Origin of the sequence: Variovorax sp. YR750 (assembly GCF_900109805.1) — a bacterium.
Taxonomy (GTDB): domain Bacteria; phylum Pseudomonadota; class Gammaproteobacteria; order Burkholderiales; family Burkholderiaceae_C; genus Variovorax; species Variovorax gossypii.
Genome location: NZ_FOBJ01000011.1, coordinates 167397 through 224180 on the forward strand (window position 1 = coordinate 167397; position 56784 = coordinate 224180).

Genomic DNA, 56784 nt, shown 5'->3' on the forward strand with positions numbered 1-56784 from the left:
CGAGCAGCAGCTCCACCAGCGTCTGCAGCGAGTGGTGCACCGTGGCCGCGCGCACCGTGGCGCGGTCGCCGTCGAAGCGGCGGCGCTCGGTGCGCACGTCGCCGTCGACCGACCAGCCGAACCACACGGTGCCCACCGGCTTGTCGGGCGTGCCGCCCGTGGGCCCGGCCACGCCGGTCACCGCCAGCGCAACGCGCGAGGGCGGCGAATGCGCGATCGCGCCCGTGGCCATGGCTCGCGCCACCGGCTCGCTGACGGCGCCGTGCGCGGCGATCACGCCCGCGTCCACGCCCAGCAGCTCGGTCTTGGCCTCGTTCGAATACGTGATGAAGCCGCGCTCGTACCAGACGCTCGAACCCGCGAGGTCGGTACAGGCCGCGCCGATCAGCCCGCCGGTGCAGCTCTCGGCGGTGGCCAGCATCCAGCCCTTTTTCTGCAGCAGGTCGGCCAGGGTCACGACCAGCCCGGCCGTGTCCTGGTCCGCGAGCGCCGTGGTCGGGGAGAGCGAGGAATCCATCGGGGTCACCATGCGCGCCACAGCGCAATGACCAGCAGCGTGCAGAAGGCGGCCACCAGGTCGTCGAGGATGATGCCGAAGCCGGCCTGCCACCAGCGCACCTGCGCCGGGTCGCGCGGCTTGAACAGGCCGTCGGCCCAGGCCACCGGGCCGGGCTTGGCGGCATCGAAGAAGCGGAACAGCAGGAAGGCCACCGTCTGCGCCAGCAGGCCGGCCGGCGTCACCAGCCAGAGCACGATCCAGAAGGCGACCACCTCGTCCCACACCACGGGGCTGGGGTCGGCCACGTTCATGTCGCGCGCGGCCACCGTGCAGGCCCACCAGCCGACTGGCAGCGAGGCCGCGATGATCCAGCCGATGGTGGCGGGCGTGAACCACAGCTGCATCACCGAGAAGGCGACCCAGGCCCACAGCGTGCCCACCGTGCCGGGCGCGAGGCGCGAGAGGCCGGAACCGAAACCCAGCGCGATGAAGTGCGCGGGGTGGGACAGCAGGAAGCTCAGCGTGGCACGGCGCATCGAGGGTTGGGGCATGGCGCCGGAGGTCGGGTTGGACGAAGAGGAAGAGTTGGGGGAAACGGCTTGCATCGGGGCAGGAGTTTCGCGCATCTGCGGCGGGGCCGGGTCGGCGCAGTTTTATTTATCAAAGCAATAGATTGTTTAATTGGTGGGCGACGCCTAGTATCCGGGCTCCTTCCGATCCGATCCTCGCGCCAGCGCGATGCCTGCCATGCCTTCCTCTCCAGTCTCGTCCGCCGCTCTGCATGCTCCTTCTTCCACCGCCGCCTGGGGCGAACTGTTCAGCGGCCGCAACGGCTGGCGCGCCCTGGCCCTGACCGGCGGCGTCGCCCTGCACGCGGTCAACGTGCACATCGTGACCACCGTGCTGCCCTCGGTGGTGCGCGAGATCGGCGGGCTCGACTGGTACGCCTGGAGCACCACGCTCTTCGTGATCGGCTCGATCCTCGGCGCCACGCTGTCGGTGCGGCTGCTCGCGGTGCTGGGCCCGCGCGGCGCCTGCCTGGCGGCGCTGGCGGTGTTCAGCGCCGGCTCGGTGGGCTGCGCGCTCGCGCCGGCCATGCGGTGGATGCTGGCGGGCCGCACGGTTCAGGGGTTGGGCGGCGGGCTGCTCGCGGCACTGAGCTACGGGCTGATCCAGCTGGTGTTCGAGCAGCGGCTGTGGCCGCGCGCGGTGGCGCTGGTGTCGGGCATGTGGGGCGTGGCCACGCTGTGCGGGCCGGCCGTGGGCGGGCTCTTCGCGCAGGCCGGGCACTGGCGATGGGCCTTCTGGTTCCTGCTGCCGGTGGCGGCGGCGCAGGCAGTGCTGGTGCTCGTGCAGCTGCGGCCCTCGATGGGCGTGAAGCACGAGCGGCCCGCCACGCCGCCGCGCGTGCCGGCGCTGCAGATCGGCCTGCTCGCCGCCTCGGTGCTCGTGATCGCCGCCAGCGGCCTGGTGCCCGATCTCCCCTGGCAGGCGGCAGGCGTCGCGCTGGGCCTGGCCATCGGCTTCGCAGCCACGCGAATCGACAGCCGAGCCGCCGTGCGCGTGCTGCCGGCCGGCGCCTACGCCGTGAGCGCGCCGCTGGGCGCCATCTACGCGAGCGTGGCGCTGCTGCTCATCGGAAGCACCACCGAGATCTTCGTGCCGTACTTCCTGCAGCTGCTGCACGGCCACTCGCCGCTGGCGGCGGGCTATCTCACGGCCGCGATGGCGGGCGGCTGGAGCGCGGGCTCGCTGCTGTCCTCGGGCCGCAGCGGCGCGAAGGCCGACCGCATGCTGCGCATCGGGCCGGTGGCGTGCACATTGGGGCTCGCAGCGCTCGCGTGCCTGCTGCCTTCGCCGGGCTTCTTCGGCGGCGGCTTCGAGACGTTGCTGATCGCAACCGCGCTCGCGGCCGTGGGGCTCGGCGTGGGCATCGGCTGGCCGCACCTCATCACGCGCGTGATGGCGCTGGCACCGAAGGGCGAGCAGGGACTGGCCTCGGCCTCGATCACCACCGTGCAGCTCTACGGCATGGCCGTGGGCGCGGCGGTGGCGGGGCTGGTGGCGAACGCGGCGGGGCTCAGCGTGCCGGGTGGCGTGGAGGGCGCGAAGTCGGCGGCCGTGTGGCTGTTCGCGGGCTTTGCGTTCGCGCCGGCGGCCGCCGCGTGGCTCGCGTATCGCGTCGTCGCGCGGCGCAACTGGTGAAGCGGCTCAGGCCACCACGCCTTCCCAGGCCAGCGCCTTGCGGCGCGCGCGGATGCGCTGGCCCTCGCCGCGCAGCATGCCCACCAGGTCGTAGACCTCGGCCGGCAGGTGCGCGCCGCGCCAGGCCACGTGCTGGTCGGCGCGGCACAGCACGAGGCGGTGCGTGTAGGCCTTGGGCACTTCCTCCGTCTCGATGTCGAGCACCGTGAGCGGCATGTTGTAGGCGGCCGCGGCGCGTTCGAGCGGGCGCACGTCCACGCTGCGGTCGAAGCGCAGCATGGTGTAGCCGGGGCCGAAGGCGTCGTAGAGCGAACGGCCATCGGCCAGCCAGAAATGCGGCGCGCGGCAGCCGGGCACGGTGGAGGGCGTGAACTCGCCCATGGAGTAGGGCGGGGCCATGTGCTCGCCGTCCGGGATGATGATCGGCGAGCCGCTGTAGAAGTAGCCGAAGTTCAGGCCGCCGCAGCAGAACTGCTGCACGTTCAGCTCGTAGGCCTCGCGGCCGATCTCGGCGCGCAGCACGTCGCCGGCGGCGCCCGGCTCCTCGATGTTCTGCGGCACGGCGCGGCGCGCGCGGATCATCTTCTGCGCGTGGTTCATCGCGAAGTTCGATACCTGCTCGGTGATCGGCAGCCGCTCGGCCTCGTAAGCGTCGAGCATGGCCTCGTCGCCCCAGCCCTGGACCACCGCGCCCAGCAGCCACGAGAGATTGAGCGCATCGGCGATGCCCGCATTCATGCCGTAGCCCGCGTACGGCACCCACAGGTGGGCAGCGTCGCCCGCGAGGAATACGCGGCCCTCGCGGAAGCGGTTGGCCACGAGGCGGCGGCCGATCCAGTCTTCCTTGCTGATGACCTCGTACTCGAAGTCGGGGCCCACGCCGAGGATTTCTCGAAGCGACCGGTCGCGGTCCACCGAGTCGAACTCGGGCTCCTCGGCGTTCAGGTGGTTGTGCACCAGCCAGGTCTCGTGCCCGTCGATGGCGAACATCGTTCCGCAGCGGCGCGGGTTCATCGCGTAGTACGACCATGCCGGCTTGCCCGGGATGAGCGCGCGCAGCCCCGGCGCGCGGATGAAGGTCGACTGCACGCGCTGTATGACCGCCGTGCCCTCGAGCTTCGCGCCGATCTGCTTGCGCACCGCCGAGGAGCCGCCGTCGCAGCCCACCATGTAGCGGCAGCGGATGCTGCGCGTCACGCCGCTGTCCATGTCGGTGGCGATCGCGGTCACGCCGGTGTCGTCCTGCGTGAAGCCCGCGAACTGCGTGCGGTTGAGCAGCTGCACGCCCGGCAGCGCGGCCGTGTGCTTCAGCAGGATGGGCTCCAGGTAGATCTGGTTGATGCGGTGCGGCGGCTCGGGCGTGGGCCACCATGCGTCGGGGCCCTCGGTCTCGGTGTAGCGGTCGCGCCGGCAGGGGATGGGGATGCGCGTGAGCTCGGTGCCCGTCACGGTGGTGCGGAACACCACGTCGTTCGGATGATCCGCCGGCAGGCCCGCGTCGCGCAGCTTCTGCGCCACGCCAAGGCGGCGGAACTGTTCCATGGTGCGCGAGGCGACATGGTTGCACTTCACGTTCGGCGGCTCGGCGAAGCGGCGCGTCTCGCAGATGAGGACCGAGACGCCGCGCGAGGCGAGGTCCATGGCCAGCGTGAGGCCCACGGGGCCGGCTCCGACGATCATCACGTCGGCCTGCAGTGCTGAGGTGTGGTTCTGGTCGGTCATGTTCTGGCGGATGCCTGTCGTCAGTCGAGCCTGATGCGGGCGGTCTGGATCACCTTCGCCCATTTCTTCGTTTCGGATTGGATGTACGCCTCGAAGGCCTCGGGCGAGGTCGGCGCGGGCTCCGCGCCGAGGTTGCGCATCGAGGCCCTGATCTGCTCGTCGCCGAGCGCGGCATTGATCTCGGCGTTGAGCCGCGCGACGACGGGCGCTGGCGTGCCGGCGGGCGCCACCACGCCGAACCAGCCGGTGGAGTCGTAGCCTGCGAGCCCGGCCTCGGCCACCGTGGGCACCTCGGGCAGCATCGGCACGCGCTGCGCGCTCGTCACCGCGAAGGCCACCAGCTTGCCGGCCCTGATCTGCTGCAGCGAGGCGGGCAGGTCGACCAGCGCGAGCGGAATCTGCCCCGCGATGGCGTCGAGCGCCGCCGGGCCCGAGCCGCGATAAGGCACCTCCACCAGCTTCACGTCCGCCATCTGCGCGAAGAGGGCGGCCGACAGGTGCATGGCCGTGCCGTTGCCGCCGTGGCCGATCGACAGAGTGCCGGGGCTGGCTTTTGCCAGCGCGATCAGCTCGCGCTGCGTGCGCGCGGCGATGGAAGGGTGTCCCACGATCACGAAGGGCGTGGCAGCGACCATGCCTACCGGCTTGAAGTCCTTCACCGGATCGAAGGGCATCTGCGGATAGAGGCTGACGTTGGCGGTCAGCGCGCCTGCCGCGCCCAGCCCCAGCGTGTAGCCGTCGGCGGGCGTCTTGGCCACCAGCGAGAGCCCCACGTTGCCGCCCGCGCCGGGCTTGTTGTCGATCACCACCGGCTGGCCCAGCTTCTCGTTGAGCCGGGGCACCAGCATGCGCATCACCGCGTCGGCGCTGCCGCCTGGCGGGAAGGTCACGACCAGGCGGATGGGCCGGTTCGGGAAATCGCCGGTCGGCGCGGAAGGCGCCTGCGCGAGCGCCGTGCCGCCGGTCAGTGCCGCGCCGGCGGCGGCCAGCAGCAGCTGCCGGCGACGCGCGCTCTTCCCGCGGGCAAGGGGTGCTGCCATCGAGACTCCTTGAATGTGATGCGTTTTTCCGATGATTGAACGATGGCCGGATTCATTCGTAAATCAAGAAATTTCTAATGAAATATCATCTTTGCTGATGAATACGAACTTCAGTCCTACGATCCGTCAGCTGCGTGCGTTCCTCGCCGTCTACCAGCTGAAAAAGCTCAGCGCGGCGGCGCAGCGGCTGTTCGTCACGCAGTCGGCGGTGAGCATGCTGATCCGCCAGCTCGAGGAAGGCCTGGACACGCGCCTGTTCGACCGCACCACGCGCTCGCTCAAGGCCACGGCGGCGGCCGAGCAGATGATGATGACGGTCGAGCGCATCCTGCGCGACGTGGATTCGCTGTCGAACGACTTCCGCGAACTTGCCACGCTCGAGCGCGGCCGCGTCACGCTCGCCATCACGCCCACGCTCGCGGCCTTCCTGCTGCCCGACGCGATGCGCGCATTCAACGAGCAGCATCCCGGCGTGCGCGTGCTGGTGAACGACTGCGCGCCCGACCAGTTCGTCTCGCGCATCATCGGCGAGCACGTGGACTTCGGCATCGGCACGCCCGAGCGGCCCGGCCCCGAGGTCGAGGTGCAGCGCCTCATGCGCGACCACCTCGCCGTGGTCTGCCGCGACGACCATCCGCTGGCCAAGGCCCGCGTGGTGCGCTGGAGCGACCTGGGCGGCCATCCCGTCATCACGGTGCGCCCGGGCTACGGCGTGCGGCCGCTCATCGACGGCACCGCGGCCGAGGCGGGCGTGGCGCTCGACGTGGTGAACGAGGTGTCGTTCCTCTCCACCGCCATCTGGATGACGGCCGCCGGCATGGGCGCGTCGATCATGCCCTCGGCCTTCGCGCGCGCGGAGGCCGACCCGTCGCTGGTCATCAAGGTGCTGAGCTCGCCGCGCGTGGCGCGCGACATCTCCATCGTCACCAAGCGCGGCCATTCGCTATCGGCCGCGGCGCGAGCCTTCATCGATGCGCTGAAGCGCTCCCTATAATTTTTCCGGCACAACAAACAGGAGGGCCCGGCCCATGAGAACTTTCATTCAACGTCTCGGGGCCATGACGCTCCTCGTCGCCTTCAGCCTCGCGCTGGTGGCCTGCGGCAACAAGGAGGCTGAGCAGCGCAAGGCCTTCATCTCCTTCCTGCAGACCCGCGTGCTCGACAAGCCCGGCCTGCGTGTGCCGGTGCCCACCGCGGAAGAAAAAGCCTCCTTCGGCGACTACGCGCAGCACTACGCCGTGATCACCGACTTCAACGAAGGCATGAACAAGTCCGTGAGCCAGCCCATGACGCAGATCATGGCCAAGGGCGCGCTGCGTTCCATCGCCGACCTGCCCGCGCGCCGCGACGACCTCAAGGCCGCGAAGGACGGCCTCACGGGCCTGCGCACCGCGCTCGACCAGCAGTCCGCCAAGGCCGATGCCGCGCACGCGCAGCTCAAGCAGCCCGACGACCTGAAGCAGGTCTACGACAAGGCCTTCGAGAAGACCGTGACCACGCCCTCCGCCACCTTCAAGGAAGTGTTCCCCGCGCTCGACAAGGTGTTCGACAGCGCGCTGGCCATCGGCGACTTCCTGGAGAAGAACAAGTCGAAGATCCAGATCAGCGGCAGCAGCGTCGCCGTGACCGACCCTGCCGTGCAGGCCGAGCTCAACAAGATGCTGCAGCAGCTCAACGGCCAGTCGGCGGCCATCAACGCCGCTCAGCAGAAGATGCAGGCGGTGGTGCGCGGAGGATAGGCTCTCCCCCAGGCTGCGCGCACTTCGTGTCGCTTCGCCAACCCCCTTCCGGGGGCAACACCTGAGGCCCCCGGCAAAGCCGGTTCCTCGGTGTTTCCCGAAAGAGAGGGATTGCAGGAAAACTAGACGAAATGGTCGAACGAGCCGAAGCGCTGTGACACCGGCGCGCCGGCCGCGTCGACGATGCGCAGGCCGGCGTCGGCCTCGATGCGGCCGATGCGCGTGACGCGCGTGGAACTGTCCATGCCTGCCTGCCCGACCGCGTTGCGCGCCGAGGCGGGCGCGGTGAAGACCAGCTCGTAGTCGTCGCCGCCCGAGAGCGCGCAGGTGCGGCGCAGTTCCTCGCCCAGGTTGCCGGTGTCGACCGAGATCAGCGCGGTGGCCGCGTCGGCGTCCAGCGTGGCGCCCACGCCGCTCGATGCGAGGATGTGGCCCAGGTCGCCGATCAGTCCGTCGCTCACGTCCACGGCCGAAGAGGCGATGCCGCGCAGGGCCTGCCCGAGCGCCACGCGCGGCGTCGGTTGCTCCATGCGCCTGCGCGCCGTGTCGAAGGCGTCCGCCGGCAGCGCGATCGTGCCGCGGAACACCTCGAGGGCCAGCCGCGCCTCGCCCGGTGTGCCGCTCACCCAGATGTCGTCGCCCGCGCGCGCGCCCGAGCGCAGCAGCGCTGCGCCGGCCGGCACCTCGCCGAACACCGTGATGCAGATGTTGAGCGGGCCGCGCGTGGTGTCGCCGCCCACCAGCTCGCAGCCGTGCGCGTCGGCCAGCGCGAGCAGCCCGCGAGAGAAGCCTTCGAGCCAGGGCTCGTCCACGCCGGGCAGCGCCAGCGCGAGCGTGAAGGCCAGCGGCTTCGCGCCGCAGGCGGCCAGGTCGCTGAGGTTCACCGCCAGCGCCTTGTGGCCCAGCCGGGCCGGATCGACGGTGGAAAGGAAGTGCCGCCCTTCAACGAGCATGTCGGAGGAGACGGCGAGCTGCATGCCGGGAGCCGGCGCGAGCAGTGCGCAGTCGTCGCCCACGCCGAGCGGGGAGCGCGTGGCGGGGCGCTTGAAGTAGCGTGCGATCAGGTCGAATTCACCCATGGGGGTGAGAGCATAAGCGCTACGCCGCCGGATGGAATTCCCTGCGCGGCAGGCTCAGCGCCTGCATCAGCCGGGCGCCGGCGTCCGCAAGAACGTCCTCGTTGTGGATCTCGATGGCGACCAGCCCCGGCGGAATGCGGAAATCGAGCGCGCGCTGCACGCGGGCTTCCACCATCTCGGCGGACTCGCGCGCCCGTGCCGTCAGGCGGCGGCGCAGGGTCTCCACGCTGGCCGTGACGTGCACGACCGTCATCCGCGGAAAGCGCCGCGCGGCTTCGGGCAGGTAGGCGCGCGATCCGTTGACGATGACGGTGCCGCCGTCGCGCGGCGGCGTCAGCTCGGCATGGCGCACGCCGTAGCACAGCCCGTTGGCTTCCCAGTCGAGCCCGAAGGCGCCGGCTTCGCGCAGCCGCAGGAAGTCGGGCAGGTCGACGCTGTCGTGCTGCTCGCCGCCGGCGGCCGCGGCGCGCGTGATGGTTCGGCGGGCGAAGGCGACAGGGGCGTCGTGCGGAAGGTGATCCTTCAGCCAGCCGAGCAGGCTGTCCTTGCCCGCGCCGGAAGGGCCGGCCACGTAGACGAGACGGCCGGTCATCGGCCCAGCCCCATCTGCGCGAGGCACATGAAGTCGGCCCCGGACGAGGGCTCGGCGAAGAGGCTGATGGCCTCGAAGCGCAGTGGGGGCCGCGATGACAGCAGCGGCGCGAAGTGCTGTTGTGCCGCCGCCTGCAAGGCCGCCACGACATCCGGCTCGATGCCGTGCAGCGACCCGGTCAGCGACATGTGGAAGCGGAAGCGGTCCATCACGAAGGGATAGCCCCAGCGCAGCAGCAGCGCGTCTTCCTCGGGCGTGAGGCCGGCCGCGCGGCGGCGCTGGAGCTCCGAAGGTGGCAGTGGCTCGGCGAAGGCGTGCAGCTGCATCACGCAGGCATCGGCCGCCGCGCGCAGCGATGCGTCGGGGCGAGCGGGCACGAGCGCGAGAAAGTCGTCGAGCAGCGCGACTTCGAGCGCGGGCATATCGAAGGGCTCCAGCGTGCGGCAGAGCGCCTGCATGCCGGCGCGAAGCTCCGCCTCGGTGAACCGGGGCTTCAGCACGAAGGGCGCCGCGAGCGTGGCGTGCCAGCCGTAGCGCCGTGGCGCGGCGGTGAGCTTCTGCTGGAGCTGGGCGGGCGCTCCCGCGATGTCGGGCAGCGGCCATGTGCGCCCGCTCGCCGCGCAGCGGCCCAGCCAACGGCTGCCGGCCTCCCACCATGCGCTTTCGACCGGCGGCGCGAAGTAGGCGGCGTAGCGGTGTTCACTCATCGTGGGTCACCGTCAGCGAGATGCGATCTCCCGCGAACCAGGTGCGGGCGTATTCGATGGGCACGGCGGCGGTGTCGATGTTGACGCTCTCGACGAAGAGCACCGGCCGCGTCACCGGCTGGCGCAGGTGGGACGCCACCGTGGGCTCGGGCATCTGCGCGGTGATGCGGCTGTCGCGCCGCGTGTAGTCGTCCACGCCGTGGGCCGCGAAGCCCGCGGTGATGGAGCCGGTCTCGCGCACCACATCCTCGAGCGTCGCGAAGCGCGGCAACGGGAAGAAGCGCTCGCTGAAATGCAGCGGCTGTCCTTCGGCATCGCCGATCACATTGAGGCACAGCAGCGTGCTGCGCGTCGCCACGTCCAGCGCGCGGGCCTGTGCTGCGGTTGCGCGAACCGTGCTGGCCGCAACCACGCTCAGTGCGCCGCGCAGGCCGGCCAGCGCCATGCGCTGGTGGTGCCGCGGCCTCTTGACCAGCGCGAGGTCCATCGCGAATTCCTCGACGTAGGTGCCGCTGCCCTGCGTCACGCGCAGCAGGCCCTGGCTCGTGAGGTCGGCCAGCGAGCGGCGGATGGTGTGGCGGTTGACGCCGTATTGCTCGGCCAGTGCGTGTTCGGGAGGAAGCCGTTGCCCCGGCGGATAGACGCCGCGCGCGATGGCGTCGGCGATGTCGGCTGCGATGCGGGTCCAGAAGCTGTCGCGCGGCGGGCGGGCGGGAAGCGATGCGGAAGAACTTGTAGTGCTTGTCATGAAGTCGTCTTGAGCGCTCTCTAAGCTCGCGCCGGTTGTTGAATTTGTCTATACAACTTTGAGAGTATCACTTACATGTTTCATGCTTTTGACACGGAACCGCCCGGGCGCCCGCTGGATCGCGCCCAGTGGATGGCCACGCTGGCGCGGGCTCCGCTGGAGCTGCTCGAGCCGGCGCTCGGTGCTCATGCGCAGGGTACGCCGCAGTGGCTGCGCGCGCCGGAAACCGGCCTCGTGATGGTGCAGGGCCGCGCGGGCGGCTCGGGCGAGCGCTTCAACCTCGGCGAAGTCACGGTCACGCGTTGCGCGCTGCGCCTGGGCGAGGCCGGCTCCGCAGTCGGCGTCGCCTACGTCATGGGCCGTTCGCATCGGCATGCACAACTGGCCGCCGTGGCCGACGCGCTGCTGCAGGACCCGGAACGCCAGCCGGCGCTGGATGCCCAGCTGCTCGCTCCCGTGCGCCGCCATCTCCAGCAGCTGCGCGCACGCCGCCAGGCCAGCGCGCAGAGCAGCAAGGTCGAGTTCTTCACCGTCGCGCGCGAAGCCGGCGATGCCGAAGGCGAGGACGATTCCGAATGAGCGCGCTCGATCTCTCCACCCTGGGCGCCGGCTTCTCCGACGCGGCACTGGGCAGCCAGTCGGTGTTCCGCACGGCGCTGCATGCGCTGTCGCATCCCGGCCGCGTGGTCGCCCTCGCGCACGACGCGCAGACACCGTCGCGCGGCCACCCCGCTTCCGCCGCGCTGCTGCTCGCGCTGCTCGATCCCGACTGCACGCTCTGGCTCTCGCCTTCCCTCGCCGGCAGCGACGCAGCCGCCTGGCTGCGCTTCCACACCGGCTGCGTGCTGGTCGACAAGCCCGAGGCCGCGCAGTTCGCATGGGTGGCGCAGGGCGACGAATGCCCGCGCCTGGACAGCTTCGCGCAGGGCAGCGACGCCTATCCCGACCAGTCGACGACCTGCGTGGTCGACGTGGCCGGCCTCGCCGAAGGCGGTGCCGCCGCATGGAAGCTGCGCGGCCCCGGCATCCGCGACAGCGAATCGGTCGCCGTCGAAGGCCTGCCGCGCACCGGCGCGACGCCCTTCGCCGCGCAGTGGTCCGCCAACCACGCGGCCTTTCCGCGCGGCGTCGACATGTTCCTGGCAGCGCCGGGGCAGATCGTCGGCCTTCCGCGCACCACGCGCATCGAACAGGAGGCTTGAGATGTACGTTGCAGTCAAGGGCGGCGAGACCGCCATCCTCAACAGCTACAGGCTGCTTGCCGAACAGCGCCGCGGCAATGCAGACACGCCCGAGCTGTCGGTGCAGCAGATCCGCGAGCAGCTCAGGCTCGCCGTCGACCGCGTGATGACCGAAGGCTCGGTGTACGACCCCGAACTCGCCGCGCTCGCCATCAAGCAGGCGGCAGGCGACGTGGTCGAGGCCATCTTCCTGCTGCGCGCCTACCGTGCCACGCTGCCGCGCCTGGGCTGCAGCGTTGCGCTCGACACGGCGCGCATGCAGCTCGACCGCCGCATCTCCGCCACCTTCAAGGACCTGCCCGGCGGCCAGGTGCTGGGCCCGACCTACGACTACACGCAGCGCCTGCTCGACTTCACGCTGCTCGCGAACGGCCAGCAGCAGGCCGCCGCACCCGCTGCGACACCGACGGCCGAGGCTCCTGCCTTCACGCCGCGCGTGGTCGACCTGCTGAACCACGAAGGCCTCATCGAAACGCACGAAGTACCGCCCGGCGACCCGGCCCCCGTGGACCTCACGCGCACGCCGCTGCGCTTTCCTGCCGACCGCGCGACGCGCCTGCAGAACCTCGCGCGCGGCGACGAGGGCTTCCTGCTGGCCATGGCCTATTCGACGCAGCGCGGCTACTCGCACAGCCATCCCTTCGTCGGCGAGATCCGCGTGGGCACGGCCGAGCTGGAGATCGTGCCGGAGGAGCTGGGCTTCGCCATCTCCATCGGCGACATGGCGCTCACCGAATGCGAGATGGTCAACCAGTTCGCCGGCAGCAAGACCGAGCCGCCGCAGTTCACGCGCGGCTACGGCCTGGCCTTCGGCCACAGCGAGCGCAAGGCGATGGCCATGAGCCTGGTCGACCGTGCGCTGCGCGCCGAGGAACTGGGCGAGCCCGTCGAGGCACCCGCGCAGATGCAGGAGTTCGTGCTCTCGCACAGCGACAGCCTCGAGGCCTCGGGCTTCGTGCAGCACCTGAAGCTGCCGCACTACGTCGACTTCCAGTCCGAACTCGAGGTCGTGCGAAAGATGCGCGCCAACGGCGCAGGAGAAGACCCGCAATGACCGCCGACACGAACACCAGCAGCAGCTACAACTTCGCCTACCTCGACGAGCGCACCAAGCGCATGATCCGCCGCGCCATCCTCAAGGCCGTGGCCATCCCCGGCTACCAGGTGCCCTTCGGCTCGCGCGAGATGCCGCTGCCCTACGGCTGGGGCACGGGCGGCATCCAGGTCACGGCCGCGGTCATCGGGCCGAAGGACGTGCTCAAAGTCATCGACCAGGGCTCGGACGACACCGTCAACGCGGTGAACATCCGCCGCTTCTTCCAGCGCACCACAGGCGTTGAGACCACCACGCGCACCGTCGAAGCCACGCTCATCCAGACCCGCCACCGCATTCCCGAGGCGCCGCTGGCCGAAGGGCAGGTGATGGTCTACCAGGTGCCCGTGCCCGAGCCGATGCAGCGCCTGGAGCCGCGCGAGGCCGCCACTCGCACGCTGCACGCGCTGGCCGAGTACGGCCTGATGCACGTCAAGCTCTACGAGGACATCGCGCGCTACGGCCACATCGCCACCACCTACGACTATCCGGTGCTGGTCAACGGCCGCTACGTGATGTCGCCCTCGCCGATCCCGAAGTTCGACAACCCCAAGCTGCACATGAACCCCGCGCTGCAGCTCTTCGGCGCGGGCCGCGAGAAGCGCATCTACGCCGTGCCGCCCTACACGTCCGTCGAGAGCCTTTGCTTCGACGACCACCCCTTCGAGGTGCAGCGCTGGGACGTGCCCTGCGCGCTGTGCGGCGCGACCGACAGCTTCCTCGACGAAATCATCACGGACGACCGTGGCACCCGCATGCACGTGTGCTCCGACTCCGACCACTGCCATTCGCGCCGGCAGGAGCAGCAGCCCCAGGCTCCCGCGCCCCGCAGCGAACCCGAACAGGCTCTTGCATGAACGCCCCCGACACGAAATCTCCCCTGCTGCGCGTGCGCGGTATCGCCAAGCGCTACGGCGAGCGCGTGGCGCTGCACGACGCTTCCTTCGACCTCTGGCCCGGCGAGGTGCTCGCGGTGGTCGGCGAATCCGGCTCCGGCAAGTCGACGTTGCTCAATGCCATTGCCGCGCGCGACAAGCCCGATGCGGGCAGCGTCGAGTTCCAGGTGCGCGGCGGCGGCCTGCAGGAAGTGTTCTCGATGACCGAGGCCCAGCAGCGAATGCTCGCGCGCACCGACTGGGGCTTCGTGCACCAGAACCCTGCCGACGGTTTGCGCATGGACGTGTCCGCCGGCGCGAACGTCGGCGAGCGGCTCATGGGCCTGGGCGAGCGCCACTACGGCCGCCTGCGCGCCACTGCGGCCGAATGGCTGGGCCGCGTCGAGATCGACCCGGCGCGCATCGACGACGCGCCGCGCACCTTCTCCGGCGGCATGCGCCAGCGCCTGCAGATCGCGCGCAACCTCGTGACGCAGCCGCGCCTGGTGTTCATGGACGAGCCCACCTCGGGCCTCGACGTCTCGGTGCAGGCGCGCCTGCTCGACCTGCTGCGCCAGCTGACGCGGCAGATGCAGCTCGCGGCCATCGTCGTCACGCACGACCTGGCGGTGGCGCGCCTGCTCGCGCACCGCATGCTGGTGATGCAGCAGGGCCGCGTGGTCGAGGCCGGCCTCACCGACCAGGTGCTGGACGACCCGCAGCACGCCTACACCCAACTGCTCGTTTCCTCGGTACTGCAACCATGATGGCTCCTCCGATGCTTCAACTCCAGGGCGTGGCCAAGCGCTTCACGCTGCACCGCCAGAACAGCCTCGAGCTGCCCGTGTTCGACGACGTGGACCTGAGCGTGTCCGCCGGCGAGTGCGTGGTGCTCGACGGCGCCTCCGGCCTCGGCAAGAGCACGCTGCTCAAGCTGGTCTATGCCAACTACCGCGCGAGCGCGGGCCGCATCACCGTGCAGTCGCCCGCCGGCCCGGTCGACGTGACGCAGGCGACGCCGCGCGAGATGGTGAGCCTGCGGCGCGACACCATCGGCTACGTGAGCCAGTTCCTGCGCGTGATCCCGCGCGTGCCGGCGCTCGACGTGGTGGCCGAGCCGCTGGCCGAGGACGCGGGCGACGACCCCGCCGCCATCGAGGCCGCGCGCGAGGAGGCCCGCCGCTGGCTCGCGCGCCTGCGCATTCCCGAGCGGCTCTGGCACCTGCCGCCCGCGACCTTCTCGGGCGGCGAACAGCAGCGCATCAACATCGCCCGCAACATGATCAAGCCCAAGCCGCTGCTGCTGCTGGACGAGCCGACCGCCTCGCTCGATGCGGCCAACACCGACACCGTGATCTCGCTGATCCGCGAGGCCACCGCGCGCGGCGCGGCCACGGTGGGGATCTTTCACGATGCCGAGGTCGGCGCCGCGGTCGCGACGCGCCGTGTCGACGTGGGCGCCTTCAGGAGCAGCCGGCCATGAGCACGACGACGGTATTCGCCAACGCACGCATGGTGCTGCCGGGCGAGGTGGTTTCGGGTGCGCTCACCGTCTACGGCGGTCGCATCGCCAGCATCGACAGCGGCCCCACCGCCGAAGGCACCATCGACCTCGACGGCGACTTCCTGCTGCCCGGCCTCGTGGAAGTGCACACCGACAACTTCGAGCGTCACCTGATGCCGCGCCCCAAGGTGCACTGGGGCCCGCTGCCCGCGCTGCTGGCGCACGACGCAGAGATGGCCGCCGCCGGCATCACGACGGTGTTCGATGCGCTCGGCGTGGGCGAGGCCGACCCCGACAGCGTGCGCGGCAGCACCTGGGAGGCGACGCTGACCACGCTCGACGCCTGCGCCGCGCAGGACCTGCTGCGCGCGGACCACCACCTGCACGTGCGCTGCGAGCTGCCTGCGCCCAACACGGTCGAGCTGTTCGAGCCTTTCCATGGCCATCCGCGGCTGTCGCTGATCTCGCTGATGGACCACACGCCGGGCCAGCGGCAGTGGGAGAACATCGAGATCGCCCGCGTCTACTACACCGGAAAGAAGGGCTGGAGCGACAGCAAGTTCGACGAGCGCGTGGCGCAGGCCGGCGCACTGCAGGCCGAGTACGCGCTGCCGCATCGGCGCTACTTCGTCGAATACTGCCGCACGCACGGCATCGCGCTCGCAAGCCACGACGACACCACGGTGGCGCACGTGGAGCAGGCGCACGCCGAGGGCGCGAGCATGTCGGAGTTCCCGACCACGCTGGCCGCGGCACGCGCAGCGCACGGGCTGGGCCTCTCGAACGTGATGGGAGGACCGAACGTGATGCGTGGCGGATCGCATTCCGGCAACGTCGCGGCGGCCGAGCTGGCGCGCCACGGGCTGCTCGACATCCTCTCCTCCGACTACGTGCCCAGCAGCCTGCTGGGCGCCGCGATGCGGCTGGTGCATGACGGGATCGTCACGCTGCCGCAAGCCGTCGGCATGGTGACGCGCACGCCGGCGCGCGCGGCACGCCTGAACGATCGCGGCGCGCTCGAGGTCGGCCTGCGCGCCGACCTGGTGCAGGTGCGCATGTGCACGCTGCCCGACGGCGCGCGATACCCGGTGGTGCGCGGCGTGTGGCGCGAAGGCCGAAGGGTGGTCTGAACCGCCCTGACATTTCGTCGTCGCCGAAGTGTCTCCGGCTCGTCACACGGGCTGGTGAAACTGCACTTGTCTAGACGACTTTGAGACAAGCAATGAACACCCTCCTGCGCATCCGACATCTCGACAAGCACTTCGCCAACGGCCGGCACGCGCTGCGCGACATCAACATCGACGTGGCGCGCGGCGACATGGTCGCGCTCATCGGCGCCTCGGGCTCCGGCAAGTCGACTCTGCTTCGCCACATCGCGGGGCTGGTGGCGGCCGACGGCGGCTCGCAGTCGCTGGTGGAGATCGACGGATGCTGCGTGCAGAAGGGCGGGCGCATCCATCGCGACATCCGCAAGGTGCGCTCGCAGGTGGGCTTCGTGTTCCAGCAGTTCAATCTCGTCGCGCGGCTGCCGGTGCTGGTCAACGTGCTCGTGGGTTCGCTGCACCGCATGCCGTGGTGGCGCAGCCTGGCGCGCGTGTTCACCGCGCAGGAGCGCGCGCAGGCGCTCGATGCGCTGGCGCGCGTGGGCATTGCCGACTGCCATGCGCAGCGCGCTTCCACGCTATCGGGCGGGCAGCAGCAGCGCGCGGCCATCGCGCGCACGCTGGTGCAAGGCGCCAAGGTGGTGCTGGCCGACGAGCCCATCGCCTCGCTCGATCCGGAGTCCTCGCGCAAGGTCATGGAAATCCTGGCGCGCATCAACCGCGAGGACGGCTGCACCGTCATCGTCTCGCTGCACCAGGTCGACGTCGCGATGAAGTACTGCCCGCGCGTCGTTGCGCTGAACCAGGGCCGCGTGGTGTTCGACGGGCCTTCGTCCGCGCTCACGCCCGCGCTGCTGCACGAGCTGTACGGCGTGCAGGCCGAAGAGCTGCTGCGGCCTGTCGCGCCCGAGCCCGCACCACCGGTTGCCGTGCCGTGGACGGCCCAGCCGGCAAGCGCAGTCTGATTTTTTTCGGGGCGCCTCCGGGCGCCTGCCGCGTCTTTCTCTCCGTCCCCTCTTTCACTCCTCTCGTTCCTCTTTCATTTCCTGGAGCCATCCATGATCAAGAAACTCATCGCCGCCGCGGCGTTCGGCCTCGGCATGGCCGGCGCGTTCGCGCAGGACACCCTCAACATGGGCCTCATCTCGACCGAGTCGTCGCAGAACCTCAAGGCCGACTGGCAGCCGCTGATCGACGACCTGAGCAAGCAGACCGGACTGAAGGTCAACGCCTTCTTCGCGCCCGACTACGCCGGCATCATCGAAGGCATGCGCTTCAACAAGGTGCAGCTCGGCTGGTTCGGCAACAAGTCGGCCATGGAGGCCGTGGACCGCGCCAACGGCGAAGTGTTCGCGCAGAAGGTCAACGCCGACGGCACGCTGGGCTACTACTCCTATCTCATCGTCAACCGCGAGAGCCCGCTGCAGACGCTCGACGACGTGCTGAAGAACGCGAAGAGCCTGAGCTTCGGCAACGGCGAACCGAACTCCACCTCGGGCTACCTGGTGCCGGGCTTCTACGTCTTCGCGCAGAACAAGATCGACGCCAAGACCGCGTTCCGCATCACCCGCAGCGCCAACCACGAGGCGAACGCACTGGCCGTGGCCAACAAGCAGGTGGACGTCGCGACCAACAACAGCGAGAACCTGGAGAAGATCAAGGAACGCTTCCCCGAGAAGTACAAGGACATCCGCGTGATCTGGACCTCGCCGCTGATTCCGCTCGACCCGCTCGTGATGCGCAAGGACCTGCCCGAGGCCACGAAGACGAAGATCCGCAACTTCTTCATCAACTACGCCAAGACCGATCCGCGCGAGAAGGAGATCGTCATGAAGATCTCGAAGCTCGCGGGCTTCAAGGAATCGAGCGACAAGCAGTTGCTGCCGATCCGCCAGATCGAACTCTTCGGCCAGCGCAACAAGATCGAGGCCGATGCCGCGCTGGGCGATGCCGACAGGAAGGCGAAGCTGGCCGACATCGACAAGAAGCTGGCCGCGCTGAACTGAGCGCAGTGCAGCTTCCTTTTCGACGACCGTTCGTTCGCCTCCCATGTCCTCCTCGATCCCGATGAACCGCCCGCCGCTCGCCGCGACGGCCCCCAAGCGCAACCTGGCGTGGCAGCTCTCCTGGGCCGCGCTGCTCCTGCTGCTCGCGGCCTCCTGGAATGGCGCCGACATGCGCCCGCTCGACCTCGTCCGGGACGGCGGCAACATGGCGACCTACGCCGCCGAGTTCTTCCCGCCCGACTTCACGCAGTGGCGCATCTACCTGCAGGAGATGGTGGTCACGCTGCAGATCGCGCTGTGGGGCACCGTGCTGGCGGTGGCCACGGCCGTGCCGCTGGCGCTGCTGGCCTCGGCCAACATCGTGCCGTGGTGGATCTACCAGCCGACGCGCCGCCTCATGGACAGCTGCCGCGCCATCAACGAGATGGTGTTCGCGATGCTCTTCGTGGTGGCCGTGGGCCTCGGCCCCTTCGCCGGCGTGCTGGCGCTGTGGGTGCACACCACCGGCGTGCTGGCCAAGCTCTTCTCCGAGGCAGTGGAGGCCATCGATCCGCAGCCGGTGGAGGGCATCCGCTCGACCGGCGCGAGCGCCCTGCACGAGATCGTGTACGGCGTGCTTCCGCAGGTGATGCCGCTGTGGATTTCCTTCGCGCTCTACCGCTTCGAGTCGAACGTGCGCTCGGCGTCGGTGGTGGGCATGGTCGGGGCGGGCGGCATCGGCGTGGTGCTCTGGGAAATCATCCGCGGCTTCCAGTACGCGCAGACCTGCGCCGTGATGATCATCATCGTGATCAGCGTCAGCGCGATCGACCTGGTGTCGGCACGCATCCGCAAGGTGCTGGTCTGAACAGGCAAGGACTGCTGCAATGGCATTGACCCTCGACGACATCGCGCAGCTACTGGCCGGCCCCGGCCAGCGGCAGTACGGCCACGAAGCCGTGAACCAGCTGGACCACGCACTGCAATGCGCGGCGCTCGCGGAAGAAGCGGGCGAGACCACCGAGACGGTGGTGGCGGCGCTGTTGCACGACCTCGGCCACCTGCTCGCGCCGGGAAGCGCGCAGCAGGAGGAAGAGACATCCGAAGAGGGCGAAGCGATGCCGGCGCGCGACGACCTGCACCAGTACATCGCGTTGCCTTTCCTGCACGGGCTGTTTCCGCCGGGCGTCCTCGCACCGATCCGCCTGCACGTGGAAGCGAAGCGCTACCTGTGTACGCAGGGTGGCTACTGGGACACCCTGTCTCCCGCATCGAAGCACAGCCTGGTGCTGCAGGGCGGCCCTCACACGCAAGACGAGGCAAACGCCTTCATGCGCGAGCCGTTCGCCGAGGAATCGCTGCGCGTGCGCCGCTACGACGACCTGGCGAAGGTGAAGGACAAGGCAACGCCGCCGCTCGCGCATTACCTGCGGAAGATGGCACAGGTCGCGCTGCCGCGGCAGCAGCCCGCGCCCTGACCGCGCTCAGGCCTGCCCGCGGAACCTCAACGCCGCCTGCCGCACGACTTCGGCCAGCAGCCTCTCCTTGCCCTGCTTCTCGCGAAGCCAGCGCGCGTCGTTGCGGTTCGACTCCACGCTGGTGCGCAGCTCGCCCAGCGCCTGCGTGGCGTTGAGCGCCTCGCTGTGCCATTCGAGCTGCGTCATCGTCATCAGGATGTGGTCGCGCAGCGGCATGTGCTGCCCGGTGGCCGGGTCGACGTACACCGCGTCGAGACCGAAGCGGCAGGCCTGGAAGCGGTTGTAGGTGTAGACGAGATAGTCGTCTTCGGTCGGCTCGAAGGGCTGCTCCTGCAGGAACCAGGCGGCCAGCGACTGCACGTAGCCCGCGAGCGCGGCGGCGCGCTCCACGGTGAGCGGCGTGTCGAACACGCGGATCTCGATGGTGCCGAACTCGGGCTTGGGGCGGATGTCCCAATAGAAGTCCTTCATGCTGCGCACGACGCCGGTGCGGGTCATGCGCTCGAAATACGCCTCGAATTCCTTCCAGCTCAGCGTGAAGGGCGCGCGGCCCGACAGCGGGAACGCGAACACCGAGTTCAGCCGCGCCGAGTCGAACTGCGTGTCCTGCCCCTGCACGAAGGGCGAGGACGCCGACAGCGCGATGAAGTGCGGGATGTAGCGCGACATGCGGTGCAGCATCAGCAGCGCTGCGTCGGCATCGGGGCAGCCGATGTGCACGTGCTGGCCGAAGATGGTGAACTGCTTGCTCAGGTAGCCGTACAGCTCCGACAGTTCGCGAAAGCGCGGCTTGTCGTAGATGCGTCGCTCGTGCCACTGCTGGAAGGCGTGCGTGCCGCCGCCCACCACCGCGATGTTGAGTTTGTCGGCGTTGCGGATCAGCGCCTCGCGAATGGGCGACAGCTGCGTGATCACGTCCTGCGCCGAGTGGCAGATGTCGGTCGAGATCTCGATCATGCTCGAGGTCATCTCGGGCACCACGCTGCCGGGCAGCGGGGTCTGGGCCATCAGGCGCAGCATGTCCTCGGCGTAGGGCGCGAGGTCGTAGTCGTGCGTGTTCACGAGCTGCAGCTCGAGCTCCACGCCGAGCGACAGCGCCTCCGACTTGTTGAAGGGCTCGAGCTTGACCGCGCGGCTCTCCGGGTCCGAAGGCAGCGGTGCCGAGCGGACGTCGTCGCTGTCCGGGTCGACGGGGCTGTTGTTGCTGGCTGCGGTGCTCATCGCTGCGTGTCCTCCGTGATGCTGAAGGCCTGGGGCATCCAGGGCACCGAACTCTCGCCCACCGCGTGGATGGCCAGGGTGGCGAGCACCGCGCCCACCACCTCCATCAACAGGATCGAGGGCAGGGCCACCTGCGTGATCATCGTGCCCAGCAGCGGCGAGGCGGTGGCGAAATTGGAGGCGATGAGCAGCGCGATCGACGACAGCGGCGACATCGCGCAGCCGACCCAGAAGGCCTGCTTCCAGCTCGCGCCGCTACCGGGGTTGGCGACCGCCACGCCGGCGATCTTGGTCAGCAGGCGCACGCCGATCACGGCCAGCACCACGCTGGCCACCGGCAGCGTCCAGTCGGCCTGCGCAGCCACGATCGACACCAGCACGAACATCAGCATGGTGAGCAGCGAGGAGGCCGTGCCCAGCTGCCGCTGCCAGGCCCAGGGCTTGGGGTTCAGCGTCTTGAGCAGCACGCCGCCGATCAGCGCGGCCAGCGGCGCGGAGCCGCCGACGTGCGCTGTGAGCGCGGCGCCCGCGGCAATGATCGCCAGCAGCAGGATCGACGTGTTCTCGCTCGACGGGCTCATCACCCGCAGCGCCGAGCGCAGCGCCAGCGCCATGATCGCGCCCACAACGAAGGACAGGCCCAGCACCACCGCGATCGGGTAGAGCTTCTGCAGCATGGTCTGCGGCGCGCGCTCGATCAGCCCGGCCTGCGCGTAGCCCAGCGCCAGCGCGTAGAAGGTGTTGAGCGTGGCCAGCGTCATCGCGCGCTCGGTCACGGGGCCGGCGGCGCGGGTGTCGATGATCACGCGGCTGAGCACCGCCGGCGAGGCGACGATGGCCATCAGCGCGATCGGGTTGGCCACCGGCTCGGGCAGGCCCAGCAGCGTGAGCACCCAGTACACGCCGAAGTAGGTCAGCGTGGCCTCGAGCAGGCTCTGCACCAGCACCATCGGGTTGTGGCGGAACCAGCGCAACGGCAGCCGCCCGCCCGCCTCGAACAGCACCACGGCCGCGCCGAGCTCGAGCAGGAAGAGGCTGATGCCGCGCAGCGGCCAGATCGCGCCCTCGAAGCCGGCAAAGCCCACCACGGCGCCGACCAGCGAGTAGCCGATCACCTTGGGTAACCCGAGGTAGCGTTGCACCAGGTGGCCGGAAGCAGCGGCGGCCGCCAGCAGCAGCGACCACAGCACGGTGGGCAGGCCGGCCGAGGGGCGCACCCACTCGGACCAGAAACCCAGCAGATCGTTGAAGAAGCTCGTCAAATTCATCCAGGAAGGAAAAAGCTCACCGGGCGGCTGCGCCAGCGGGCCCAGATCGCGCTGCGGATGCGCGCGCGGTCACCGAGGCTCACGCTGTGCGCACGCAGCGCCAGGCGGAAAGCGAAATAGAAACTCACGCTCACATTGAGCGCGCCAATGACCGGGATCGCCGCCACCGCCCACCACAACGCAGGCTGCTGCAGCACCGCCAGGCCGGTGGATGCCGCCGCGGCGGCGATCTGTCCGGCCGACAGTGTCACGTGCCGCACGTCCAGCCCGAGCCCGAAGAAACCCGCGAACGCGGGCAGCAGCCCGAGCATGAGTCCCAGCGAGATGTTGGAGGCGAAGCCTGAAATGTTGGTGCGCATGAAATCGGCCCAGCGGCGAGCCCGTGCGGCGCCGAGAAATGCGCCGATGCGGGGGTTGTAACGCATTGCAGAGTCCATTCGATGCAGGACAAAGGCGTTTTCTGTCCATCCGGCGATGATGCTGGCCGAAAACAGCAGGATGCCGGTGATTGCCGCATAAAGCGCGGTCGGGCCTGCCAGTGACAGCGATTTCAGCGTGGCCGCCGCATGGGCGGCGTCCAGCAGCGGCCGCTCGAGCGCGAACTGCGCCAGCAGCGCGATGGCTGCCACCGTCGGCACCACCACCAGCACGTTGCCCAGCACCGCCGCCACCTGCGAGCGCACCAGGTTGGCGACCTCGTCGACGAAATCGTCCACCGCCGCGTCCGACTTGATGTCGCGCAGCCGCGCCGCCATGGCCGGCGCCGTCATCGCGGGCTGCTTGGTGGCCAGCGTCAGGTGCAGCAGCTGGATCGCGACGAAGCTGGCCGCGTACATCAGCCCCGAGCCCAGGCCGCTCCAGAAGGCCGACAGCCCCAGCGCATAGATGCCGAACTTCAGCAGCACCGTGACGGCCGTGAAGGCGCCGCCGCCGGCCGCCTTCTTCACCATCCGCAGGTAGCTGGCGCGGTCGCGGGTGATGTAGTGCTCGCCGGTCTCGGCGCTGCGCTCGGTCACCTTGGCGGCCAGCATCGAGGAGTTGGAGGCGATCAGCGCCCGGATGCTGTTGCGCTCGCCGCCGGCCAGCACCAGCCGGCCGACCAGCCGCGCCACGCTGGGCCCGGGGTTGGGCGCCATCAGGCAGTCGAGCAGCTCGCGGATGCGCAGCACACGCTCGCGCAGCTGGCGCAGCCGGAACACCAGGCCGACCGAGATGCCGTTGTCCTCCAGGTGCGTGTAGACCGAGGCGGCGCCGGCGCGGCAGGCATCGAGCCGGTCGCGGAAGGCCACGAAGGCGGCCTGCAGGGCCTCTTCGTCGCGCGGCTCTCCGGGGCGGTCGAACATCTGCTCGCGCAGTTCGTCCAGGTCGGCCATCAGCGCGTGGAAGGGGCGCGTCTCGCCGACCGCGTCGGTGCTCATGCGCAGGCGCAGTTCGGGCGAGAAGCCGGCGGCCACCACCTGGCTGCTGCAGTAGGTGACGGCGTCCATCACCGTGTGGCGCCAGCGCGGGGCGCCGTCTTCGTCGAGCGCTGCGTCGGTCAGCAGGGCGCCGATGCGCCCGAGCTGCGTCTCGTCGAGCAGGGCGATCCAGCCCGCGTCGAACGCGCCGGGCAGCACCATGCGGAACAGGTCCGATGCGTCGGTGGTCTCGGGCGTGCCGGGCAGGATCTTTCGGCGCAGCCGTTCGCTGAGCTCGCTCGCGAAGGCGGTGCGCGGGGCGAAGCCGTAGTCGGCCAGCAGCGTGGTCAGGTCGACCGTCTGCGTGAAGGCGCGCCACCAGGCGCGAAGCCGCTCGCGCAGCTCGGGCCGCGCCTCGATGGCGTCCAGCAGCAGCTGCACGCGGCCGATGGCCGCCTGCGGCGAGGCGCGGTCGCCGCGCAGCCAGTCGAAGATGTCGATGAGCCAGATGTGGCGCTGCGCCACATCGGCCGTGGGGTCGAGGCCGGCAAGCAGCCCCTGCAAGTCGCGCGATGCGGCAGCCATGGGAGCGATCTCGTCAAGTCAAGTGCCGGGGAACACCGCGCAACCGGCATTGCCGGGCCGCAGGTGTCGCCCCCGGCGAGGGGGAGGCGAAGCGAAGCCTGGGGGAGCGCCCGGTGCGTCTAGTGCAATACGCGGGAGACGGGGGCGCCGCCGATGTCGGCTTCCAGCACGAACATGGGAATGGGCACGTCGAAGCGGTCGCCTTCCTCGGTCACCACGAAGTAGCTGCCGTGCATCGTGCCGCTGGGCGCCTGCAGGCGGCAGCCGCTGGTGTAGCGGAAGGATTCGCCGGGCGCCAGCAGCGGCTGCTGGCCGATCACGCCCAGGCCCTTGACCTCCTGCGAATGCCCCGAGGCGTCGTTGATGAGCCAGTGGCGCGCGATCAGCTGGGCGGACACCGAACCCGTGTTCGTGACGGTGACCGTGTACGAGAAGGTGTAGATGTTGTCCTTGGCCGAGGACTGGTCGGCGAGGTAGCGCGGTTCGACTTGTACGCTGAAAGGGCTGTGTGACATGGGGCGCATGGTAACGGAGGCCTTTGGTCGGGCTTGCGCCGGCTGCGAGAATCAGGGGTTATGAGCACCCCGTTCCGCATCGCGCCCTCCATCCTGTCCGCCGACTTCGCGCACCTCGGCAAAGAACTGACTGACGTGATCGCGGCCGGCGCCGACTGGATCCATTTCGACGTGATGGACAACCACTACGTGCCGAACCTGACCTTCGGCCCGATGATCTGCCAGGCGCTCAAGCCCTATGCCAAGACCGCCGACGGCACCCCGGTGCCCATCGACGTGCACCTCATGATCCAGCCGGTCGACGCACTGGCGGCCTCTTTCGCGCAAGCGGGCGCCGACTACATCAGCTTCCACCCTGACGCTTCGCCCCACACGCACCGCAGCATCCAGGCCATCAAGGCGGCCGGCTGCAAGGCCGGGCTGGTATTCAACCCCGGGCTGGGCCTGGAGGCGCTGGACTGGGCCATCGACGACATCGACCTCATCCTCATCATGAGCGTCAACCCCGGCTTCGGCGGCCAGAGCTTCATCGACTCGGCCCTGCGCAAGATCGAGCAGGCGCGCAAGCGCATCGAGCAGAGCGGGCGCGACATCCGCCTGGAGGTCGACGGCGGCATCAAGGCCGACAACATCGCGCGCGTGGCCTCGGCCGGTGCCGACACCTTCGTGGCCGGCAGCGCGATCTTCAACGCCAAGGACTACGGCGCGGTCATCACCGAGATGCGCAGGCAGCTCGCCGGCGTCGTCAGCGCCTGAGCTTCTCGTTGTAGACGCGGTCGCTCGGCGGGCCGCGGTCGGTGTCGACCACGCCGCGCTCCACGTCTTCGTGGGCCTTGCGGCCCACCTCGGGCGGATTGCCGTCCTGAGTTTGCTGGCTGTCCGACGACTGGTCGCGCTCGTGCGGCAGGCGGGGCGCCGATTCGCCGCCTTGCTCCACCTTGGTCTTGCCGCGGCTGCTCTTGCTGTTCATGCATGCACTCCTTTGACAGAGGCCGAGCCTGCGCCCCTGTCGCGGCCGGTCCGGTAGGACAGGCGAGGCAGCCCCTGTAGGCGGCGCCTCGGCGGCCGGTGCTATGAAACGAATAGCGCCTTTGCGCGCAGGGAAAGGGCTCCGCAATAATCCCCGGATGTCTTCCGATCCTTTCGCCGGCGTGGCCACCGACAGCCTGCGCATCCACGCCTTCGCCTCGCTCAACCCCGGTCCCCGCCTGCTCGTGATGGGCGGCGTGCACGGAGACGAAATCTCCGGCACCCTGGGCATCGAGCGCGTGCTGGGCGAATTCGAGGCCGGCTCGCTGCGGCTGCTGCGCGGCGAGCTGACCATGGTGCCGGTGGCCAATCCGCTGGCCCGCAGGCGCCTGCAGCGCGAGGGCGAGCGCAACCTCAACCGCCTGTTCCGCCCCTCCGAGTCGCCGGCCGACTACGAAGCCCGCGTGACCAACGTGCTGGCCCCGCTCATCGAGCGCCACGAGGTGCTGCTCGACCTGCATTCCTTCCAGAGCGAGGGCGAGGCCTTCGCGATGATCGGCCCGCGCGACAACACCGGCACGCTGGAGCCCTTCGCCCGCTCGTACGAGGAGGGCCAGCTCGCGCTGCACATCGGCACGCCCATCGTGGTGGAAGGCTGGCTCGACATCTACGCCGCCGGCATCGCGCAGCGCTCGGGCGGCGCGCCGGCCAGCGAGGCCGAACTCGACTTCGGCCGCGGCACCAACGAATTCATCCGCAGCCGCGGCGGCTACGGCGTCACGCTCGAATGCGGCCAGCACCTCGACCCGCAGGCGCCCGAGGTGGCGTGGCGCGCCATCCGCCGCACCCTGGCGCTGCTGGGCATGGCCGAACTGCCCGAGGGGCTCTCCGGCGGCCCCGCGCAGCCGCCGAAACTGCTGCGCCTGGCCAGCGTTACAGATCGCCTGCACGAGGAAGACAGCTTCGTGCGCGACTGGGCCACCTTCGACGAAGTGCAACGCGGCGAGCCCATCGGCATGCGCCACGACGGCACCCTGGTGAGCGCGCCCGACGACGGCTTCATCGTGTTCCCCAACGCGATGGCGCTGCCGGGCGCCGAGTGGTTCTACTTCGCGCGCCCCAGCGAACGCCGGCTCGGACCGGTGACCGAGGCCACGGGCGCAACCGGCGCGGCCTGACGGCGCCTGGGGCCGCGTTCCTACATCGCGCGCGCCGGGGCGGCGCACATTCCGGGATGAAGGAGTGTGCAACCCATGCCCGTCTCGAAGAAAGCACCCGCGCCGCGCGTCCTGTGGAAGGGCGCCATCAGCTTCGGCCTCGTCCACATTCCCGTGGCGCTCTACTCGGCCACCGTGGACCACGGCATCGATTTCGACTGGCTCGACAAGAGGACCATGGACCCGGTCGGCTACAAGCGCATCAACAAGAAGACCGGCAGGGAGATTGCGCGCGAGCAGATCGTGAAGGGCATCGAGTACGAGAGCGGCGAGTACGTCGTGCTCAGCGACAAGGAGATCGCCGCCGCCTACCCGAAGACCACGCAGACCATCGAGATCGAGACTTTCGTGCCGGCCAACGGCATTCCCTTCGTGTACCTCGAGCGGCCCTACTACGTGGCGCCCATCAACCGCGGCGCCAAGGTGTACGCGCTGCTGCGCGAGACCCTGCAGCGCAGCGGACGCGTGGGCGTGGCCCGCGTGGTGATCCAGACCAGGCAGCATCTTGCGGCGCTGGTGCCCGTCGGCCCCGGCCTCGTGCTGAACCTGCTGCGCTGGGGCGCCGACATCCGCCCCTGGACCGACCTGCCGCTGCCTTCCGAAGACGCGAAGAAGGCCGGCCTGCGCCCGCGCGAGCTCGAGATGGCGAAGGAGCTGGTCGAGGACATGAGCGCCGACTGGGACCCGGAGGAATTCCGAGACGAGTTCAAGGACGAGATCCTGCGGCTGGTCGACAGGAAGGTGAAGGCCGGCCAGACCGAGACCGTGACCCAGCCCGAACCGGAAGAAGGCGAGCAGGCCGCCGAAGGCCGCGGCGCCAAGGTCATCGACCTGACCGAGCTGCTCAAGCGCAGCCTGCGCAAAGGGGGCGCGGGTGGCAGTGGGGGCAGGTCGAAGGACGAGGAAGCCGACGCCGATGAAGAGGAAGAGCCGCGACCCAGGCGGCCCGCTGCGAAGAAGCGCAGTACCGCCACGAAGAAGAGCGCCGCCACCGCGCGCCGAGCTCCGGCCCGCCACCGTCGCGCCGCCTGAGCCCGTCGAGGACCGCACGCCATGGCACGCACAGCATCATCCTCGTCATCCACCGCACGCAAGGCGCTCGCGCGCTACCACGGCAAGCGCGACTTCTCCCGCACGCCGGAACCAAAGGCCGGCGGCCGGCGCGGCAAGGGCACGCTGGGCTTCGTCATCCAGAAGCACCACGCGAGCCACCTGCACTACGACTTCAGGCTGGAGTTCGACGGCACGCTCAAGAGCTGGGCCGTGCCCAAGGGGCCGTGCCTCGACCCCGGCGTGAAACGCATGGCGGTGCACGTCGAGGACCACCCCATCTCGTACGCCGACTTCGAAGGCACCATCCCGCCGAAGCAATACGGCGCCGGCACCGTCATCGTCTGGGACCGCGGCGACTGGCTGCCCGACGGCGACGCGCGCAAGGCGCTCGCGGCCGGCAAGCTCAAGTTCGAGCTGCGCGGCGAGAAGCTGCACGGCCACTGGACGCTGGTGCGCATGCGCGGCAAGGGCGACGAATCGCACGAGCCCTGGCTGCTCATCAAGGAGCGCGACGGCGAGGCGCGTGCGCTCGACGACTACGACGTGGTGGAGGAAGAGCCCGCGAGCGTGATCACCGGCCTCGGCGTGGACGAGGTGGGGCAGGCGCCGAGGAAGAAGGCGAAGGCGAAAGACAGCAGCACGCCGGCGAAGAAAGAGGAGCCCAGGAAGAAGAAAGAGAAAGCCGCGCTGCCCGCCGTCCTCGAACCCCAGCTCGCCACCCTCGCGTCCTCGCCACCGTCGTCGCCGCACGACTGGCTCTACGAGCTCAAGTTCGACGGCTACCGCCTGCTGGCGCGCATCGACGACAAGGGCAAGGTCCGCTGCTTCACCCGCAACGGGCACGACTGGAGCGCGAAGCTGCCCGCGCTCGTCGAGGCCATCTCGAAGCTGGGCACGCGCTCGGCCTGGCTCGACGGCGAGATCACCGTCGACGGCCCCAACGGCGCGCCCGACTTCCAGGCGCTGCAGAACGCCTTCGACCGCGGCGCCACCTCGGCCATCGTCTACTGGCTCTTCGACGCGCCCTTTCTGGATGGCGAAGACCTGCGCGAGTTGCCGGTCGAGCAGCGCCGCGCGAGGCTCGCCGCGGTACTCGCCGGCCGGCGGTTGTCGCCGCTGCGCCTGAGCGACGCCTTCGAGGCCGCGCCGCGCGACCTGCTCGCGGCGTCCGCGCGCATTGGCTTCGAGGGCATCGTGGCCAAGCGCAAGGGTTCGCCATACGTGTCGCGCCGCTCGCCCGACTGGATCAAGCTCAAGAACCAGCAGCGCCAGGAATTCGTGATCGGCGGCTACACCGCGCCCAAGGGCTCGCGCGCCGGCTTCGGGGCGCTGCTGCTCGGGGTGTACGACGAAGGCAGCGGGCGGCTGCGCTACTGCGGCAACGTGGGCACGGGCTTTGACGCGAACCGTCTCGCCGACATCAAGGCGAAGCTCGACCGGCTGGCCGTCGACGATTGCCCCTTCGAGCCCGTGCCGCGTGGCGTCAGGGCGCAGTGGGTCAGACCCTCGCTGGTGGCCGAGATATCGTTCGGCGAATGGACGCGCGAGAACCGCGTGCGCCAGGCCGTGTTCCAGGGCCTGCGCAGCGACAAGCCCGCGGCCGAAGTGCGGCGCGAGCATGCGCAGCGGACGCGGGAGATCGAGGCGTCGGCAAGCTCGCCGGCAACGAAAAGCGGCAGAAGCAGCGACAGCAGCGAAGGGAAAAGCAAGTCCATGTCCCTGAAGATCACCCACGCCGACCGCGTGATCGACGAGCACAGCGGCATCACCAAGGGCGAGCTCGCCGCCTACTACGACGGCGTGGCGAAGCTCATGCTGCCGCACCTGCGCGGGCGGCCGGTGTCGCTGGTGCGCGCACCGGAAGGCGTGGGCGGCGAGCTGTTCTTCCAGAAGCACGTGCAGGGGCGCGAGATACCCGGCGTGCGCCTGCTCGACCCCGCGCTCGACCCCGGTCACGAGCCGCTGCTGCAGATCGACACCAAGCCGGGCCTGCTCGGCGCGGCGCAGATGAACGTCATCGAGCTGCATACCTGGAACGCCACCTCCCGCGCCATCGGCAAGCCCGACCGCATGACCTTCGACCTCGACCCCGGCGAAGGCGTCGCCTGGGCGCAGATCCAGGAGGCCGCGATGCTGGTGCGCACGCTGCTCGACGAACTGGGTCTGCCATCGTTCCTGAAGACCAGCGGCGGCAAGGGGCTGCACGTGGTGGTGCCGGTCCGCCGCCAGTACGGCTGGGACACCGTCAAGGGCTTCTCGCAGGCAGTGGTGGCGCATCTCGCGCAGACCATTCCGGCGCGCTTCGTCGCCAAGAGCGGGCCGCGCAACCGCGTGGGCAGGATCTTCGTCGACTACCTGCGCAACGGCTTCGGCGCGACCACCGTCAGCGCATGGTCGGCGCGCGCGCGGCCGGGGCTGGGCGTTTCGGTGCCGTTGACGTGGGACGAGCTTCCGGAACTCCCGGGGCCGGACCGATGGACGGTCGCCAACGCGGCGCAGCGCTTCGAGGTCGGCAACCAGCCCTGGGCCGCGATGGAGCGCAGCCGCAAGGGGCTCGCCTCCGCGATGAAGCTGCTCGGGTACGAGCCCGGCTGACGGCCGCCGTGCTCCGTCCCGGCCTTCTTCGCTCCGCTCAGCGCGCGATGCCGATGGTTGCCGTCGCGGTGTAGCCGGCGGCGACGCTGCCGCTCATGGCAGGCGTCATCGCCGCGATCTGCGCCGAGGTGTTGTCGCCGAACACGTTGTCGGTGGAGAGGCTGACCGCTGCGAAGTTCGCGACGCTGCTGGTGTAGCCCGTGGCGTAGGGGTACACCGCGCTGCACACGGCGCTGGGCATCGCCAGCTGCGAGGTCAGGATCGAGTTCTTTCCGGTCGTGGCCGTCGAGAGGCTCTGGAACACCTCGAAGTGCATGTGCGGCCAGCGGCCCGAATAGCAGCCTGGGAAGATCGTCGTGAAGGTCACCTGCCCGTTGCTGTCGGTCACCTGCACGCCGCGCAGGTAGCTCTCGGTGGGCGCCGAGTACAGCGAGTAGTTGCCGTCGCGGTCGCAGTGCCAGAGGTAGATCGCGTAGCCCGACAGCGGCGCGCAGCTGGAGGACGTGTTCAGCAGCGTGAGCGTCAGCGTCGTCTGCACGCCGCCGGCCTGCGTGGTGGTGCCGAGAAAGCTGCTGCGGATGTCGCTGCGCACGATGCCGCTGGAGGTGAGGATGTCCGAGGTCGAGCCCGACGAGCTGTTGGTGCCGTCCGCCGGATACGGCCCCGCCGTCTCGCCGGGCAGCGCGGTGCAACTGCTGCTGGAGCTGCTCGTGCTGCTGCCGGTGGTCGTGGAAGAGCCCGAGCTCGAAGTCGACGTGGCCGGCGTGGTCGTGGTCGCCGAGGTGGTGCCCGAGGCCGCCACCAGCCCGGCGAGGCTGCCGCTTGCGTCGGAGCCGCCTCCGCCACCACCGCAGCCGCCCAGCAGGAGAGCCGGTCCCGCCGCCGCCGCGGAGCCCAGCCATGCCAGCGCCCTGCGGCGCTGGAGGCCGAGCTGCGCCGCCATGAGCGGAAGGTCGTCGGCCAGGTGGTGGCCGTGCCTGTTGTCGTGATTCTGGTTGTGGTTCTGGTCCTGCCCGGGTCGGCGGCATTCGGAAATCGACACTTTTGCTCCTCGATCGTGGTTGGAGCGGCGAGCGTCGGGCCGCGATGTTGCTCGCGGATTTCAGCTTATTGCGGCTTGTTGCGGGGCGGCTGTCGGCAGGCTCCTACCCGGTCCGCGCGCCCTCTCCCACAGGGGCGGGAGGGCGGCCACTACGGGGCTGGAGCCGCGCCGGACATAACCTTCGGATTCGCCCGCGACATGCGCGGGGCATGCGCAAGACAGGCAGCGTGAAACCCGGAGGGAATGATGGAATTTGCATCGCTTTTCGACTCGTTCGCCAGTTCCTGGGGCAACGAAATCCTCGTGTGGTCCATCGCCGCCGTGGCGGGCCTCATCTGTCTCATCGCCGTGGTCAACGTGCTCGACATGTTCCTCGACAGCGGCAACGAAACGGGCTGAACGCCCATCCCCACCCAATGAAAGATTCCGGCAAGTCCACGATGTCGCCCCAGAACAAGGCCGCCGCCGGCCGTCGCGCCAGCGCCGTCAAGGCTGGCGACGCAGGCAACGCCAAGCAGCAGCAGCTCGAGGGGTTCACCGTCGAGCACCCGACGACCCTGACCACCAACCAGGGCCTGCAGCTGCCGGACAACCACAACTCGCTGAAGGCGGGCGTGCGCGGCCCCACGCTGCTCGAAGACTTCATCCTGCGAGAGAAGATCACGCACTTCGACCACGAGCGCATCCCGGAGCGCGCGGTGCATGCCCGCGGCTCGGCGGCGCATGGCTTCTTCCAGGTCTACAAGTCGATGTCGCAGTTCACCTGCGCCGACTTCCTGCAGGACCCGGACGCGAAGACGCCCGTGTTCGTGCGCTTCTCCACCGTGGCCGGCTCGCGCGGCTCGGCCGACACCGTGCGCGACGTGCGCGGCTTCGCCGTCAAGTTCTACACCCGCGAGGGCAACTACGACCTCGTGGGCAACAACATCCCGGTGTTCTTCATCCAGGACGCGATGAAGTTCCCCGACCTCATCCACGCCGTCAAGCCCGAGCCGCACCACGAGATGCCGCAGGCCGCGAGCGCGCACGACACCTTCTGGGACTTCGCCTCGCTGATGCCCGAGAGCACCCACATGCTGATGTGGGCCATGAGCGACCGCGCCATTCCGCGCAGCCTGCGCATGATGGAAGGCTTCGGCGTGCACACCTTCCGCTTCGTCAACAGCCGCGGCGAGAGCCACTTCGTGAAGTTCCACTGGAAGCCGAAGCTCGGCATCCACGGCCTCGCGTGGGACGAGGCGCAGAAGATCGCCGGCAAGGACCCCGACTTCCACCGCCGCGACCTGTGGGAAGCCATCGAGAACGGCGACTTCCCCGAGTGGGAGCTCGGCGTGCAGCTGATTCCGCAGGACAAGGAACACTCGCTGGGCTTCGACCTGCTCGACCCCACCAAGCTCATTCCCGAAGAGATGGTGCCGGTGCAGAAGATCGGCCGGCTGGTGCTCAACCGCAACCCCGACAACTTCTTCGCCGAGACCGAGCAGGTGGCCTTCCATCCGGGCCACCTCGTGCCCGGCATCGACTTCACGAACGACCCGCTGCTGCAGGGCCGCCTCTTCTCGTACACCGACACGCAGATCTCGCGCCTGGGCGGCGCCAACTTCCACGAGCTGCCCATCAACAAGGGCGTGTGCCCGTTTCACAACTTCCAGCGCGACGGCATGCACCGGCAGACCATCGCGCGCGGCCAGGTGGCCTACGAGCCCAACACGCTGGGCAGCGGCACCGAGTTCCGCGTGGACGGCGGCAGCCACGGCTTCCAGTCTTTCCCCGAGGAGATCGATCCGCCCAAGGTGCGCCGCCGCAGCGCTTCGTTCGACGACCACTTCACGCAGGCGCGCCTGTTCTTCGAGAGCCAGAGCGCGGCGGAGAAGGAGCACATCGTCGCGGCCTTCCGCTTCGAGCTGTCGAAGCTGGAGGTCCCGGCCATCCGCCAGCGCATGGTCGACAACCTCGCGCACGTGGACGAGAAGCTCGCCCGCCGCGTGGCCGAGCCGCTGGGCATCGGCGAGCCCGATGCCAAGGCGGCGGCGGGACGCGCGGGCTTTCGCGACCATCGCATCGCGCTGCCCATCGAGGAGTCGCCCGCGCTGAGCATGGCCGACACCGGCGACGGCTCGGTGCGCACGCGCAGGATCGCGATCATCGCGGCCGACGGCGTCGACTCCGCCTCGCTCAAGCCCATACGCGACGCGCTCGAGCAGGCCGGCGCGCAGTGCAAGGTGGTGGGCCCGCGCCTGGGCACCATCGCCAGCGCCTCGAAGCGCCAGATCGACGTGGACGCGACCTTCGCCAACACGCCTTCGGTGATGTTCGACGCCGTGCTGGTGCCGGCCGGCGAGGACTGCGCCACCGCGCTGGCGGGCATCGGCGACGCGGTGCACTTCGTGCTGGAGGCCTACAGGCACTGCAAGGCCATTTGCACGGTGGGCGAGGGCGTGCGGCTGCTGTCCACGCTCGGCATTGCCGAGGACACGCCGGCCGACGAACTGCCCGCGGGGCTGGTGGTGGCCGCGACGCCGGTCACCAACCTGGGCGACAGCTCCGGCGCGACGGAGATCGCGCAGCGCTTCGTCGCGGCCATCGCGAAGCACCGGCACTGGGACCGCGCGAACATCGACGCCGTGCCGGCATAGGGCCGCCGGCGAGGCCGGTTCTAAGCCTTTAGCGCTAGACCGTATTGCGAATAGGCGCCATAGAGGGCCACTCCTAGACTTCGCCCCCACGAGGCCTGAACGGCGCGCACTTTCGCGACGTCGAGCATCCCGCCAAAGCGGATGCGTGGGCCGCGCGCGGGGGTCCAATGGCGTGGTTTTCGAGATGGGGATGGGAGCGCCCTGCACGTCGTCGTGCGGGAATCGCAGGCGCGCTCGGTCTGACATGCATTCTTCTCGCGGGCTACGGCTCCGTGGCTTCGGCGCAGCAGCAGCAGGCGACGAGTGCCGAGGCCGCGGCCAGCAGGATGGAGCAGGCCCGCCTTGCGGACACCGACACCCTGCTGGCCCTCACCAGCGAAGGCGCCGTGCTCTACGGGCAGGACTCGGTCAAGCTCTCGGGCTACCAGTACTGCAGCCAGGCCGTCGCGCTGGCCGAGGCGGGCGAGTTCCGCCAGAGCGTGCGCGCCGCGAGCAAGGCGCTGCACCTGGCCAATGCCACCAACGATCCCAACCTGATGGCCATGGCCAATCGCGACCTGGCCATCGTCTACAGCTACTCGGGCCAGCTCGAGAAGGCCGAGGAGTTCGCACGCGAAGCGCTCAGGCACCAGGCGCGCGACCCCAAGCTGGTGGTCGGCCCCGTGCAGAAGGTGATCGGCGACGTGCGCTCGCGCCGCGGCGACTATGCCGGCGCGGTGCTCAGCTATGACGAGGCGCTGGCCAACAGCTCGCAGCGCTATGCGCCGCTGGTGCAGGCATCGCTGGTCAATGCGCTGATCGAATCGGGTGACCCGGCGCGGGCGCGCGAGGTGCTCGGCACCATGGCCCCGCCGAAGGACGCGCCGCTCACCGCGCAGCTCGACCGTACCCGGGCCCGCCTGCTGCTGGCCGAGAACAAGCCCGCCGAGGCGCGCGATGCGTATCGCGCGCTCACCGCGCGCCAGGTGGGGGCCGACACCGAGTACTACCGCCTCTGGGCCTGGGACGGCGTGGCGCGCAGCGAACTTGCGCTGGGCCAGAAGCAGGCCGCGGCCGAGGCCGTGGGCCGCGCGCTGGGCGACGTGGACAAGGTGCGCGCCAGGTTCCGCAGCGAGGAATTCAAGATGGGCCTGTTCTCGGACCTGCAGACGGTGTTCGAGCGCGGCGTGTCCATCTACAGCGACGCGGGCGATGCGCGCCAGGCCTTCGAGGTGAGCGAGCACAGCCGTTCGCGCGCGCTGCTCGACGCGGTGCGCGGGCGCGCGAAGATCAACGAGCAGGCCGCCAACACCGTCGACCTCGCCACGCTGCAGCGCACGCTGGCGGCCGACGAGCGCGTGGTGCAGTTCCATTCGCTGCCCGACCGTCTCGTGGTGTGGGTGGTGGGGCCCAACAGCATCGCCGAGAAGACGGTGGCGGTGAAGCGCGACGAGCTCAACGAGCTGGTCGAGACCTTCCGCAATTCGATCGTGCGCGGCCGCCGCACCGCCATCACCAATGCCGACAAGCTGGGCGCGGCGCTGCTCGGGCCGCTCGGCCTCGCGCCGGGGCAGCGGCTGGTCGTGGTGCCGCACGGGCCGCTGCACTACCTGCCGTTCCAGGCGCTGCGGCTCGACGGCCGCTACATCATCGAGACGCATCCTGTGGCGGTGGCGCCGTCGATGAGCATCGCGGTGCAGCTCGCGCAGCGCACGCCGCGCGTGAACGCGTCGCTCACCGCCTTCGGCAATCCGCGCATCGAGGACAAGTACGACCTGCCCGGCGCCGAGACCGAGGTGAAGCAGCTCGCGCGGCTGTTCCCGCGCAACGCCGTGTACATGGGCGCGGCCGCCACCAAGACCCAGTTCCGCGACGTGGCCGCGCGCTCGCCGCTGATGCACGTGGCTGCGCACGCCGAGGCCGACGCGGTCGATCCGCTGTACTCGCGCATCCTGCTGGCCAACGAAGGCGGCAAGCAGAATTTCCTGGAAGCGCACGAGATCCTCGGGCTGCCGATGGACGGCACCGCGCTGGTCACGCTCTCGGCCTGCGAATCGGGCCTCGGGCGCATCGCGCAGGGCGACGAGGTGCTGGGCTTCACGCGCTCGTTCCTGTCGGCCGGCAGCTCCAGCCTGATCGCGTCGCTGTGGCCGGTGTCCGACGACGCCACCGCGGTGCTCATGGGCACGCTCTACGGCGAGCTCTCGAAAGGCCGCGACATCCAGAAGGCCATGCAGGCCGGGCAGCTCGCGGTGCTGAAGGATCCCAAGATGTCCCATCCCTTCTTCTGGGCGCCGTTCAACCTGATCGGCAACTGGCGCTTAACGGTCGGGAGTTGAAATGAAAGTCCGTCAACGTCCCACGCCGATCGCCTTCGCGGTCACGGCCCTGGTCAGCGCGACGCTGCTTGTCGCGGCCCAGCGCACGCACGCAGCCGAAGCGGACGGCAACGCCACCGAGCTGTTGCCCACCAAGGACCCCTGCGGTGCCTGCGACCGCCCGATCGCGCAGGCGCCCACCGGCGCCGTAGCCCCGCAGAGCCTGCCCGCGCCGCCGCGCAACACGGGCGGACCCGCCGGCGCGACATTCAAGCTCAACGACCTGCGCCTGAACGGCGTGAAGGCGCTGAGCAACGAGGAGCTGCAGGCCATCACCGGCCCCTACATCGGCCGCGACGTGACGCTGTCCGATCTCGAGGAGCTCGCCAAGGCCATCACGGCGCGCTACAAGGAGCAAGGCTATTTCCTCGCTCAGGCCGTGGTGCCGGTGCAGACGGTGCGCGACGGCATCGTCGAGATCAGCGTGATCGAGGGCCGCCTCGGCAAGGTCGACGTGACGGTCGCGCCCGATGCGCCGATTGCCGAGTCGCGCGTACGCGGCTTCCTCGCGCCGCTGCAGCCCGGTGCCGCCGTGAGCGCGCCGGACTACGAGCGCGCGATGCTGCTGCTGTCGGACCAGCCCGGCGTCAAGGTGTCCTCGGGCCTGCAGGAGGGCACGCAGCCCGGCACCACCGACCTCGCGGTGGAAGTGACCGCCGCGCCGCGCTGGGCCTTCACCGCCGAGGGCGACAACCACGGCACCAAGGAGTCGGGCCGCTACCGCGTGGGCGGCACCGCGCGCTGGCTCAGCCCCTTCGGCATCGGCGACAACCTCGACATGCGCCTGATGGTCTCCAACAGCAATGCGCTGCAGTTCGGCCGCATCGCGTACGAGGCGCCCATCGGCACCAGCGGGCTGCGCGCGGGCGTGGGCCTGTCGCGCGTGAGCTACGAGCTGGGCGGCCAGTTCGCCGACCTCGACGCGCGCGGCCGGGCCAACGTGCTCGACTTCTCGCTGAGCTATCCGGTGATCCGCCAGCGGCAGCAGAACCTCTTCCTGCGCCTGGGCGTGGACGTGAAGGACCTCACCGACGAACTGCGCGCGGCCGACTACAACTCGAAGAAGCGCGTCAACGGCCTGAGCCTGGGCTGGACCTGGGAGCGCCGCGACGAGCTGCTGGGCGGCGGCTACTGGGCCAGCTCCGGCACGCTGTATCACGGCAACCTCTCCATCCGCGACCCCGAGAGCCGCGACTTCGACAGGGGCATCACCGGCCACCGCACCGAAGGCGGCTTCACCAAGCTGAGCTTCCAGCTCTCGCGCCTGCAGGCCATCGTGCCGCGCCATTCGCTGTACCTGTCGATCGGTGGCCAGTGGGCGAGCAAGAACCTCGACGCGTCCGAGAAGCTCGCGCTCGGCGGCGCGCGCGCGGTGCGCGCCTACCCTTCGGGCGAACTGCTGGTGGACCAGGGCGTGATCGGCACCGTCGAATGGCGCTGGTCGCTCAACGAGGAGCTCACGCCTTTCCTCTTCTACGACGCAGCGCACGGAAAGATCGTGCGCAACCCGACGCCCTACGACGGCGTCAACAGCCACAGCCTGCGCGGCTATGGCATCGGCCTGAGCTGGTCGCGACCCGGCAATTTCTCGATCAACGCGACGCTGGCCTGGCGCGCCGGCACGCCGCCCGCGCAGACCGACGGCGGAGGCAGGAATCCCCGCCTCTTCGTGCAGCTCATCAAGGCGTTCTGACCATGAAGCAACGCAACCGAATCACACAACGGCGGCTGCAGCTGCGCCCGCTCGCGCTGTCGCTGATCTGCGCAGGAGCCGCGCCCGCCATGGCGCAGGTGCTGCCCACGGGCTTCAACTCCATTGCCGGCGGCGTCACCATGACGCAGAGCGGCAGCGTGATGAGCATCACCCAGCCGATGATGCGCGGCATCGCCAGCTGGCAGACCTTCTCCATCGGCGCGGGCGGCACGGTCAACATCGCGCAGCCGAGCACGCGCGCGGTGCTGCTCAACCGCGTGGTGGGCGACGGGGGCACCATCCAGGCCTCGCGCATCGACGGCACGCTGAGGACATCGCTGATCGGCAACCCCAACCTGCCGGGCGGCAGCGTGTTCCTCATCAACCCGAGCGGCATCGTGTTCGGCAACGGTGCGTCGGTCAACGTGGGCGGGCTGGTGGCGTCCACGCTGGACATCGCCAACAGCAATTTCATGCCGGCGGGCTCGGAGAACAAGGCTTTCGACAAGAGCGAGCAGTTGGTCTTCGTGGGGCCGGCCAACAGCATGGCGCAGGTGAGGCTGGAGCAGGGCGCGTCGATCACCGCCGCGCCGGGCGGCACCGTGGCGCTGGTGGGCGGCTCGGTGCGCAACGACGGCGAGATCAACGTCGCGCGCGGCTCGGTGGGCCTGGTGTCGGCCAGCAAGCTCACGATGAACCTGGACTTCGACGGCGACGGGCTCACCACCTTCAAGGTGCCGCTGGACGGGCAGACCACCTTCAAGCTCGCCGACCTGCAGGCCACCGACAAGACCACCACCGCGCAGCTCATGAACACGAGCACCGGCAAGGTCACGGCCGACGGCGGCCGCGTGGTGCTGATGGCCGCCGCTGCCGACGTGGACGCACGCCAGCTGGTGGTGAGCCAGACCGGCGTGATCCGTGCGCGCTCGCTGTCCACGCGCAACGGCGAGATCGTGCTCGACGGCGGCCAGTCGGCCGCGCGCACCAACGAAATGCTGCTGGGCGGCACCATCGATGCGACCGGCTCCGAAGCCGGCGTGGCCGGCGGCTCGATCACCGCGAGCGCCGACTACGTGCGCCTGTCGGGGCTGACGGCGGACGCCAGCGGCAGCAACGGCGGCAGCATCCAGGTGACGGGCAACGCGGCAGTGAGCATGTCGCCCGACTCGGTGCTGCGCAGCAACGCCACCGGCGCGAACGGGCAGGGCGGCACGGTGGGCCTGAGCGCCGACTACACGCACGTCTCCGGCCAGATCCAGGCGCGCGGCGCGGGCAGCGGCGCGGGCGGCACCATCACCACCGCGGCCCGGCAGGTCGAGGTGACGGAGCTCGCGCAGATCGACGCGGCGGGCGGCGCGAGCGGCGCCAACGGCACCTGGGTGGTCGACTCGAAGGGCACGCTCAACGTGGACAACACGGTGCCTGTCTACGACCCGGACAACTACGGCCTGAACACGGCCGACACGCGCGTGAGCTCCACCGCCATCGGCAGCGCGCTGGGCCGCGCCACCGACGTGAAGCTGCGCACCGGATCCAACGACGGCGAGTCGAACGACGTGGTGTTCCAGGACAACGCGAGCATCGTCAAGACCGAGGGGCGCGACGCGCGCCTCACGGTCGATTCGCTGCGCGACGTCCGCATGTCCAGTGGCTCGTCGATCCGCTCGGAAAGCGGCGCGCTGCACGTCGACTTCGACGCCAACGCGACCGGCGGCTCCGACGGCGGCGTGATCGAGCTCAACAACGCGAGCATCGCCACCAACGGCGGCAACATCCGCTTCTACGGCCAGGGCGACGCGGCCAACGGCTACGCGGTCGGCGGCATCGCGCCCACCGACGGCGGCCCGAATGTCGGGCGCGCGGGCGTCTCGCTGTTCGACAGCTCGCTGAACACTTGCGCGATGGCCTCCGGCAGCTGCGGCGGCAGCGGCTCCATCACGCTGCGCGGGCAGGGCACCAGCACCTCGGCCGGCGACCCGAGCTACTACGTGAGCTCCGATGGCGTGCAGGTCTCGGGCACCAGCCTGACCACCGGTGGCGGCAACATCGCCATCACCGGCGTGGGCGGCATCGGCGCGGGTGGCGTGTTGCTCGACAACACCGAGGGCAACAGCACGGTGCTGCGCACCGGCACGGGCGACGTGAGCATCACCGGCAGCTCGCGCAGCTGGACCGCCACCGACCCCGTGGCGGTGTACGGCGGCACGGTGGACTTCGTCGACAGCTCCTTCCCCGACGTGACGACGAGCAACGTCGGCGGCATCTCGATGCGCGGCGTGACCATCGACTCCGGCGGGCGCGTGGCCATCGACGGCACCGGCGGCGACATGCAGGGCCTCACGGCGAACAGCGCCTTCCTTACCTCGGCATCGGCCGCCAACGGCGGCGCCGGCGTGGCCTACGCCGCCGGCAACGGCGTGACCATCTTCGGCGGCAGCATCACGGCCGGCAAGGGGCGCGACATATCGATCTCGGGCACGGCGGGCGGCAAGAGCTTCACTGTGGACGGCGGCGCCGCGACCATCGGCGACGACGCATCGGCGGTGGCACTCGCGATGGAGGCCGGCGGCACCGTGCGCGCCGAGGGCGGGCGCATCGCGATCGACGGGCGTGGCGGCGACGTGCGCGTGGGGCGCGTGAACGTGCGCGACGTGCCCTCGGGCACCGTCTTCCTGCCGGTGCTCGATGTGTCGAGCAGCACCGGCGCGGGCGGCACCGTCAGCCTCGCCGGGCGCAACGTGCTGGTGCTCGATTCGTTCGACGACGTGACCACCGTCGACGCGGGCGGCGCGGGCCAGTCCGGCACCATCGACGTGCGCGCCACCAACACCATCGCCATCAGCGACCAGGCCAGCCTGCGCGCCGATGCGAAATCGGCCTCCGGCAACGGCGGCACGATCAACGTGATCGCGGGCGACACGCTGCGCGGCTATGGCAGCCTGTCGGCGCGCGGCGGCGCGAGCGGAGGCAACGGCGGCAACATCGAGACCTCGGCCGCGCACTTCGACCTGACCGGCCTGCGCGTGGACGCCGCGGCGCCCGTGGGCACCGCGGGCAAGTGGACCATCGACCCCTACAACGTCAACATCGCGCACGGCACCGCATCGGGCAGCCTCACGGGCAACCCCTTCGATCCGCTGGCGAACTCGACAATCCAGGACGGCGACATCAACAACGCGCTGGACGGCGGCACCAGCGTCACCATCACCACCGGCACCGGCGGCAACGTCTTCGACGGCAACATCACCTTCGCGGCCGACGCGGCCATCGTGCGCAGCAAGGGCTCCACGCCACTCACCTTCGAGCTCGACGCGGCGCACAACATCAACGCCTTCAGCAACAACTCGATCCAGTCGAACTCGGGTGCGCTCAACGTCGTGTTCAACGCGGGCGTGGGCGGGCAGGGCGGATCGATCTTCCTCACCGGCGCGAAGATCGCCACCAACGGCGGCAACGTCACGATGACGGCCGACACCAGCCCCTCGGGCAACCAGGCCATCGGCATTACCAACACCACGATCGATACGCGGACCACCGCGCTGGGCGATGCAGGCCCCGGCGGCTCGGTGCAGATCACGGGCAAGCGCGGCACGCCCACCTTCTCGGGCTTCACCGCCACCGTGCAGCTGAGCGGCGCGACCATCCAGAGCAGCACCGGCGACGTGTCGATCTCGGGCACGGCGCCCGGCGGCACCGGCGTGCGCATCGGCGCGGGCACCGGGCCCAGCCAGATCCTCACCACCAGCGGCGACATCTCCATCGTGGGCATCGGCAGCGGCGTGACGGACCCGAGCACCGGGCCGCTGGCCGTGCAGGCCGTCGACCTCAGCAACGTCACGGTGCGCAGCGTCGACGGCAACATCGGCATCCGTGGCCTCGTGACGCCGGGCGCCATGAGCGGCACATCGGGCGGCGTGCTGATCGCCAACAACGCGCTGGTCACCACGCTGGGCGTCGGCGACATCGACGTGGCGGGCGAGTCGCAGGCCAACGGAACGGGCATCACCCTCGGCACCGGCGGACGCATCGACGGCAACCGCAACGTGGTGCTGCGCGCGAGCAACGACGGCAGCACCGACGCGGTGGTGCTGACCGGCACCGTGCGCGCCGGCAACGTGCTGAACCTGCGCCCCGGCGGCGTGGACGCGGCCGGCAACGCGGCGGACCGCACGGCCAACACCATCACGCTCGGCGGCACTGCGGCCAACGGCTTCGCGGTGTCGGCCGACGAGTTCACGCGGCTCGACGCGCCCACCATCGTGGCCGGCAGCAACGCGCACGCCGGCAGCATCAACGTGGTGGGCCCGCTCACCGTGCCCGGCGCGCTGACCCTGCAGAACACCGGTGGGGGCGGCGGCATCCAGCTCGGCGGTGCGCTCACGGCTTCGACCGTGGGGCTGATCTCCGGCGGCAACATCACGCAGACGGCAGCCGCGCCGATCACCGCCGGCACGCTGCTGGCGCGCTCCACCGGCGGCAGCGTGCTGCTGGACCAGGCGGCGAACAACGTCAGTGCCGACACCTTGGGCGGCGGCGCGGCCGGCGCATTCAGGTACGTGGACATCGACACCGTCAAGCTCGGTTCGGTGAGCGTCACCGGCTACGACGCGGCGGGCAATGCGCCGCAGGTCGTGTCGGCCGGCTCGATGGCGGCCGACACCGTGTTCGTGCGCACCCTGAGCGGCGACTTGCTGCTGGGCACCAACGTGAGCAGCACCAGCGGAGCCGACCTGGTGGCGGGTTCGCGCTTCCAGAACACCGGCGGCTACAGCATCACCGGCGCACCGTGGCGCGTGTGGGCCGACACCTGGGTGGGCGAGACGCGCGGCGGGCTCGCGGGGTCGGGCATCTATCCCAACCTGTACCACTGCGCCTACTCGGGCCTGTGCGCGGTGAGCATCCCCGCGGGCGCCAATCACTTCATCTACGCGCAGCAGCCGGTGGCCACGGTGCTCATCGGCAATGCGACCAGGCCCTTCGGCTATCCGAACCCGCTCTTCAGCTACCTCGTGACCGGGCTGATCCTGGGCGACACGGGCGCGGGCTTCGCGGGTTTCATGTTCTCGCCCGCGCTGCAGGCCAGCCCGCCGGGCGTGTACCCGATCAACGGCGCCTTCACCTCGGCAGAGGGCTACAGGGTCAACGTGGTGCCGGGCAACCTCTTCGTGGGCGGCGTGCCCGACCTGCCGCGCCCCGACACGCTGCGCGACCTGCCCGCCACCTGGGTGTACGACCGCAACATCGGCCCGCCGCCGATCTGCTTCGCCACCGGGCCGCTGGAAGGCGACCGCGCGACGCAGGGCGGCGACGTGCTGGCGCGCGAATGGTCGCGCGTGCGCTCCCGGCCCAACCTGTCGAGTTGCGTCGACACCGAGAAGCGCAACGGCTGCGCCGATTTCTAGCCGGCGACCGGGTTACGCCAGGCCTCGTGCGCGGCGGTTGGACAGCACCACGTTGTCCTTCGGGATGACCTGGCCTTCGCGCATCGCCGAGATCCATGCATCCGTCGTGGTCACGGCCGCGAAGTTGCTGTGGAACACCACGCTGAAGACGCGGTGGATCTCCTCCGCCGTGACCTTGCCCGCCGCGTTCTCGTAGGGCAGCGCGCCGCTGGCGTCCGACAGGAACTCCACGCTCAGTCCCCGGTGCATGGCCTCGAACACGGTCGAGGCGTCGCAGTTCTGCGTCATGTAGCCGGCCACGCTCAGCGTGTCGATCTGGTTGCGCGCGATCCAGTCGGCGAAGTCGGTGCCGGTGAACACGCTCGGAAAGCTCTTGGTGACGAGGTGGTCGTGCGGCCGCTTCGCGATCTCGGGGTGCAGCTGGCCGTTGTGCGTGTCGGCCTGGAACACCGGCGCGCCCTTGGGCGCATGGTGGCGCACCACCACCACGGGCGTGCCGGCGGCGCGGGCTGCGTCCATGGCCTTCGTCACGTTCGGCAGCGTGTCCAGGATGGGCGGGTACTCGATCGGCAGGCCGCCGCCTTCGAAGTATTCGTTCTGCACGTCGATCACGACGAGTGCGCGGCGCGGCGTGGTGGTGTTGCTCATGTTGGGCTCCTTCTCTTGTGTGGTTCGGATGACTGGATTCTTCCCGCCGGCGTCGCATCCAGAAAGTGGCCCGAAAGCCATTCATCGATAAGATCGGGCCATGCCGCAGCCAACCGCCGAAACCGTCGCCGTCGTCGCCTTCGACGGCATCAGCCCCTTCCACCTGTCCGTGCCCTGCATGGTCTTCGGCGAGGACCGCACCGAGACCGGCGAGCCGCGCTTCCGCGTGAAGGTGTGCGCACCCCGGCCCGGGGAGCTGCGCACCAACGCCGGCTTCGCGCTCGTCGTCCCGCACGGGCTCGAGGCCATCCGCCGCGCGCAGATCGTGGTCGTGCCTTCATGGCGCGACGACTGCTCGGCGGCGCCGCCCGAGCTGATCCGCGCGCTGCAGGCCGCCCACCGGCGCGGCGCCGTCGTGATGGGGCTCTGCCTCGGCGCATTCGTGCTGGCCGAGGCGGGCCTGCTCGACGGCCGGCCCGCCACCACGCACTGGAAGCTGGCGCCGATCTTCGCGAAGCAGTATCCGAAGGTGAAGCTGCAGCCCGAGGTGCTCTACGTGGACGACGGCAGCGTGCTCACCTCCGCCGGCACGGCCGCGGGCATCGACTGCTGCCTGCACCTGCTGCGCGTGCGCCATGGCGCGGAGACGGCCAACCGCGCCGCGCGGCGCATGGTGGTGGCGCCGCACCGGCAGGGCGGCCAGGCGCAGTACATCGAGCAGCCCGTGCCCGCCGCCGCCGAGCGCGACCGCCTCGCGCCGCTGCTCGAATGGCTGGGCCGGCATCTCGACACGCCGCACGAGCTCGACGACCTCGCGCGGCGCGCGCTCATGAGCCGGCGCAATTTCACGCGGCGCTTCCGCGAATCCACCGGCACCACCGTCGGCCAGTGGATGCAGAACCAGCGCCTCGCGCTCGCGCAGCGGCTGCTGGAAACCACCGACCACCCGGTGGAGCGCGTGGCCACCGGCGCCGGCTTCGGCTCGGCGGTGTCGCTGCGCAAGCACTTCGTCTCGGCCTTCAAGCTGTCGCCCACGGCATACCGCCAGCAGTTCTCGCGGGCATGAGGAAGAGGGCGTGCTTCGCATCAGGAAACCCTGAATGCCAGGGATACCGCGGAACCGGCTTTGCCGGGCCGCAGGTATCGCCCCCTGGAAGGGGGGTGGCGAAGCGACACGAAGTGCGCGAAGCCTGGGGGTGAGTTCAAGCTTTCGCGGAACCGGCTTTGCCGGGCCGCAGGTATCGCCCCCTGGAAGGGGGATGGCGAAGCGACACGAAGTGCGCGAAGCCTGGGGGTGAGTTCAAGCCCTCGCGGAACCGGCTTTGCCGGGCCGCAGGTATCGCCCCCTGGAAGGGGGTGGCGAAGCGACACGAAGTGCGCGAAGCCTGGGGGTCAGACCATGATTTGCCGCCGCGTGGTGAGCAGCGCGCGCAGCTTGGCCGGCGCGACCGGCTTGGTCAGCAGCATCACGCCGCCATGACGCAGCCGTTGCAGCACCTCGGGCCCTGTGGCGCCCGACACCAGCACCGCCAGTGCCTCGGGCTGCAGCCGCTTGGCGGCGTCGATCACGTCCACGCCGTCGCCGTCGCCCGCGAGCTGCAGGTCGCACAGCACCGCGTCGTAGTGGATGTCGCCGGTGCCCAGTCGCGCGATGGCCTCGGCGCCGGTGCTCACGCATTCGACCTGGCAGCCCCACTGCTCCAGCAGCGCGCGGCTGCCGTCGAGAATGGCGGGGTCGTCGTCCACCACCAGGCAGCGCAGTCCAGCCAGCGGCGCCGGGGCCAGTGCAGGCGGCTGGGGCGGCGTCACGTCGGCCAGCCGAGCCGCGGGCAGCGTGAAGGCGAAGGTGCTGCCCGCCTGAAGCGCCGAGCGCACCGTGATGCGCGTGCCCAGCAGCGTGGCGATGCGCGCGCAGATGGCCAGCCCCAGCCCGAAGCCGCGGCGCCGGTCGCGCTCGGTGTTCGCCACCTGGTAGAACTCCTCGAAGATGCGGCCCTGGTGGATGGGCGCGATGCCCACGCCGTTGTCGCGCACCTCGATGCGCACGCCCGATGCGCTGCGCCGGGCCGCCACCAGCACGGTGCCGCCCTCGGGCGCGTGGCGCAGCGCGTTGGTCACCAGGTTGCCGACGATGCGCCGCAGCATCGCCGCGTCGCTGCGCACCGCCAGCCCGCGGTCGCTCCAGCGCAGCCGCACGCGGGCCTCGACGGCCGCGGCGGCGTGCTGCGCGTCGAGCTGGTCGAACAGCTCCGCGAGCGGCACCTTGGCGATGGCCGGCGTCAGCACCTGCGCGTCGAGCCGCGAGATCTCGAGCAGGTCGTCGAGCAGCACGCCCATGAACTCGGTGCTTTCCTGCAGCCGCAGCACCGCCGGACGCTGCGCGGGCGAAGCGCCGGGCAGCAGTCCGTCGATGAACAGACCCATGGCGTGCAGCGGCTGGCGCAGGTCGTGGCTCGCGGCCGCGAGGAAGCGCGCGCGGGAAAGCGCCGCCTGCTCCGCCTCGGCCATGCGCTGCAGCGCGACGGCGGTGGCCTCGCGCACGCGCTCCTCGCTGATCTGGCGGTTGCGCTGCAGCCGCTCGGCGAGGCGGTCGATGTCGTGCGCGAGCACTGCGAGCTCGTGCGTGCCGCGCGTGCCGCCTTCCACCACGTCGCAGCGCACCTCGAAATGCCCGGCCTCCAGCGCCGCGACCGTGCGCGACACGCGCCGAAGCGGCCGCGCCACCGTGCGCGCCATGTGCCGCACCGAGGCCCAGGCCGCGATCAGCGCGACCAGCGCGATGCCGATGCCCGCGATGAGCGAGCGGCTGCGCTCGCGCGTGTAGGCGGTGGTGTCGCGAAAGGTCTGCACCAGGCCGATGGGCGTGTCGCCCGCCGCCGTGGAGCCCGCGGGCGCGAAGGCGCTGGCGCGCGATGCCTCGCGCAGCGTGACCGGCGAGGTGAACATGCGCAGCTGCGCGAGCGAGGCGGTCTTGGGCCCGGCCGTGACGTACACGCCCGCGCTGTTGCTGATCTCCACCCGCGTCACCTGCCCGCCGCGCAGAGCCGCATTGGCCACGTTCTGCAGCGCGGGCACGTCGCCCGCGTAGAGGCTCAGGTCGGACATGGCGGCCACCTGCCGCGCCACGGCCTGGCCCTCGGCGTCGAAGGCGGCCTCCAGTGTCTGCAGCCGGTTGTGCGTGAACCAGCCCGTGAGCGCCAGCGCCACCGCTGCGCACGGCACCACGCCGAGGCGGAACAGGTCGCGCTGCAGGTTGCCGCGCACCACCAGCGTGTGGGCCGATGGAGGCGGGGGAGGCGGTGGGGGCGACGGCGGCGGCAGTGCCGCGCCCGCGCCCTCCGTTGTCGTGGGCGCCGCCCGTTCGTGGGGAGGTGCTGCGCTGCTCATCGCGGGGCCGCGAGCCGGTCGGTCAGTTCCCGTTCCTCCGGCAGACGCAGGCCGAGTCCGCGTGCCACGGTGGCGTTGACGCGCACGGTGGCGGGCGTCGCGGCTTCCACCAGCGGTGCATTGCTGCTGTTGCCGGCGCTCGCGACCTTCTGGCCGAGCTGCCGGGCCTGCTGGGCCAGCTGCGACGGCGTCGAGACCGCCGCCGCCAGTCCGCCCGAGCGCACCAGCCCCTCGCTGGCGCCGAACACCGGCAGGCCGGCGCCGGCGGCGGCGCGCAGCACCGAGAGCGTAGCCGCCTGGTTGTCGCCGATCAGGTCGGGCAGCACCAGCAGCGCGTCGCTGTTCGGCACCACCAGTCGCAGAGCGGAGGCGATCGACCGGGCGTCGGGCGCGTATTCCACGCGCAGGTCCCAGGCCGGGTTCGCGCCCTGCGCCGCGCGCTGCAGCTCGCGCACCAGCGGTTCCGACTCGGGCGTGGCGACCACGCCCAGGCGGTGCTTCTGCGGCAGCACCGCGTTGACCAGCGCGAGCTGGTCGGTCATGGCCGGGTCGCGCAGCAGCACGCCCACGCGGCGGTCGGCGCGCTTGAGCGCCGGGCTGGTCGCCTTCAGGGTCTCGTATTCGAGCCGGCTGAGCATCGCGAGCACCAGCGGCTCCTGTCCCGGCCGCTCGACGGCGGCGCGCGCGGCGGCGGGGCCGACGGCCATGGTGAGCGGCACGTCGGAGGAAGAAGACGAAGATGAAGCTCCGCGCAGGCTGCGCGTGCGCACGCCTGCGTTCGCGGCGCGTTCGGCGTCCGCGGCCTGCTCCGCCGCCGGTTGAGTCTCGGTGCCGCCGGGCCCGAGGCGAACCAGCTCGAACTTGCCGCCGGGTTCCTGGTCCGCGCGCAGCCGCTGCACGAACTCGGAGGAAGCCGCCATGTCGTCGCCCATCAGCACCGTGAGGTTGACCGCCGCGAAAGCCGCGCCCGCGGCGCATGCAAGGCTTGCGGCCAGCACGGTGCGGGCGGCGCGCCGCAGCCTTCGAAAGAAGGGTGGGAGGACGGGATTCACGGCAACAAACATGGACTGCTTCCGCAGCGAGGGGCGATGATCCAATGTAAGGACGACCCCTTCTTAGCGCGATAAGGCGGAGGGCTTATGTCAGCGTCGGCAGTGGCCTGCCCGCGTGACGGATTCCACGAGGGGAATGGCCGCTCGGCCTATGTCCGATGGAATATCCGGCTCTCCCCCAGGCTTCGCGCACTTCGTGTCGCGCACGCCTTCCCCCTTCCGGGGGCAACACCTGCGGCCCGGCAAAGCCGGTTCCGCGGCGTTTCACGCACGGACAGACTCCTGTGTTCTACGCACCCGTCATCTGTGCGGCCGCCGCGCGCTGCGCCTGTATCGCCTGGCGCAGCACGCGCGGCGACACCGGCTTGTAGAGCACCGTGATGCCGGCGCTGGCCACTTCGCGCAGGCGGTCGGGCTTGGTCTCGCCGGTCACGAGCAGGCGGGCAGTGCCCGCGCCGATGCCGCGCGGATGGCGCTCCAGCGCGGCGATCACGTCCAGGCCGTTGTCGCCGCCCTGCAGCAGCAGGTCGCTGATGACCACGTCGGGCGGGCGCTCCCAGCTGTCGGCCATGGCCAGCGCTTCGGCGCGGGTCTGCGCGGGCAGCACCTCGGCGCCCCAGTTGGTGAGCACCACCGTCAGGCCCTCGAGGATGGTGCGCTCGTCGTCGATCACGAGGATGCGCACGTTGGCCAGGCCTTCCTCCTCGTCGATGGCGGCCATGGCCGCCGGCGCCACGGGAGCGGGCAGCGCGGCCGGCGCCGAACGCACCAGCACCCGTACGCAGGTGCCCTTGTTCAGCTTCGAGCTCAGTTCCACGCGCGTGTTGAGCAGCTCGGCCAGCCGCTGCACCGTGGCCAGGCCCAGGCCCATGCCGCGCGCGCCGCGCGATGCCTGCCGGCTCGCGGGCTCCACCTGGTAGAACTCCTCGAACACCCGGGCCTGGTGATGCGCGGCGATGCCAACGCCGGTGTCGACCACGTCGATGCGCACGCCCCGGCCGCGCCGCCGCGCGCCGATCAGCACGCCGCCCTCGATGGTGTGGCGCAGCGAGTTCGACACCAGGTTGTTCAGGATGCGCGAGAGCATCACGTAGTCGCAGCGAACCCACACGTCGGTCTTGCGCACCACCAGCCGCAGGCCCTGCTGCTCGGCCACCGGTCGGAAGTTGCGGCTGATCTCCTCGAACAGCCGGTCGAGCGGGAAGTCGATCCACTGCGGCTGCAGCACGCCCGCGTCGAGCTGCGACAGGTTCAGGAGTTCGGAGAACAGCCGGTCGAGCGAATCCACGCATTCGCGGATGTGGCCGATGCGCTGCAGCTTCACCGGGTCGCTCTCGCCGTTGGCCAGGCCGTCGGAGAACAGCGTGAGCGCGTGCAGCGGCTGGCGCAGGTCGTGGCTGGCGGCGGCCAGAAGGCGGGTCTTGGCCTGGCTGGCCACCTCCAGCTGCTGGTTCTTGCGGGCCAGCTCGGCGGTGGCTTCGTTGATGCGGCTCTGCAGCAGCCGGTGGCTCTCGGCGAGGGCGCGCGCGGCCTGGTTGAAGCCGTGCTGCAGGTGCCGCACCTCCGCCGTGCCCTCGATGGACACGCTCGCGTCCTCGCCCGCGCCCAGGCGGTCGACCGCCTTGCCCAGCGCGCGGATCGGCTCGCTGATGCGGCGCGCCGCCCACCAGCCGGCCAGGCCCACGCCCACCAGGCTGATCGCCAGCACCAGCCCCACGTTGAACCACACCGAGCGCCGCGCGTTCTGCACGGCGGCCAGGCTCATCTCGACCATCACCTTGCCGTTGTGGCGGCCGTCGTCGCCCACGATGGGCACCACCACCTGCAGGCCCTCGCCGCGGGCGCGGTCGAGGGTCTCGGAGTTGGCGACGATCTCGCCGTCTTCCGTCCAGATCTGCACCTGCTGCACGTTGGGCTGGTAGGTGCCCGACTGGGCGGTACGCGCCAGCGCGCGGCGGTCCATGCGCGCCAGCGGCGCCTGCGCCACGGTGGCCACCTGCAGCGCCACCGTCTGCGCATTGGCCCGCATCAGCTCGGTGAGGTTGCCCAGATGCTGCCGCGTCAGCACGGCGATCGCCGCCAGCGTGGCCAGGGCCGCCGGCACCATCGCCAGCAGGATCAGCTGCTGGGCGAAGGTCAGGCGGGCCAGGCCGCGGATGACACGGAAATTCCAGTTCATGAGGGCAACGGACTCATGGGCGCCGAGCTTATGAGGGCGCTCCAGGGCGGGAAAGCTAGGAAAAACATCACAAAAAATGCTTGTAATTGATATTTAATGACGTCCGCGCTGCCCATGTTAGACCGCCGATGCGCGCCGGCCCTATGTCTTTCGCTCCAGAAATGCAGGCTTCCATGCGCCGATTCGCCGAGTTCTCAGCCGCTTTCTTCCGTGCGGCGACGCTCGCCTTGCTGGCCGGATTGCCGCTCGCGACCCCTGCCCAGGTGAGCCCGCTGGACGGCCCGGTGCGCTTCGGCATCCTGCCGCTCGGCGGTGCCTTCGAGTCGCGCAGCGACTGGGACCCGCTGCTGGCCGAGCTCAGCCGCGCCATCAACCGCCCGGTGAGCGTGCTCTCGGTCAACTCGTACGAGGCGCTGGAGCAGGCCATCCAGCGCGACGAAGTCGACATGGCCTTCCTGTCCGGAAAGATGGCGCTCGACGCCGTCACCCAGCGCCGCATGAAGGTGGTGGCGCAGGTGGTGCGGCACGACGGCCTGCCGGGCTATCGCGCGCTGCTGCTCGCGCGCAAGGCGCCGCCCTTCAACTCGCTGAAGAACCTGCTCGACCAGCCCGATCGCTGGCGGCTGGCGCGCGGCGAGAAGCAGTCGGTGTCGGGCTTCATCGTGCCGCAGCTGCAGCTCTTCCTGCCGAACCACATCGCGATGGAGACGCGCTTCCGCAGCGAGATCGTGGGCACCCACCAGGCCAACGCACTGGCCGTGGCCAACAACGAGGCCGACGTGGCCACCAACAACACAGCCGACTTCGAACGCTTCAAGACGCGCTTTCCGGCCGAGACCGAGCGGCTGCAGGTGCTGTGGGAGTCGGACCTGATACCGCACGCGCAGATCGTGGTGCGACGCGAATACTCGCCCGAACTGCGCAAGCGCGTGCAGGCTTTCCTGGTCGGCTACGGCCGCGCCAAGGGACCACGCGGCGACGCCGAGCGCCTGGTGCTGAAGTCGCTGCACGACCTGGCCGGCTTCGTGGCCGCCGACAACAGTTCGCTGCAGCCGGCGGCCAAGCTGGCCTACCAGCTCGCGAAGCAGAACGCCATGACCGCGCAATGGGTGAACGACGCCGCCCGCGAGGCCCGCCTGCAGCGCATCGAGAGCAACTACGCGGACCAGGTCGCGGTGCTGAAGGACGTGTCGCCGTGACCTCGACGACGCCGCTCGGGAAGCTGCGGCGCGCGGCCGCCGGGGTGTTCGCCTCGCTTGTCGTCCTTGCCGCCTTCGCCGGTCTGCCGGCCATGGCGCAGGTGCAGCACGGCGCCGCCGCCGCGCCGGGCGAGAAGGCCGCGCCGCCGCCCGCCGTGCGGATGATCCGCTTCGGCGTGCTGCCGCTGGGCGGCACGGTCGAGTCGCGCGCGCTGTGGACCCCGCTCATGACCGACATGGGCCGTGCCCTCGGCATGCCGGTCAGCATGTATTCGGTGCCGACCTACGAGGAACTCGACCGCGCCATCGGCCGCGACGAGATCGACATGGCCTTTCTCTCGGCCAAGATGGCGCTCGACGCCGTGATGCAGCGGCGCATGAAGGTGCTGGCGCAGATCGCGCGCCACCCCAGCGTGCCCGAGCACCGCGCCGTGCTGCTGGTGCGCAAGGCCGGGCCGCTCAACACGCTCGAGGGCCTGCTCGCCCAGCCCGAGAAGTGGCGGCTCGCGCGTGGCGACAGCCGCTCCGTCACCGGCTTCATCGTGCCGCAGAGCCAGCTCTTCCTGCCGCACAACATCGAGATGGAGACGCGCTTCCGCAGCGAGATCGTGGGCACCCACCAGGCCACCGCGCTGGCCGTGGCCAACGGCGACGCCGACGTGGCCACCAACAACACCACCGACTTCGAGCGCTTCCGCCAGCAGTTCCCGGTGGAGGCCGAGCGGCTGCAGGTGGTGTGGGAGTCGGAGCCGCCGCCCGGCGCACCGATGGTGGTGCGGCGCGACTTCCCGCCCGAGTTCCAGGCGCGGCTGCAGAACTTCCTGACCGGCTACGGCAGGGCCAAGGGCGCACGCGGCGACGCCGAGCGCGAAGTGCTCAAGAGCCTGCGCGCGGCCTACGGCTACGTCGCGGCCGACGACAGCGCGCTGCTGCCGCAGGCGCGGCTGGAGCACCAGCTCGGCAGGCAGCGCGCCATGGCCGCATCGTGGGTCAACGAGGCCGCGCGCGAGCAGCGCCTGCAGCGCATCGAGAAGACCTACGCGGAGCAGGTCGAGACGCTGCGCGCCGCCGCCCGCTGAGCCGGTCCCGTCGGTCCCTTCGCACTCCTCTTGCGCTTCTTTCGCGCCTCTTTCTACTCCCTTCGCCGTAGCTCCAAATCCCCACGCCTAGGCCATTAGCTAGGCCTTAAGGCGGATTTGCCTCCCGTCCACCGGGCCGGAAACTTCGTGTTTCTTTCAGGCACCCTTGCCGTTGACGGAGTGCGGATGAGTTGGCGAACAAAAGTGGTCTGGAGCGAGGGGATGCTGTTGCAGCCTCAGCACCTGCAGCAGAGCGAGCGTCATGCCGATCACGCGCGGCACGTGCTGCTGCGTTCCACCACTCCCTATGCGTGGGGCTTCGCCGAGCTGGAGATCGACCCCGCCGCGCTCACGCTGGGCAAGCTGGCGCTGGTGCGCGCGGTCGGCGTCTTCGGCGACGGCACCGTCTTCGACATGCCGGCGGTCGACCCGCTGCCCGAGCCCATCGACATTCCATCGTCCATGCGCGACGAGGCCGTGGTGCTCGCGTTGCCGCTGCGCCGCGCCGGCGCGCGCGAAGCCGACGCGGAAGAATATGAAGAGCTGGTGCGCCACCGCGTGCTCGAGTCGGAAGTGCCCGACTCCAACACGGCCGGCGAGCGCACCGCGATGCTGCAGCTGGGCCAGCTCCACACGCGGCTGATGCGCGCCAGCGAGGCCACCGACGCCTGGACCACCATCGGCGTGGCCCGCGTGGTCGAGCGCCGCGTCGACAACCAGGTGCAGCTCGACCGCGCCATGCTGCCGCCGCTGCTCGACGTGGCCGGCCACGCCGTCATCCGCGCCTGGCTCGACGAGCTGCTGGGCCTGCTGCGCCAGCGCGGCGAGGCGCTGGCCGGCCGGCTCACGCAGGGGGGCACCGGCGGCGTGGCCGAGATCGCCGACTTCATGCTGCTGCAGGCCGTGAACCGCAACGAGGCCATCTTCGCGCACCTCGCCAGGAGCGCCATGCTGCACCCGCAGCACTTCTTCGAGCATGCGCTGGGCCTCGCGGGCGACCTCGCGAGCTTTCGCGACTCGCGTCGCGTGTCGCGCTTCGGCCCCTACATCCACGACGACCTCGCCATGAGCTTCAGGCCGCTCATGGACGACCTGCGCCGCAGCCTCTCGATGGTGTTCGAGCAGTCGGCCATCCGCATCGAGCTGCACGACCGCAAGCACGGCGTGCGCGTGGCGGTGGTGACCGACGTGGAGCTGCAGCGCAAGGCCACCTTCGTTCTCGCGGTGAACGCCAGCATGCCCAGCGAGGCGCTGCGCGCGCGCTTTCCCACGCAGGTCAAGATCGGTCCGGTGGAGCGCATCCGCGACCTGGTCAACCTCGCGCTGCCGGGCGTCACGCTCACGCCGATGCCGGTGGCGCCGAGGCAGATTCCCTTTCACACGGGCGCCAACTACTTCGAGCTCGAAACGCGCAACAGCGACCTGTGGCGCCAGCTCGAGCAGTCGGGCGGCATCGCGATGCACATCGCGGGCGACTTCCCCGGCCTCGACCTTCAATTCTGGGCAATCCGAGCATGACCCCCAGTCTTCGCGTACTTCGTGTCGCTACGCCAACCCCCTTCCAGGGGGCGGTGCTTGCGGCCCGGCAAAGCCGGTTCCGCGGCGTTCCACGAATTGGCGCCGTCAGCGTGGAGCCATCATGAGCACACCTCCCGATCCCTTTGCCGCCTTCGAGTCGGAACGCACGGTCATCAAGCCCAAGCCGCGCACGCCGGGCGGCACGCCGCCCGCGCCGGCACCGGCGCCGTTCTTCGGCGGCGCCGATCCCACGCCGGCCGCCGACGTCGGCGAACTCGGCCTGCTCAATCCGCTGGTGTCGGCCGCCGGCAAGCTGCTGGTGCTGATCGGCAAGCTGCGCAACCTCGCGCAGCCGCCGAACGTGCCGGCCCTGCGCGCTTCCACCGTCGACGCGGTGAACCAGTTCGATGCCAGCGCGCGCCGCGCCGGCGTGGGCAACGAGTCGGTGCTCGCCGCGCGCTACGTGCTGTGCACCGCGCTCGACGAGGCCGTTGCCAACACGCCCTGGGGCGTGCAGGCCGGATGGAACAAGCAGAGCCTGCTGGTGCAGTTCCACAACGAGACCTGGGGCGGCGAAAAAGTCTTCCAGCTGCTGGCCAAGCTCGCGCAGGACGTGCCCACGCACCGGCAGCTGCTGGAGCTGATCTACAGCGTGCTCGCCCTCGGTTTCGAGGGCCGCTACCGCGTGATCGACAACGGCCGCGCGCAACTCGACTCGGTGCGCCAGCGCCTGGCCGACCTCATCGCCAAGGACCGTCCGCCGGTGGAAGCCGAGCTCTCGCCGCACTGGCGCGGGCAGGGCGCCGGCACGGTGCGGCTGCGCGAATCGCTGCCGCTGTGGGTGTTCGCGGCCGGCTTCGCGCTGCTGCTGGCGCTCGCATGGTTCGGCCTGCGGCTCACGCTCAACTACCGCTCCGACACCACGTACGCCGCGGTGTCCAGCCTGCGCGCGCCCAACATCCAGATCGCGCCGCCCGCGCTGCCGGCGAAGACGCCGCGCCTCGCACGCTTCCTGGAGCCCGAGGTGAAGCAGGGCCTGGTCACGGTGACCGACGAGGCCGACCGCAGCGTGGTGCGGCTGCGCGGCGACTCCTTCTTCGGCTCCGGCAGCGCCGAGCCGATGGCGCAGTCGCTGCCGGTGCTGCGCCGCATCGGCCAGGCGCTGGCCGAGGTGAAGGGCGAGGTGCTGATCACCGGCCACTCCGACAACCAGCCCATCCGCTCGCTGCGCTATCCGTCGAACTGGCACCTGTCGGCCGCGCGCGCCGACGCGGTGAAGGGCGCGCTCTCCACGCTGGTCGACCCGGCGCGCATGCGTTCCGACGGCAAGGCCGACGCCGAGCCGGTGGCGCCCAACGACACGCCGGCCAATCGCGCGAAGAACCGCCGCGTCGAGGTCGTGCTGCTGACCGGGCCTGAAGGCGTCGTCGCCACTGCTCCGGCAGCCGCTCCAGCTGCTGCTCCGGCCACGGGAGCGACGAAATGATCAAGAAAATCTTCGGCTTCCTGTTCAGCCCGCTGCTGCTCACGCTGCTGGCGCTCATCGTCGTCGCGCTGCTGATCTGGTGGATCGGCCCGCTGGTGAAGATCGGATCGCTCGCGCCGCTCGAAGGCGAGACCACGCGCGCCGTCGTCATCGGCGTCATCGTGCTCATCGTGGTGCTGCGCGCGCTGTACCGCCGCTGGCGCGCCCGCCGCGCGAGCCAGCACCTGACCGACGGCCTCATGAAGGCGCCGGCCGCCAAGGCCGATGCGCCGGTCAACGGCGAGCAGAAGATCCTCGACACCCGCTTCAGCGAAGCCGTCGCCACGCTCAAGCAGATGCGCATGCACGCCGCCGGCAAGAAGCCGGGCTGGCGCGACTGGCTCTCCATCTCGGGCGGCAGCTATCTCTACGACCTGCCCTGGTACGTGTTCATCGGCGCGCCGGGCGCGGGCAAGACCACCGCGCTGGTCAACTCGGGCCTGAGTTTCCCGCTGGCCGAGAAGTTCGGCCCCGGCGCCATCCGCGGCGTGGGCGGCACGCGCAACTGCGACTGGTGGTTCACCGACGAGGCCGTGCTCATCGACACCGCGGGGCGCTACACCACGCAGGACAGCCACCAGTCGGAAGACAAGAGCGCGTGGGAAGGCTTTCTCGGCCTGCTGAAGAAGGTGCG

Annotated in this window: 47 protein-coding genes (2 of these 47 running past the window's edge); 29 read left to right on the top strand and 18 right to left on the bottom strand. The window is 70.3% G+C overall.

What is annotated here, in order from left to right; genetic code table 11:
- On the bottom strand, positions 1-517 hold the 5' portion of the coding sequence (locus BMY35_RS22615; RefSeq protein ID WP_240652295.1) for a CinA family protein. The gene continues 8 nt to the left of window position 1, outside the view; only the first 517 of its 525 coding nucleotides appear in the window; its start codon is at positions 515-517; its stop codon lies off the left edge, out of view.
- A 5-nt stretch (positions 518-522) separates the two neighbouring features.
- On the bottom strand, positions 523-1035 hold the full coding sequence (locus BMY35_RS22620; RefSeq protein ID WP_371287189.1) for a phosphatidylglycerophosphatase A family protein: 513 nt from the start codon (positions 1033-1035) through the stop codon (positions 523-525).
- Positions 1036-1237: 202 nt separating this feature from the next.
- Here BMY35_RS22620 and BMY35_RS22625 point away from each other — a divergent pair, with 202 nt between their 5' ends.
- Positions 1238-2704 carry an MFS transporter gene (locus BMY35_RS22625; RefSeq protein ID WP_093204003.1) on the top strand — a complete coding sequence of 489 codons (1467 nt, stop codon included), beginning with the start codon at positions 1238-1240 and terminating at the stop codon, positions 2702-2704.
- 6 nt (positions 2705-2710) lie between these two features.
- Here the strand turns inward: BMY35_RS22625 and BMY35_RS22630 are convergent, their stop codons facing one another.
- Positions 2711-4426, bottom strand: a complete 1716-nt coding sequence (locus BMY35_RS22630) for an FAD-dependent oxidoreductase (protein ID WP_093204005.1) — start codon at positions 4424-4426, stop codon at positions 2711-2713.
- A gap of 20 nt (positions 4427-4446) precedes the next feature.
- Positions 4447-5466 (bottom strand): tripartite tricarboxylate transporter substrate binding protein, encoded by a 1020-nt coding sequence (locus BMY35_RS22635; RefSeq protein ID WP_093204007.1) that lies wholly within the window; start codon positions 5464-5466, stop codon positions 4447-4449.
- Positions 5467-5563: 97 nt separating this feature from the next.
- Between BMY35_RS22635 and BMY35_RS22640 the strand changes: the two genes are divergently transcribed.
- Positions 5564-6460, top strand: coding sequence for a LysR family transcriptional regulator (locus tag BMY35_RS22640; protein WP_093204009.1), 897 nt, complete (start codon positions 5564-5566; stop codon positions 6458-6460).
- Between the two features lie 34 nt (positions 6461-6494).
- Complete coding sequence (locus tag BMY35_RS22645) at positions 6495-7205, top strand: DUF3053 domain-containing protein (RefSeq protein WP_093204011.1); 711 nt, start codon at positions 6495-6497, stop codon at positions 7203-7205.
- A 122-nt stretch (positions 7206-7327) separates the two neighbouring features.
- Here BMY35_RS22645 and thiL read toward each other — a convergent pair whose 3' ends face one another.
- From thiL to phnF, 4 genes are read right to left on the bottom strand one after another with little or no spacing between them, the layout of a single operon-like run.
- Positions 7328-8284 carry a thiamine-phosphate kinase gene (thiL, locus tag BMY35_RS22650; protein WP_093204014.1) on the bottom strand — a complete coding sequence of 319 codons (957 nt, stop codon included), beginning with the start codon at positions 8282-8284 and terminating at the stop codon, positions 7328-7330.
- Positions 8285-8303: 19 nt separating this feature from the next.
- On the bottom strand, positions 8304-8876 hold the full coding sequence (gene phnN, locus BMY35_RS22655; RefSeq protein ID WP_093204016.1) for a phosphonate metabolism protein/1,5-bisphosphokinase (PRPP-forming) PhnN: 573 nt from the start codon (positions 8874-8876) through the stop codon (positions 8304-8306).
- Entirely contained in the window at positions 8873-9583 is a 711-nt protein-coding gene (locus BMY35_RS22660; protein ID WP_093204019.1) for a DUF1045 domain-containing protein, read from the bottom strand. The genes phnN and BMY35_RS22660 overlap by 4 nt, the downstream gene beginning before the upstream one ends.
- A complete protein-coding gene (gene phnF / locus BMY35_RS22665) occupies positions 9576-10331 on the bottom strand; it encodes a phosphonate metabolism transcriptional regulator PhnF (RefSeq protein ID WP_093204022.1) in 756 nt (251 codons plus the stop codon). The genes BMY35_RS22660 and phnF overlap by 8 nt, the downstream gene beginning before the upstream one ends.
- Before the next feature lie 75 nt (positions 10332-10406).
- Between phnF and phnG the strand changes: the two genes are divergently transcribed.
- From phnG to BMY35_RS22720, 11 genes are all read left to right on the top strand, one after another.
- On the top strand, positions 10407-10910 hold the full coding sequence (gene phnG / locus BMY35_RS22670) for a phosphonate C-P lyase system protein PhnG (protein ID WP_093204024.1): 504 nt from the start codon (positions 10407-10409) through the stop codon (positions 10908-10910).
- Positions 10907-11533 (top strand): phosphonate C-P lyase system protein PhnH, encoded by a 627-nt coding sequence (phnH, locus tag BMY35_RS22675; protein ID WP_093204026.1) that lies wholly within the window; start codon positions 10907-10909, stop codon positions 11531-11533. The genes phnG and phnH overlap by 4 nt, the downstream gene beginning before the upstream one ends.
- 1 nt (position 11534) lies before the next feature.
- A complete protein-coding gene (locus BMY35_RS22680) occupies positions 11535-12626 on the top strand; it encodes a carbon-phosphorus lyase complex subunit (protein WP_093204028.1) in 1092 nt (363 codons plus the stop codon).
- On the top strand, positions 12623-13522 hold the full coding sequence (locus BMY35_RS22685) for an alpha-D-ribose 1-methylphosphonate 5-phosphate C-P-lyase PhnJ (protein WP_093204031.1): 900 nt from the start codon (positions 12623-12625) through the stop codon (positions 13520-13522). Before BMY35_RS22680 ends, BMY35_RS22685 begins: the two co-directional genes overlap by 4 nt.
- Complete coding sequence (gene phnK / locus BMY35_RS22690) at positions 13519-14307, top strand: phosphonate C-P lyase system protein PhnK (protein ID WP_093204033.1); 789 nt, start codon at positions 13519-13521, stop codon at positions 14305-14307. Before BMY35_RS22685 ends, phnK begins: the two co-directional genes overlap by 4 nt.
- Entirely contained in the window at positions 14307-15023 is a 717-nt protein-coding gene (gene phnL, locus BMY35_RS22695) for a phosphonate C-P lyase system protein PhnL (RefSeq protein ID WP_093204036.1), read from the top strand. Before phnK ends, phnL begins: the two co-directional genes overlap by 1 nt.
- On the top strand, positions 15020-16174 hold the full coding sequence (locus BMY35_RS22700) for an alpha-D-ribose 1-methylphosphonate 5-triphosphate diphosphatase (RefSeq protein ID WP_093204038.1): 1155 nt from the start codon (positions 15020-15022) through the stop codon (positions 16172-16174). The genes phnL and BMY35_RS22700 overlap by 4 nt, the downstream gene beginning before the upstream one ends.
- 92 nt (positions 16175-16266) lie before the next feature.
- Positions 16267-17112, top strand: a complete 846-nt coding sequence (phnC, locus tag BMY35_RS22705; protein ID WP_093204041.1) for a phosphonate ABC transporter ATP-binding protein — start codon at positions 16267-16269, stop codon at positions 17110-17112.
- A gap of 93 nt (positions 17113-17205) precedes the next feature.
- Entirely contained in the window at positions 17206-18153 is a 948-nt protein-coding gene (gene phnD / locus BMY35_RS22710) for a phosphonate ABC transporter substrate-binding protein (protein ID WP_093204044.1), read from the top strand.
- Positions 18154-18196: 43 nt separating this feature from the next.
- Complete coding sequence (phnE, locus tag BMY35_RS22715; RefSeq protein ID WP_093204046.1) at positions 18197-19000, top strand: phosphonate ABC transporter, permease protein PhnE; 804 nt, start codon at positions 18197-18199, stop codon at positions 18998-19000.
- A gap of 19 nt (positions 19001-19019) precedes the next feature.
- A complete protein-coding gene (locus tag BMY35_RS22720; protein WP_093204049.1) occupies positions 19020-19610 on the top strand; it encodes an HD domain-containing protein in 591 nt (196 codons plus the stop codon).
- A 6-nt stretch (positions 19611-19616) separates the two neighbouring features.
- Here the strand turns inward: BMY35_RS22720 and BMY35_RS22725 are convergent, their stop codons facing one another.
- From BMY35_RS22725 to apaG, 4 genes are all read right to left on the bottom strand, one after another.
- The gene (locus tag BMY35_RS22725) at positions 19617-20831 is read right to left on the bottom strand and encodes a YbdK family carboxylate-amine ligase (RefSeq protein WP_093204051.1); all 1215 of its coding nucleotides are present in this window, start codon (positions 20829-20831) and stop codon (positions 19617-19619) included.
- Positions 20828-22099, bottom strand: a complete 1272-nt coding sequence (locus BMY35_RS22730; RefSeq protein ID WP_093204054.1) for a cation:proton antiporter — start codon at positions 22097-22099, stop codon at positions 20828-20830. The genes BMY35_RS22725 and BMY35_RS22730 overlap by 4 nt, the downstream gene beginning before the upstream one ends.
- Positions 22096-24081, bottom strand: a complete 1986-nt coding sequence (locus tag BMY35_RS22735) for a site-specific recombinase (protein ID WP_093204056.1) — start codon at positions 24079-24081, stop codon at positions 22096-22098. Before BMY35_RS22735 ends, BMY35_RS22730 begins: the two co-directional genes overlap by 4 nt.
- Positions 24082-24200: 119 nt before the next feature.
- On the bottom strand, positions 24201-24596 hold the full coding sequence (gene apaG, locus BMY35_RS22740; protein WP_093204281.1) for a Co2+/Mg2+ efflux protein ApaG: 396 nt from the start codon (positions 24594-24596) through the stop codon (positions 24201-24203).
- 60 nt (positions 24597-24656) lie between these two features.
- Here apaG and rpe point away from each other — a divergent pair, with 60 nt between their 5' ends.
- Positions 24657-25352 (top strand): ribulose-phosphate 3-epimerase, encoded by a 696-nt coding sequence (gene rpe, locus BMY35_RS22745; RefSeq protein WP_093204059.1) that lies wholly within the window; start codon positions 24657-24659, stop codon positions 25350-25352.
- On the opposite strand, the gene BMY35_RS22750 is transcribed toward rpe, so the two are convergent.
- Positions 25342-25566, bottom strand: coding sequence for a hypothetical protein (locus BMY35_RS22750; RefSeq protein WP_256229262.1), 225 nt, complete (start codon positions 25564-25566; stop codon positions 25342-25344). The two genes, rpe and BMY35_RS22750, sit on opposite strands and share 11 nt — an antisense overlap.
- Before the next feature lie 157 nt (positions 25567-25723).
- Between BMY35_RS22750 and BMY35_RS22755 the strand changes: the two genes are divergently transcribed.
- The 3 genes from BMY35_RS22755 to ligD all read left to right on the top strand — a co-directional run bounded on the left by BMY35_RS22755 (position 25724) and on the right by ligD (position 30430).
- Complete coding sequence (locus BMY35_RS22755; RefSeq protein ID WP_093204062.1) at positions 25724-26743, top strand: succinylglutamate desuccinylase/aspartoacylase family protein; 1020 nt, start codon at positions 25724-25726, stop codon at positions 26741-26743.
- 75 nt (positions 26744-26818) lie between these two features.
- On the top strand, positions 26819-27814 hold the full coding sequence (locus tag BMY35_RS22760) for a non-homologous end joining protein Ku (protein WP_093204064.1): 996 nt from the start codon (positions 26819-26821) through the stop codon (positions 27812-27814).
- A gap of 21 nt (positions 27815-27835) precedes the next feature.
- Positions 27836-30430 carry a DNA ligase D gene (ligD, locus tag BMY35_RS22765; protein WP_093204067.1) on the top strand — a complete coding sequence of 865 codons (2595 nt, stop codon included), beginning with the start codon at positions 27836-27838 and terminating at the stop codon, positions 30428-30430.
- 37 nt (positions 30431-30467) lie between these two features.
- Here ligD and BMY35_RS22770 read toward each other — a convergent pair whose 3' ends face one another.
- Entirely contained in the window at positions 30468-31472 is a 1005-nt protein-coding gene (locus BMY35_RS22770) for a dioxygenase family protein (protein ID WP_371287185.1), read from the bottom strand.
- 246 nt (positions 31473-31718) lie between these two features.
- On the opposite strand from BMY35_RS22770, the gene BMY35_RS38340 reads away from it, so the two are divergent.
- From BMY35_RS38340 to BMY35_RS22790, 5 genes are all read left to right on the top strand, one after another.
- Entirely contained in the window at positions 31719-31871 is a 153-nt protein-coding gene (locus tag BMY35_RS38340; protein WP_177213679.1) for a hypothetical protein, read from the top strand.
- A 41-nt stretch (positions 31872-31912) separates the two neighbouring features.
- Positions 31913-34108, top strand: coding sequence for a catalase (locus tag BMY35_RS22775; protein ID WP_093204286.1), 2196 nt, complete (start codon positions 31913-31915; stop codon positions 34106-34108).
- A gap of 272 nt (positions 34109-34380) precedes the next feature.
- Positions 34381-36426, top strand: a complete 2046-nt coding sequence (locus BMY35_RS22780; RefSeq protein ID WP_256229265.1) for a CHAT domain-containing protein — start codon at positions 34381-34383, stop codon at positions 36424-36426.
- 1 nt (position 36427) lies between these two features.
- On the top strand, positions 36428-38158 hold the full coding sequence (locus BMY35_RS22785; protein ID WP_093204072.1) for a ShlB/FhaC/HecB family hemolysin secretion/activation protein: 1731 nt from the start codon (positions 36428-36430) through the stop codon (positions 38156-38158).
- Positions 38159-38160: 2 nt separating this feature from the next.
- Positions 38161-43563: a two-partner secretion domain-containing protein gene (locus BMY35_RS22790; protein WP_093204074.1), complete on the top strand. Its 5403-nt coding sequence runs from the start codon at positions 38161-38163 to the stop codon at positions 43561-43563.
- Positions 43564-43575: 12 nt separating this feature from the next.
- Here BMY35_RS22790 and BMY35_RS22795 read toward each other — a convergent pair whose 3' ends face one another.
- A complete protein-coding gene (locus BMY35_RS22795; RefSeq protein ID WP_093204077.1) occupies positions 43576-44211 on the bottom strand; it encodes a cysteine hydrolase family protein in 636 nt (211 codons plus the stop codon).
- Positions 44212-44311: 100 nt separating this feature from the next.
- Between BMY35_RS22795 and BMY35_RS22800 the strand changes: the two genes are divergently transcribed.
- Entirely contained in the window at positions 44312-45277 is a 966-nt protein-coding gene (locus BMY35_RS22800; RefSeq protein WP_093204079.1) for a GlxA family transcriptional regulator, read from the top strand.
- Positions 45278-45603: 326 nt separating this feature from the next.
- Here BMY35_RS22800 and BMY35_RS22810 read toward each other — a convergent pair whose 3' ends face one another.
- The 3 genes from BMY35_RS22810 to BMY35_RS22820 all read right to left on the bottom strand — a co-directional run bounded on the left by BMY35_RS22810 (position 45604) and on the right by BMY35_RS22820 (position 50829).
- Complete coding sequence (locus BMY35_RS22810) at positions 45604-47598, bottom strand: hybrid sensor histidine kinase/response regulator (protein ID WP_093204082.1); 1995 nt, start codon at positions 47596-47598, stop codon at positions 45604-45606.
- Positions 47595-48650 (bottom strand): ABC transporter substrate binding protein, encoded by a 1056-nt coding sequence (locus tag BMY35_RS22815; protein WP_256229269.1) that lies wholly within the window; start codon positions 48648-48650, stop codon positions 47595-47597. The genes BMY35_RS22810 and BMY35_RS22815 overlap by 4 nt, the downstream gene beginning before the upstream one ends.
- 289 nt (positions 48651-48939) lie before the next feature.
- A complete protein-coding gene (locus BMY35_RS22820; RefSeq protein ID WP_093204087.1) occupies positions 48940-50829 on the bottom strand; it encodes an ATP-binding response regulator in 1890 nt (629 codons plus the stop codon).
- 161 nt (positions 50830-50990) lie between these two features.
- Here BMY35_RS22820 and phnD (BMY35_RS22825) point away from each other — a divergent pair, with 161 nt between their 5' ends.
- From phnD (BMY35_RS22825) to tssM, 5 genes are all read left to right on the top strand, one after another.
- Positions 50991-52028: a phosphate/phosphite/phosphonate ABC transporter substrate-binding protein gene (phnD, locus tag BMY35_RS22825; protein WP_093204089.1), complete on the top strand. Its 1038-nt coding sequence runs from the start codon at positions 50991-50993 to the stop codon at positions 52026-52028.
- Positions 52025-53107, top strand: a complete 1083-nt coding sequence (locus BMY35_RS22830; protein WP_256229272.1) for a phosphate/phosphite/phosphonate ABC transporter substrate-binding protein — start codon at positions 52025-52027, stop codon at positions 53105-53107. The genes phnD (BMY35_RS22825) and BMY35_RS22830 overlap by 4 nt, the downstream gene beginning before the upstream one ends.
- Before the next feature lie 186 nt (positions 53108-53293).
- A complete protein-coding gene (gene tssK / locus BMY35_RS22835) occupies positions 53294-54625 on the top strand; it encodes a type VI secretion system baseplate subunit TssK (RefSeq protein WP_093204092.1) in 1332 nt (443 codons plus the stop codon).
- 121 nt (positions 54626-54746) lie between these two features.
- The gene (locus tag BMY35_RS22840; protein WP_093204094.1) at positions 54747-56111 is read left to right on the top strand and encodes a DotU family type VI secretion system protein; all 1365 of its coding nucleotides are present in this window, start codon (positions 54747-54749) and stop codon (positions 56109-56111) included.
- Positions 56108-56784, top strand: partial view of a type VI secretion system membrane subunit TssM gene (gene tssM, locus BMY35_RS22845; protein ID WP_093204097.1) — the 5' portion only. The gene runs 2926 nt beyond the window's last position; only the first 677 of its 3603 coding nucleotides appear in the window; the start codon lies at positions 56108-56110; the stop codon falls past the right edge of the window. The genes BMY35_RS22840 and tssM overlap by 4 nt, the downstream gene beginning before the upstream one ends.

What these genes read in the sequence shown, in the direction of transcription:
- BMY35_RS22620 (WP_371287189.1), bottom strand. Translation starts at nt 1,035, where the DNA reads ATGCGCCGTGCCACGCTGAGCTTCCTGCTGTCCCACCCCGCGCACTTC.
- BMY35_RS22625 (WP_093204003.1), top strand. Translation starts at nt 1,238, where the DNA reads ATGCCTGCCATGCCTTCCTCTCCAGTCTCGTCCGCCGCTCTGCATGCT.
- BMY35_RS22630 (WP_093204005.1), bottom strand. Translation starts at nt 4,426, where the DNA reads ATGACCGACCAGAACCACACCTCAGCACTGCAGGCCGACGTGATGATC.
- BMY35_RS22635 (WP_093204007.1), bottom strand. Translation starts at nt 5,466, where the DNA reads ATGGCAGCACCCCTTGCCCGCGGGAAGAGCGCGCGTCGCCGGCAGCTG.
- BMY35_RS22640 (WP_093204009.1), top strand. Translation starts at nt 5,564, where the DNA reads ATGAATACGAACTTCAGTCCTACGATCCGTCAGCTGCGTGCGTTCCTC.
- BMY35_RS22645 (WP_093204011.1), top strand. Translation starts at nt 6,495, where the DNA reads ATGAGAACTTTCATTCAACGTCTCGGGGCCATGACGCTCCTCGTCGCC.
- thiL (WP_093204014.1), bottom strand. Translation starts at nt 8,284, where the DNA reads ATGGGTGAATTCGACCTGATCGCACGCTACTTCAAGCGCCCCGCCACG.
- phnN (WP_093204016.1), bottom strand. Translation starts at nt 8,876, where the DNA reads ATGACCGGCCGTCTCGTCTACGTGGCCGGCCCTTCCGGCGCGGGCAAG.
- BMY35_RS22660 (WP_093204019.1), bottom strand. Translation starts at nt 9,583, where the DNA reads ATGAGTGAACACCGCTACGCCGCCTACTTCGCGCCGCCGGTCGAAAGC.
- phnF (WP_093204022.1), bottom strand. Translation starts at nt 10,331, where the DNA reads ATGACAAGCACTACAAGTTCTTCCGCATCGCTTCCCGCCCGCCCGCCG.
- phnG (WP_093204024.1), top strand. Translation starts at nt 10,407, where the DNA reads ATGTTTCATGCTTTTGACACGGAACCGCCCGGGCGCCCGCTGGATCGC.
- phnH (WP_093204026.1), top strand. Translation starts at nt 10,907, where the DNA reads ATGAGCGCGCTCGATCTCTCCACCCTGGGCGCCGGCTTCTCCGACGCG.
- BMY35_RS22680 (WP_093204028.1), top strand. Translation starts at nt 11,535, where the DNA reads ATGTACGTTGCAGTCAAGGGCGGCGAGACCGCCATCCTCAACAGCTAC.
- BMY35_RS22685 (WP_093204031.1), top strand. Translation starts at nt 12,623, where the DNA reads ATGACCGCCGACACGAACACCAGCAGCAGCTACAACTTCGCCTACCTC.
- phnK (WP_093204033.1), top strand. Translation starts at nt 13,519, where the DNA reads ATGAACGCCCCCGACACGAAATCTCCCCTGCTGCGCGTGCGCGGTATC.
- phnL (WP_093204036.1), top strand. Translation starts at nt 14,307, where the DNA reads ATGGCTCCTCCGATGCTTCAACTCCAGGGCGTGGCCAAGCGCTTCACG.
- BMY35_RS22700 (WP_093204038.1), top strand. Translation starts at nt 15,020, where the DNA reads ATGAGCACGACGACGGTATTCGCCAACGCACGCATGGTGCTGCCGGGC.
- phnC (WP_093204041.1), top strand. Translation starts at nt 16,267, where the DNA reads ATGAACACCCTCCTGCGCATCCGACATCTCGACAAGCACTTCGCCAAC.
- phnD (WP_093204044.1), top strand. Translation starts at nt 17,206, where the DNA reads ATGATCAAGAAACTCATCGCCGCCGCGGCGTTCGGCCTCGGCATGGCC.
- phnE (WP_093204046.1), top strand. Translation starts at nt 18,197, where the DNA reads ATGTCCTCCTCGATCCCGATGAACCGCCCGCCGCTCGCCGCGACGGCC.
- BMY35_RS22720 (WP_093204049.1), top strand. Translation starts at nt 19,020, where the DNA reads ATGGCATTGACCCTCGACGACATCGCGCAGCTACTGGCCGGCCCCGGC.
- BMY35_RS22725 (WP_093204051.1), bottom strand. Translation starts at nt 20,831, where the DNA reads ATGAGCACCGCAGCCAGCAACAACAGCCCCGTCGACCCGGACAGCGAC.
- BMY35_RS22730 (WP_093204054.1), bottom strand. Translation starts at nt 22,099, where the DNA reads ATGAATTTGACGAGCTTCTTCAACGATCTGCTGGGTTTCTGGTCCGAG.
- BMY35_RS22735 (WP_093204056.1), bottom strand. Translation starts at nt 24,081, where the DNA reads ATGGCTGCCGCATCGCGCGACTTGCAGGGGCTGCTTGCCGGCCTCGAC.
- apaG (WP_093204281.1), bottom strand. Translation starts at nt 24,596, where the DNA reads ATGTCACACAGCCCTTTCAGCGTACAAGTCGAACCGCGCTACCTCGCC.
- rpe (WP_093204059.1), top strand. Translation starts at nt 24,657, where the DNA reads ATGAGCACCCCGTTCCGCATCGCGCCCTCCATCCTGTCCGCCGACTTC.
- BMY35_RS22750 (WP_256229262.1), bottom strand. Translation starts at nt 25,566, where the DNA reads ATGAACAGCAAGAGCAGCCGCGGCAAGACCAAGGTGGAGCAAGGCGGC.
- BMY35_RS22755 (WP_093204062.1), top strand. Translation starts at nt 25,724, where the DNA reads ATGTCTTCCGATCCTTTCGCCGGCGTGGCCACCGACAGCCTGCGCATC.
- BMY35_RS22760 (WP_093204064.1), top strand. Translation starts at nt 26,819, where the DNA reads ATGCCCGTCTCGAAGAAAGCACCCGCGCCGCGCGTCCTGTGGAAGGGC.
- ligD (WP_093204067.1), top strand. Translation starts at nt 27,836, where the DNA reads ATGGCACGCACAGCATCATCCTCGTCATCCACCGCACGCAAGGCGCTC.
- BMY35_RS38340 (WP_177213679.1), top strand. Translation starts at nt 31,719, where the DNA reads ATGGAATTTGCATCGCTTTTCGACTCGTTCGCCAGTTCCTGGGGCAAC.
- BMY35_RS22775 (WP_093204286.1), top strand. Translation starts at nt 31,913, where the DNA reads ATGTCGCCCCAGAACAAGGCCGCCGCCGGCCGTCGCGCCAGCGCCGTC.
- BMY35_RS22785 (WP_093204072.1), top strand. Translation starts at nt 36,428, where the DNA reads ATGAAAGTCCGTCAACGTCCCACGCCGATCGCCTTCGCGGTCACGGCC.
- BMY35_RS22790 (WP_093204074.1), top strand. Translation starts at nt 38,161, where the DNA reads ATGAAGCAACGCAACCGAATCACACAACGGCGGCTGCAGCTGCGCCCG.
- BMY35_RS22795 (WP_093204077.1), bottom strand. Translation starts at nt 44,211, where the DNA reads ATGAGCAACACCACCACGCCGCGCCGCGCACTCGTCGTGATCGACGTG.
- BMY35_RS22800 (WP_093204079.1), top strand. Translation starts at nt 44,312, where the DNA reads ATGCCGCAGCCAACCGCCGAAACCGTCGCCGTCGTCGCCTTCGACGGC.
- BMY35_RS22810 (WP_093204082.1), bottom strand. Translation starts at nt 47,598, where the DNA reads ATGAGCAGCGCAGCACCTCCCCACGAACGGGCGGCGCCCACGACAACG.
- BMY35_RS22820 (WP_093204087.1), bottom strand. Translation starts at nt 50,829, where the DNA reads ATGAACTGGAATTTCCGTGTCATCCGCGGCCTGGCCCGCCTGACCTTC.
- phnD (WP_093204089.1), top strand. Translation starts at nt 50,991, where the DNA reads ATGCAGGCTTCCATGCGCCGATTCGCCGAGTTCTCAGCCGCTTTCTTC.
- tssK (WP_093204092.1), top strand. Translation starts at nt 53,294, where the DNA reads ATGAGTTGGCGAACAAAAGTGGTCTGGAGCGAGGGGATGCTGTTGCAG.
- BMY35_RS22840 (WP_093204094.1), top strand. Translation starts at nt 54,747, where the DNA reads ATGAGCACACCTCCCGATCCCTTTGCCGCCTTCGAGTCGGAACGCACG.